General features: G+C 65.8%; 58 protein-coding genes and 1 tRNA gene (2 of these 59 running past the window's edge). 30 read left to right on the top strand and 29 right to left on the bottom strand.

Translation table 11 applies throughout. The annotated features are described in order from the left end of the window. From AB0N05_RS28695 to AB0N05_RS28685, 3 genes are all read right to left on the bottom strand, one after another. Nucleotides 1–775: the 5' portion of an ABC transporter permease gene (locus AB0N05_RS28695; protein WP_364699422.1), read on the bottom strand. Its footprint begins 182 nt before the window's first position; 775 of the gene's 957 nt are visible here — the first part of the coding sequence; the start codon lies at nt 773–775; its stop codon lies off the left edge, out of view. Beyond that, nucleotides 768–1694: an ABC transporter permease gene (locus AB0N05_RS28690; protein WP_364699420.1), complete on the bottom strand. Its 927-nt coding sequence runs from the start codon at nt 1692–1694 to the stop codon at nt 768–770. The genes AB0N05_RS28695 and AB0N05_RS28690 overlap by 8 nt, the downstream gene beginning before the upstream one ends. A 77-nt stretch (nt 1695–1771) precedes the next feature. Beyond that, entirely contained in the window at nt 1772–3328 is a 1557-nt protein-coding gene (locus tag AB0N05_RS28685) for an ABC transporter substrate-binding protein (RefSeq protein WP_364700084.1), read from the bottom strand. A gap of 433 nt (nt 3329–3761) precedes the next feature. On the opposite strand from AB0N05_RS28685, the gene acs reads away from it, so the two are divergent. The 4 genes from acs (at nt 3762) to AB0N05_RS28665 (ending at nt 8713) form a co-directional block, all read left to right on the top strand. Continuing rightward, on the top strand, nt 3762–5711 hold the full coding sequence (gene acs / locus AB0N05_RS28680; protein WP_364700082.1) for an acetate--CoA ligase: 1950 nt from the start codon (nt 3762–3764) through the stop codon (nt 5709–5711). 237 nt (nt 5712–5948) lie between these two features. Then, complete coding sequence (gene nhaA / locus AB0N05_RS28675) at nt 5949–7175, top strand: Na+/H+ antiporter NhaA (RefSeq protein ID WP_364699418.1); 1227 nt, start codon at nt 5949–5951, stop codon at nt 7173–7175. A 39-nt stretch (nt 7176–7214) separates the two neighbouring features. Further along, complete coding sequence (locus tag AB0N05_RS28670; protein ID WP_364699416.1) at nt 7215–7730, top strand: phage holin family protein; 516 nt, start codon at nt 7215–7217, stop codon at nt 7728–7730. Nucleotides 7731–7762: 32 nt separating this feature from the next. Next, entirely contained in the window at nt 7763–8713 is a 951-nt protein-coding gene (locus AB0N05_RS28665) for an alpha/beta hydrolase (RefSeq protein ID WP_364700080.1), read from the top strand. A gap of 117 nt (nt 8714–8830) precedes the next feature. On the opposite strand, the gene AB0N05_RS28660 is transcribed toward AB0N05_RS28665, so the two are convergent. From AB0N05_RS28660 to nth, 5 genes are read right to left on the bottom strand one after another with little or no spacing between them, the layout of a single operon-like run. Then, nucleotides 8831–10024: a MarP family serine protease gene (locus tag AB0N05_RS28660; RefSeq protein WP_364699414.1), complete on the bottom strand. Its 1194-nt coding sequence runs from the start codon at nt 10022–10024 to the stop codon at nt 8831–8833. Then, nucleotides 10021–10755: a CoA pyrophosphatase gene (locus tag AB0N05_RS28655; RefSeq protein WP_364699412.1), complete on the bottom strand. Its 735-nt coding sequence runs from the start codon at nt 10753–10755 to the stop codon at nt 10021–10023. Before AB0N05_RS28655 ends, AB0N05_RS28660 begins: the two co-directional genes overlap by 4 nt. Further along, on the bottom strand, nt 10752–10967 hold the full coding sequence (locus AB0N05_RS28650) for a hypothetical protein (RefSeq protein WP_364699410.1): 216 nt from the start codon (nt 10965–10967) through the stop codon (nt 10752–10754). Before AB0N05_RS28650 ends, AB0N05_RS28655 begins: the two co-directional genes overlap by 4 nt. Next, nucleotides 10964–11632 carry a TlpA disulfide reductase family protein gene (locus AB0N05_RS28645; protein ID WP_364699408.1) on the bottom strand — a complete coding sequence of 223 codons (669 nt, stop codon included), beginning with the start codon at nt 11630–11632 and terminating at the stop codon, nt 10964–10966. Before AB0N05_RS28645 ends, AB0N05_RS28650 begins: the two co-directional genes overlap by 4 nt. After that, nucleotides 11629–12309, bottom strand: a complete 681-nt coding sequence (gene nth, locus AB0N05_RS28640) for an endonuclease III (protein ID WP_364700078.1) — start codon at nt 12307–12309, stop codon at nt 11629–11631. The genes AB0N05_RS28645 and nth overlap by 4 nt, the downstream gene beginning before the upstream one ends. Before the next feature lie 241 nt (nt 12310–12550). Between nth and AB0N05_RS28635 the strand changes: the two genes are divergently transcribed. Together AB0N05_RS28635 and AB0N05_RS28630 are read left to right on the top strand one after the other, a co-directional pair. Beyond that, on the top strand, nt 12551–12772 hold the full coding sequence (locus AB0N05_RS28635) for a hypothetical protein (protein WP_364700076.1): 222 nt from the start codon (nt 12551–12553) through the stop codon (nt 12770–12772). A gap of 307 nt (nt 12773–13079) precedes the next feature. Beyond that, nucleotides 13080–13754, top strand: coding sequence for a Crp/Fnr family transcriptional regulator (locus tag AB0N05_RS28630; RefSeq protein ID WP_028478129.1), 675 nt, complete (start codon nt 13080–13082; stop codon nt 13752–13754). A gap of 116 nt (nt 13755–13870) precedes the next feature. Here the strand turns inward: AB0N05_RS28630 and AB0N05_RS28625 are convergent, their stop codons facing one another. The 3 genes from AB0N05_RS28625 to AB0N05_RS28615 all read right to left on the bottom strand — a co-directional run bounded on the left by AB0N05_RS28625 (nt 13871) and on the right by AB0N05_RS28615 (nt 15408). Continuing rightward, nucleotides 13871–14677, bottom strand: a complete 807-nt coding sequence (locus tag AB0N05_RS28625; RefSeq protein ID WP_364699406.1) for an MBL fold metallo-hydrolase — start codon at nt 14675–14677, stop codon at nt 13871–13873. Nucleotides 14678–14776: 99 nt separating this feature from the next. After that, nucleotides 14777–15244, bottom strand: coding sequence for a RidA family protein (locus AB0N05_RS28620; RefSeq protein WP_364699404.1), 468 nt, complete (start codon nt 15242–15244; stop codon nt 14777–14779). Then, entirely contained in the window at nt 15244–15408 is a 165-nt protein-coding gene (locus AB0N05_RS28615; RefSeq protein ID WP_157574349.1) for a DUF4177 domain-containing protein, read from the bottom strand. The genes AB0N05_RS28620 and AB0N05_RS28615 overlap by 1 nt, the downstream gene beginning before the upstream one ends. A 123-nt stretch (nt 15409–15531) precedes the next feature. Between AB0N05_RS28615 and AB0N05_RS28610 the strand changes: the two genes are divergently transcribed. Next, nucleotides 15532–16551 carry an ArsA-related P-loop ATPase gene (locus AB0N05_RS28610; protein ID WP_364699401.1) on the top strand — a complete coding sequence of 340 codons (1020 nt, stop codon included), beginning with the start codon at nt 15532–15534 and terminating at the stop codon, nt 16549–16551. Nucleotides 16552–16553: 2 nt separating this feature from the next. Then, nucleotides 16554–17720 carry an ArsA family ATPase gene (locus AB0N05_RS28605; RefSeq protein WP_364699399.1) on the top strand — a complete coding sequence of 389 codons (1167 nt, stop codon included), beginning with the start codon at nt 16554–16556 and terminating at the stop codon, nt 17718–17720. Nucleotides 17721–17907: 187 nt separating this feature from the next. Here AB0N05_RS28605 and AB0N05_RS28600 read toward each other — a convergent pair whose 3' ends face one another. Beyond that, nucleotides 17908–18231, bottom strand: coding sequence for a WhiB family transcriptional regulator (locus AB0N05_RS28600; RefSeq protein ID WP_067700987.1), 324 nt, complete (start codon nt 18229–18231; stop codon nt 17908–17910). A gap of 313 nt (nt 18232–18544) precedes the next feature. Between AB0N05_RS28600 and AB0N05_RS28595 the strand changes: the two genes are divergently transcribed. Beyond that, nucleotides 18545–20908, top strand: a complete 2364-nt coding sequence (locus AB0N05_RS28595; protein WP_364699396.1) for a penicillin-binding protein — start codon at nt 18545–18547, stop codon at nt 20906–20908. A gap of 88 nt (nt 20909–20996) precedes the next feature. Here AB0N05_RS28595 and AB0N05_RS28590 read toward each other — a convergent pair whose 3' ends face one another. Next, nucleotides 20997–21461: a GatB/YqeY domain-containing protein gene (locus AB0N05_RS28590; RefSeq protein WP_364699394.1), complete on the bottom strand. Its 465-nt coding sequence runs from the start codon at nt 21459–21461 to the stop codon at nt 20997–20999. Nucleotides 21462–21741: 280 nt separating this feature from the next. Here AB0N05_RS28590 and AB0N05_RS28585 point away from each other — a divergent pair, with 280 nt between their 5' ends. From AB0N05_RS28585 to AB0N05_RS28570, 4 genes are all read left to right on the top strand, one after another. Then, nucleotides 21742–22704 (top strand): metallophosphoesterase, encoded by a 963-nt coding sequence (locus AB0N05_RS28585; RefSeq protein WP_364699392.1) that lies wholly within the window; start codon nt 21742–21744, stop codon nt 22702–22704. Between the two features lie 91 nt (nt 22705–22795). After that, the gene (locus tag AB0N05_RS28580; protein WP_364699390.1) at nt 22796–23953 is read left to right on the top strand and encodes a hypothetical protein; all 1158 of its coding nucleotides are present in this window, start codon (nt 22796–22798) and stop codon (nt 23951–23953) included. 48 nt (nt 23954–24001) lie between these two features. Then, nucleotides 24002–25081: a hypothetical protein gene (locus tag AB0N05_RS28575; RefSeq protein ID WP_364699388.1), complete on the top strand. Its 1080-nt coding sequence runs from the start codon at nt 24002–24004 to the stop codon at nt 25079–25081. Between the two features lie 65 nt (nt 25082–25146). Beyond that, nucleotides 25147–25220, top strand: a tRNA-Pro gene (locus AB0N05_RS28570). Between the two features lie 44 nt (nt 25221–25264). Here AB0N05_RS28570 and AB0N05_RS28565 read toward each other — a convergent pair. Beyond that, nucleotides 25265–25759 (bottom strand): hypothetical protein, encoded by a 495-nt coding sequence (locus AB0N05_RS28565; RefSeq protein ID WP_364699386.1) that lies wholly within the window; start codon nt 25757–25759, stop codon nt 25265–25267. 272 nt (nt 25760–26031) lie between these two features. Between AB0N05_RS28565 and AB0N05_RS28560 the strand changes: the two genes are divergently transcribed. The 5 genes from AB0N05_RS28560 to AB0N05_RS28540 all read left to right on the top strand — a co-directional run bounded on the left by AB0N05_RS28560 (nt 26032) and on the right by AB0N05_RS28540 (nt 29137). Then, nucleotides 26032–26310 carry a hypothetical protein gene (locus AB0N05_RS28560; RefSeq protein WP_364699384.1) on the top strand — a complete coding sequence of 93 codons (279 nt, stop codon included), beginning with the start codon at nt 26032–26034 and terminating at the stop codon, nt 26308–26310. Next, nucleotides 26291–26812, top strand: a complete 522-nt coding sequence (locus AB0N05_RS28555) for a DUF6879 family protein (protein WP_364699382.1) — start codon at nt 26291–26293, stop codon at nt 26810–26812. Before AB0N05_RS28560 ends, AB0N05_RS28555 begins: the two co-directional genes overlap by 20 nt. Beyond that, nucleotides 26809–27681, top strand: a complete 873-nt coding sequence (locus AB0N05_RS28550) for a helix-turn-helix transcriptional regulator (RefSeq protein ID WP_364699380.1) — start codon at nt 26809–26811, stop codon at nt 27679–27681. Before AB0N05_RS28555 ends, AB0N05_RS28550 begins: the two co-directional genes overlap by 4 nt. A 269-nt stretch (nt 27682–27950) precedes the next feature. Then, nucleotides 27951–28481 (top strand): DUF6879 family protein, encoded by a 531-nt coding sequence (locus AB0N05_RS28545; protein WP_364699378.1) that lies wholly within the window; start codon nt 27951–27953, stop codon nt 28479–28481. Then, nucleotides 28478–29137: a Rid family hydrolase gene (locus AB0N05_RS28540; protein WP_364699376.1), complete on the top strand. Its 660-nt coding sequence runs from the start codon at nt 28478–28480 to the stop codon at nt 29135–29137. Before AB0N05_RS28545 ends, AB0N05_RS28540 begins: the two co-directional genes overlap by 4 nt. Before the next feature lie 83 nt (nt 29138–29220). Here AB0N05_RS28540 and AB0N05_RS28535 read toward each other — a convergent pair whose 3' ends face one another. From AB0N05_RS28535 to AB0N05_RS28525, 3 genes are all read right to left on the bottom strand, one after another. Beyond that, a complete protein-coding gene (locus AB0N05_RS28535; protein ID WP_364699374.1) occupies nt 29221–29649 on the bottom strand; it encodes a nitroreductase family deazaflavin-dependent oxidoreductase in 429 nt (142 codons plus the stop codon). 95 nt (nt 29650–29744) lie between these two features. After that, a complete protein-coding gene (locus tag AB0N05_RS28530; RefSeq protein WP_364699372.1) occupies nt 29745–30386 on the bottom strand; it encodes a DUF4232 domain-containing protein in 642 nt (213 codons plus the stop codon). 189 nt (nt 30387–30575) lie between these two features. Next, entirely contained in the window at nt 30576–32165 is a 1590-nt protein-coding gene (locus AB0N05_RS28525) for a succinic semialdehyde dehydrogenase (protein ID WP_364699370.1), read from the bottom strand. Nucleotides 32166–32303: 138 nt separating this feature from the next. On the opposite strand from AB0N05_RS28525, the gene AB0N05_RS28520 reads away from it, so the two are divergent. Further along, nucleotides 32304–33125 (top strand): crotonase/enoyl-CoA hydratase family protein, encoded by an 822-nt coding sequence (locus AB0N05_RS28520; RefSeq protein ID WP_364699368.1) that lies wholly within the window; start codon nt 32304–32306, stop codon nt 33123–33125. A 69-nt stretch (nt 33126–33194) separates the two neighbouring features. Here the strand turns inward: AB0N05_RS28520 and AB0N05_RS28515 are convergent, their stop codons facing one another. From AB0N05_RS28515 to AB0N05_RS28475, 9 genes are all read right to left on the bottom strand, one after another. Continuing rightward, nucleotides 33195–34976: an ABC transporter ATP-binding protein gene (locus AB0N05_RS28515; RefSeq protein ID WP_364699366.1), complete on the bottom strand. Its 1782-nt coding sequence runs from the start codon at nt 34974–34976 to the stop codon at nt 33195–33197. 192 nt (nt 34977–35168) lie between these two features. After that, on the bottom strand, nt 35169–35939 hold the full coding sequence (locus AB0N05_RS28510; RefSeq protein WP_364699364.1) for an SDR family oxidoreductase: 771 nt from the start codon (nt 35937–35939) through the stop codon (nt 35169–35171). Then, nucleotides 35936–36649, bottom strand: coding sequence for an acetoacetate decarboxylase family protein (locus AB0N05_RS28505; protein ID WP_364699362.1), 714 nt, complete (start codon nt 36647–36649; stop codon nt 35936–35938). Before AB0N05_RS28505 ends, AB0N05_RS28510 begins: the two co-directional genes overlap by 4 nt. A 96-nt stretch (nt 36650–36745) precedes the next feature. Continuing rightward, nucleotides 36746–38350 (bottom strand): acyl-CoA synthetase, encoded by a 1605-nt coding sequence (locus AB0N05_RS28500; RefSeq protein ID WP_364699360.1) that lies wholly within the window; start codon nt 38348–38350, stop codon nt 36746–36748. A gap of 18 nt (nt 38351–38368) precedes the next feature. Then, nucleotides 38369–39613, bottom strand: a complete 1245-nt coding sequence (locus AB0N05_RS28495) for a hypothetical protein (RefSeq protein WP_364699358.1) — start codon at nt 39611–39613, stop codon at nt 38369–38371. Beyond that, on the bottom strand, nt 39607–40125 hold the full coding sequence (locus tag AB0N05_RS28490; protein ID WP_364700074.1) for a nuclear transport factor 2 family protein: 519 nt from the start codon (nt 40123–40125) through the stop codon (nt 39607–39609). The genes AB0N05_RS28495 and AB0N05_RS28490 overlap by 7 nt, the downstream gene beginning before the upstream one ends. 42 nt (nt 40126–40167) lie before the next feature. Continuing rightward, complete coding sequence (locus AB0N05_RS28485; RefSeq protein WP_364700072.1) at nt 40168–40371, bottom strand: ferredoxin; 204 nt, start codon at nt 40369–40371, stop codon at nt 40168–40170. After that, nucleotides 40371–41156: an SDR family oxidoreductase gene (locus tag AB0N05_RS28480; RefSeq protein ID WP_364699356.1), complete on the bottom strand. Its 786-nt coding sequence runs from the start codon at nt 41154–41156 to the stop codon at nt 40371–40373. Before AB0N05_RS28480 ends, AB0N05_RS28485 begins: the two co-directional genes overlap by 1 nt. After that, nucleotides 41156–42361, bottom strand: a complete 1206-nt coding sequence (locus AB0N05_RS28475) for a cytochrome P450 (RefSeq protein WP_364699354.1) — start codon at nt 42359–42361, stop codon at nt 41156–41158. The genes AB0N05_RS28480 and AB0N05_RS28475 overlap by 1 nt, the downstream gene beginning before the upstream one ends. Before the next feature lie 232 nt (nt 42362–42593). Between AB0N05_RS28475 and AB0N05_RS28470 the strand changes: the two genes are divergently transcribed. From AB0N05_RS28470 to AB0N05_RS28430, 9 genes are all read left to right on the top strand, one after another. Continuing rightward, complete coding sequence (locus tag AB0N05_RS28470) at nt 42594–44063, top strand: aldehyde dehydrogenase (RefSeq protein WP_364699352.1); 1470 nt, start codon at nt 42594–42596, stop codon at nt 44061–44063. A gap of 11 nt (nt 44064–44074) precedes the next feature. Next, on the top strand, nt 44075–44827 hold the full coding sequence (locus tag AB0N05_RS28465) for an SDR family oxidoreductase (RefSeq protein WP_364699350.1): 753 nt from the start codon (nt 44075–44077) through the stop codon (nt 44825–44827). Continuing rightward, the gene (locus AB0N05_RS28460; protein WP_364699348.1) at nt 44824–45708 is read left to right on the top strand and encodes an NAD(P)-dependent oxidoreductase; all 885 of its coding nucleotides are present in this window, start codon (nt 44824–44826) and stop codon (nt 45706–45708) included. The genes AB0N05_RS28465 and AB0N05_RS28460 overlap by 4 nt, the downstream gene beginning before the upstream one ends. After that, complete coding sequence (locus tag AB0N05_RS28455; RefSeq protein WP_364699346.1) at nt 45705–46073, top strand: carboxymuconolactone decarboxylase family protein; 369 nt, start codon at nt 45705–45707, stop codon at nt 46071–46073. Before AB0N05_RS28460 ends, AB0N05_RS28455 begins: the two co-directional genes overlap by 4 nt. Before the next feature lie 42 nt (nt 46074–46115). Further along, nucleotides 46116–47588 (top strand): FAD-dependent oxidoreductase, encoded by a 1473-nt coding sequence (locus tag AB0N05_RS28450; RefSeq protein ID WP_364699344.1) that lies wholly within the window; start codon nt 46116–46118, stop codon nt 47586–47588. Nucleotides 47589–47615: 27 nt separating this feature from the next. Further along, complete coding sequence (locus AB0N05_RS28445) at nt 47616–48473, top strand: LLM class F420-dependent oxidoreductase (RefSeq protein ID WP_364699341.1); 858 nt, start codon at nt 47616–47618, stop codon at nt 48471–48473. Nucleotides 48474–48543: 70 nt separating this feature from the next. After that, on the top strand, nt 48544–49797 hold the full coding sequence (locus AB0N05_RS28440) for a glycosyltransferase family 4 protein (protein WP_364699339.1): 1254 nt from the start codon (nt 48544–48546) through the stop codon (nt 49795–49797). Continuing rightward, nucleotides 49791–50522 carry a class I SAM-dependent methyltransferase gene (locus AB0N05_RS28435; protein ID WP_364699337.1) on the top strand — a complete coding sequence of 244 codons (732 nt, stop codon included), beginning with the start codon at nt 49791–49793 and terminating at the stop codon, nt 50520–50522. The genes AB0N05_RS28440 and AB0N05_RS28435 overlap by 7 nt, the downstream gene beginning before the upstream one ends. Beyond that, entirely contained in the window at nt 50509–51531 is a 1023-nt protein-coding gene (locus AB0N05_RS28430) for a prenyltransferase (protein WP_364699335.1), read from the top strand. The genes AB0N05_RS28435 and AB0N05_RS28430 overlap by 14 nt, the downstream gene beginning before the upstream one ends. Before the next feature lie 79 nt (nt 51532–51610). Here AB0N05_RS28430 and AB0N05_RS28425 read toward each other — a convergent pair whose 3' ends face one another. Continuing rightward, nucleotides 51611–52264, bottom strand: a complete 654-nt coding sequence (locus AB0N05_RS28425; RefSeq protein WP_364699333.1) for a class I SAM-dependent methyltransferase — start codon at nt 52262–52264, stop codon at nt 51611–51613. 118 nt (nt 52265–52382) lie between these two features. On the opposite strand from AB0N05_RS28425, the gene AB0N05_RS28420 reads away from it, so the two are divergent. Next, nucleotides 52383–52946 carry a TetR family transcriptional regulator gene (locus AB0N05_RS28420; protein ID WP_364700070.1) on the top strand — a complete coding sequence of 188 codons (564 nt, stop codon included), beginning with the start codon at nt 52383–52385 and terminating at the stop codon, nt 52944–52946. A 121-nt stretch (nt 52947–53067) separates the two neighbouring features. Beyond that, nucleotides 53068–54426, top strand: coding sequence for a cytochrome P450 (locus tag AB0N05_RS28415; RefSeq protein WP_364699331.1), 1359 nt, complete (start codon nt 53068–53070; stop codon nt 54424–54426). Nucleotides 54427–54430: 4 nt separating this feature from the next. On the opposite strand, the gene AB0N05_RS28410 is transcribed toward AB0N05_RS28415, so the two are convergent. Then, on the bottom strand, nt 54431–54919 hold the full coding sequence (locus tag AB0N05_RS28410) for a glutathione peroxidase (protein WP_364699329.1): 489 nt from the start codon (nt 54917–54919) through the stop codon (nt 54431–54433). Between the two features lie 39 nt (nt 54920–54958). After that, on the bottom strand, nt 54959–55539 hold the 3' portion of the coding sequence (locus AB0N05_RS28405) for a cytochrome P450 (RefSeq protein WP_364699327.1). It continues 649 nt past the right edge of the window; only the last 581 of its 1230 coding nucleotides appear in the window; the start codon falls outside the window, past its right edge — the gene reads right to left on this strand; its stop codon occupies nt 54959–54961.

Here is a 55539-nt window from a genome sequence, read left to right as displayed (position 1 = left end):
CCAGGTACGACAGGGTCGCCTCGGTGACGATGAAGACACCCAGCGAGATCGTGCTGACCACGATCAGCGGTCCGGCCGCATTGGGCAGCACGTGCCGGATCAGGGTCCGGAATCTGGATACCCCCAATGCCTTTGCCGCCGTGACATATTCGCTGTTGCGAGCCTCGACCACCGCACCGCGGGCAATGCGGGCGGCCTGTGGCCAGCTGAACGAGGCCAGCGTCAGCATGACCGTCCAGACGGTCCGGGTGTGCAGCAGCTGCATGAGCACGATGGCGGCCAGGGTGAGCGGCAGCGCGTAGAAGATCTCCGCGACGCGTGAGATCACCGAATCCCACAGTCCGCCGTAGTAACCCGCGATCGCACCGAGCGTGCCGCCGATGAACACGAACAGCAGTGTCGCGCCCAGACCGGTTTCCACCGAGGCCCGTGCCCCGTAGACGGTGCGGGCGTAGATATCGCAGCCCTGTTTGTCGAAGCCGAACGGATGTCCGCCTCCGGGTTTGTGCATGCTGAAATCGCCGCTGCAATAGCGCGGGTCCTGGTCGGTGAACAGCTGCGGCCACACCGCGACCAGCAGAATGAACAGGATCAGCAGCGTCGCCACGATGAAGATCGGGTTGCGCCGCAACTGTTTCCAGGCCTCGCGCCACACGCTGGTCGGTGCGGCGGTTTCGTCGAGCTTGTCGGTGGCGAGCACCTCGACTTCGTCCGGTGGTGCGACGAAATGCTCTTGCCCGGGCCGGCTTTCCTGGGATTTGATCAGTTCAGGCATAGCGGATCCTCGGGTCGAGGGCGGCGTAGAGCAGGTCCACGACCAGATTGGTCAGCAGCAGGATCACGATCAGCACGGTCACGAAGGCGACGACCGTGGGTGGCTCGCCGCGCGTAATCGCCTGGTACAGCGTTCCGCCGACGCCCGGGATATTGAAGATGCCTTCGGTGACGACCGCGCCGCCCATCAGGAAGCCGAGGTCGGTGCCGATGAAGGTGACGACCGGGATCATCGAGTTGCGCAGGATGTGCACCACAATGACCCGCCGCCGGGTCAGGCCCTTGGCGGTCGCGGTGCGCACGTAGTCGGCGCTCATGTTCTCCGCCACCGAGTTTCGGGTGAGCCGCAGGACGTAGGCGAAGGACAGCGATCCGAGCACGATCGCGGGCACCAGCAGGTCGGTGATCCCGGCCTTACCGCCCACGGTGACCGGTGCGATGCCCCATTTGATGCCGAGCACGTATTGCGCCAGGAAGCCGAGGACGAAGATCGGTACGGCGATGATGACGAGGCTGAGCACGAGCATGGTGGAATCGAACAGTTTGCCCTTGCGCAGTCCGGCGACCAGGCCGAACGCTATGCCGAAGACGGCCTCCACGCAGACCGCCATGATGGCCAGCCGGAAGGTGATCGGGAAGGCCCGCGCCAGTTCGGCGCGGACGGGCCGTCCGGAGAACGAGGTGCCGAAGTCGAGTGTGACAATGCCTTTCAGGAATTCGAGGTATTGGATGAAGAAGGGCTGATCCAGGTGGTAGCGGGCCCGCAGGGCCTGTTCCACCGCCGGGGTCATCTGCCGATCACCGGCGAGCGCCTGGATCGGGTCGCCCGGGATCAGGAAAACCATCGCGTAGATGAGCAGGGTGGCTCCGAGGAAGACCGGAATCATCTGGAGCAACCGCCGCAGGACATACCAAAGCATGTTTCACTCCTATGCGCAGCGAGGGTCGTGCGGCGAACGCTGTCCAGCGTCTCCCGCACGACCCCCGGTGTGGCGGTTTACTTTTCGATGTTCTCGAAGTCGAAGAGACCGGACCAGGCGATCTCCGCCTTCTTCACCTTGTCCGAGCGCCCGCCCGCGACGTTGTAGTCGAAGATCGGGATATCGGCCATGTCCTTGAACAGCAGCGTCTGCGCCTGGGCGAGAATGTCGTAGGCGGCTTCAGGGGTGGCGGCGGCCTGCGCCTTGGTCAGCAGCTTGTCGAACTCCGGGTTGGAGTACTGCGTGTTGTTGGTGCCGGATCCGGTGAGGTACAGCGCGGTGAGGAACTCGAACATGGACGGGTAGTCGCCCTGCCAGCCGTAGCGGAACGCCTTGCCGATGGTCTTGTTGGTGATCTCGTCACGAATGTTCTTGAACGTCGGGTACGGCGTACCGACGGCGTCGACGCCGAGGGTGTTCTTCACACTGTTGGCCACCGCTTCGATCCAAGCCTGATGCCCGCCGTCGGCGTTGTAGGCGATCTGGTAGGTGCCCGACCACGGGGAGATCGCATTGGCCTGTGCCCAAAGCTTTTTCGCCTCGTCCGGGTTGAACTTCAGCACTTCGGAGCCGGGTAGTCCGCCCCGGAAGCCGGGCAGCGTGAACGCGGTGAAGTCCTGGCAGGGCACGCGGGTGCCGTGGAAGATGTTCTCCGCGATCTGTTCCCGGTTGATCGCCATCGAGATCGCCTTGCGGCGCAGTACGCCCTCTTCACCGGAGAAGTGCGCGACGGTCGGCTGGATGCCGATGTGCTGGCTGTAGGCGATGGGCTTGGTGATGGCGCGGTCGCCGAGATCGGCCTTGTAGGTGGACAGCGCGCTGTCCGGAATGATGTCCAGGGCATCGAGATTGCCCGCCTGGAGATCGGCGTAGGCCGTCTCGTAGGACTGGTACATCACGAACCGCAGGCCCTTGTTCTTGGGCGCGCGGCCACCCTTGTAGTCCGGGTTGGGCGTCAGGTCGATCTGGACATTGTGCTGCCAGTCCACGAACTTGTAGGGGCCGTTGCCGATCGGGTGTTGGCCGAATCCCTTGGTGTCCTTGAAGAACGCGTCCGGCATCGGGTAGAACGGCGCGAAGCCGAGTTCCAGCTCGAAGTCGATGGACGGCTCTTTCAGATCGACGGTGAAGCTCTTGTCGTCGATCACCTTCAGGCCCGACATCGTCTGTGCCTTGGGCGTATCGGCCGATACGTCGTCATATCCGGCGATCTGGGAGAAGGCCCAGTTCTGTAGCTGCCCATTGGTGCCGAGCGCGCCGTAGTTCCAGGCGTCGACGAACGACTTCGAGGTCACCGTGCTGCCGTCGGTGAATTTCCAGTCCTTGAGGGTGATCTTGTAGTGCTGCCGATCGGTCGTCTCGATCGACTGCGCGACCTCATTGGTGGCCTTGCCATTGACGTCGTAGTACTTCAGGCCCGCCCACAGACGGTCGACGACGCGGCCGCCCATATTCTCGTTGACATCGGTGGGCACCAACGGTTTCTGCGGTTCACCGCCGTTCACCGTGACAACGTCGGTGTTGTCGCCGCCGCTGTCGGATGAGCAGCCCGTCAGGGCGAACCCAGTCGCCATCAGGGCCGCCGCGGCCAGCGCGGTTACTGTCTTGACTCTCAACGCATATCTCCCAGTTCAAGGAAGGGCGAGGCGGAGACGACGCACGCTGAGGTCCACCAGCGCCATCGAATATCCGCCTTGTGTGAATCGGACAGTAGCTACCCGCAGCGCCGTTGTCAGCGGATCGATCGGGGATTGTTCGCCTTGTTAGCAATGTGGCAACACCCCCGACTCAATTCGGGGGCCCGAGGTGACTCATTGCACAGTTGGATGGGCACCCTCGTTCACGATTCGGTCATTACGTGAAACGGATCATGACTCGGCGAGTGGGACCGATCGACACACCGGACACGACGCAGGTCACAGTCCGTTAGTGTCGAACGTGGCCGCGGTCACCCCCCTGGCCGGTTCCACCTGCGATGCGGGTAAGCGAGAGAAGAAGAGAAGAGAGATGACCGACACCACCGCCGATCACCTGGATGCGTATCCACCGAGCGCTGAGTTCGCGGCCGCCGCCAACGGCGACGCGTCTCTCTACGAACGGGCCGCCGCTGATCGGGACGCGTTCTGGGCCGAGCAGGCCGGGCGACTGCACTGGCATGAGCCGTTCACCCGGGTTCTGGATTGGGATGACGCGCCCTTCGCGCGCTGGTTCGTGGACGGCAAGCTGAACGTCGCCTACAACTGCGTCGACCGCCACGTGCTGGACGGCCGCGGCGAGCAGGTCGCCATCCACTGGGAGGGCGAGCCCGGCGATTCCCGCGCCATCACCTATGCCGAACTGCTGGCCGAGGTGTCGCGCGCCGCCAACTACCTCACCGAACTCGGCCTGGTGGCCGGTGATCGCGTCGCCATCTACATGCCGATGGTCCCCGAGGCCATCGTGTCCATGCTGGCCTGCGCGCGCCTGGGCCTCACCCATTCGGTGGTCTTCGCGGGCTTCTCCCCCAGCGCCCTGCGCCAGCGCGTCGACGACGCCGCGGCCCGCCTGGTCATCACCACCGACGGTCAGTGGCGGCGCGGTAAGGCCGCCCCGCTCAAGGAGGCCGTCGACGAAGCCCTTGCGGCGGACGGTGATTCGACCGTCGAGCACGTACTCGTGGTGCGGCGCACCGGAATCGAGACCCCGTGGACCGAGGGTCGCGACCTGTGGTGGGACGAGACCGTCGCGAATGCGTCGCCCGAGCACGAGGCACAGGCCTTCGATGCCGAGCACCCGCTGTTCATCCTCTACACCTCCGGCACCACCGGAAAGCCCAAGGGCATCCTGCACACCTCGGGCGGCTACCTCACCCAGACCGCCTACACCCACCACTACGTGTTCGACCACAAGCCGGGCAAGGACGTGTACTGGTGCACCGCCGATATCGGCTGGGTGACCGGGCACAGCTACATCGTGTACGGCCCGCTGGCCAATGGCGCGACCGAGGTGGTCTACGAGGGCACCCCGAACTTCCCCGATGAGCACCGGCACTGGCAGATCATCGAAAAGTACGGTGTGAGCATCTATTACACCGCGCCGACGCTGGTGCGCACCTTCATGAAGTGGGGTCGCGAGATTCCCGAGGCGCACGATCTGTCGAGCCTGCGGCTGCTCGGTTCGGTCGGTGAGCCGATCAATCCGGAGGCGTGGCGCTGGTACCGCGATGTCATCGGCGGCAATCGCACCCCGATCGTGGACACCTGGTGGCAGACCGAGACCGGCTCGATCATGATCTCCCCGCTGCCCGGCGTCACCGCCGCCAAGCCGGGTGCGGCCATGACCGCACTGCCCGGCATCTCGGCCACGGTCGTGGACGAGGAGGGCAATCCGGTCGAGCTCGGCGAGACCGAGGCCAATGGCTACCTGGTCCTGGATCAGCCGTGGCCGTCCATGCTGCGCGGCATCTGGGGCGACAACGAGCGCTACAAGGAGACCTACTGGGCCCGCTACGCCGACAAGGGCTGGTACTTCGCCGGTGACGGCGCGAAGCTCGACAAGGACGGGGACCTGTGGGTGCTCGGCCGCGTCGATGACGTCATGAATGTCTCCGGGCACCGCATCTCGACCGCCGAGGTGGAATCCGCGCTGGTCGGGCATTCCGGTGTCGCCGAGGCCGCGGTGGTCGGCGCGAGCGATGAGACCACCGGTCAGGGCATTGTCGCGTTCGTCATTCTGACCGCCGAGGCCAAGGACACCGGCGACGAGCTGGTGAGCGAGCTCAAGGCCGAGGTCTCCCGCGAGATCAGCCCTATCGCCCGCCCGCGCGAGATCTACGTGGTTCCCGAATTGCCCAAGACTCGCTCGGGCAAGATCATGCGCCGCCTGCTGCGCGATGTGGCCGAGGGCCGCGAGCTGGGCGACACCTCAACCCTGGTGGATCCCAACGTTTTCGAGGCGATTCGCGCCGGTAAGGCGTAAGCCGAAGCGCCACAACGGCACCGGAGGCCCCCGCGACCGAGTCGCGGGGGCCTCTCGCATGTCTTGCCTGTTCACCAAGCATGCTTGGCCACGGGCGGAGGCGTGGCTGACGGAACCAACCGTTAGAATTGCGTAAGGTGTGCCGGGAAGTCTGGTCGGCGTGCGGTATATGCCCCGCCTTTCCCGGTGTGGTGTCTGCCGCTGGTTTCGTCGAACGTCCCGGCTGAAAGGTGCACCGTGATCGCCCAGGTCCGATCCGAGCTCGCTCGCTATCTGCGGACCGAAACATTCGGTGGCGCACTCCTTCTCATCGCCGCGGCCGGTGCCCTCATCTGGGTCAACTCGCCGTGGGGCGCGAGCTACACCACGATGATCGACACCAAGCTGGCCATTCCCGCGCTGCATCTGGATCTGACCCTGGCCGATTGGACCAAGGACGGTCTGCTCGCGATCTTCTTCTTCGTCGCCGGGCTGGAGCTCAAACGCGAGCTGGTGGTCGGCGAGCTCGCGGACCGCAAACGCGCCGCGCTCCCCATCGTGGCCGCGTTCGGCGGCGTGCTGATGCCCGCGCTCATCGCACTCGGCGTCGGCTGGGGCGTGGACGGCATGGATCGCGGCTGGGCCATTCCGGTCGCCACCGATATCGCGTTCGCGCTGGCCGTGCTGGCCATGACCGGATCGCGCATCCCCGCGAGCGCGCGGGTGTTCCTGCTGAGCCTGGCCGTGGTGGACGATCTGATCGCCATCATCCTGATCGCCGTGCTGTTCACCACCACGGTGAAGATGGTCTGGCTCCTGGTCGCGGCGCTGTGCTTCGCGCTGTGGTCGCTCGGGCAGTGGAAGCGGCTGGGCAGTCCCTTCCTCTATATCCCCCTCGCACTGGTGGCCTGGTACGCACTGCATGAGGCGGGCATCCATCCGACTTTGGCGGGCGTGATCCTCGGGTTGCTCACCCGGGTCCGGCCCGATCCGGAGGAGGACGAGCATTGCGTCCCGGCGGCCAAGCTGGAGCATTTCTTCCAGCCCATCTCCGCTGCCGTGTGTGTGCCGCTGTTCGCGCTGTTCGCCTCGGGGGTGACGCTGGACGGGAAGGTGTTCTCGCAGCTGTTCACCAACCGGATGGCGCTGGCGATCGTGCTGGGTCTGCTGGTCGGCAAGACGGTCGGCATCTTCGGATTCGGTTGGCTCGCGGTGCGGCTCGGGATCGCCCAGAAACCGGACGATCTCGGTTACCGGGACATGTTCGCCCTGTCGGTACTGGGCGCGATCGGCTTCACCGTTAGCCTCTTGGTGGCAGAACTCGCACTCGCGGACGTCGGCGACGGCTCCGCGGTCGAACTCGCGAAAGCAGCGGTGTTACTGACGTCATTGGCGGCTTCACTGGCCGGTTCGGCGCTACTGTTGCGTCGTGGACGTGCCCATCAAGCGCGCCGTGACGAGCGGGCACTGCAAATATCAGAGTGACTTCACCGGCAGTCCCGGGGACATGGAAGGGTCGAGCAATTGAGCTTCACACAGGGCGGTAACGGGCAGGACGGGCGCCGTACCCGCACCATCACCTCGATTCCGTTGTCCGATGTCGACACCCATGAGTCGGCGAGCATCGGCAGCCTGGTGCGTGACGCGACCGAGCAGATGTCGACATTGGTACGGGCCGAAGTGGCGCTCGCCAAGGCCGAGGTCACCGGCGAGGTCAAGAAGGGCCTGCAGGGCAGCGTCTTCTTCATCGCCGCGCTGACCGTGCTGCTGTTCAGCTCCTTCTTCTTTTTCTTCTTCCTGGCTGAACTGCTGGACGTGTGGGTGTACCGCTGGCTGGCGTTCCTCATCGTGTTCCTGCTGATGATCGTGGCGACGGCCGCGCTGGCGTTCTTCGGCTATCTGAAGGTGCGCAGGCTGCGCGCGCCCGAGAAGACGATCGAGTCGCTGAAGGAGGCGAAGACCCTGCTGCCCAGTGGGTTCAGTGCGTCCAGTGACCAGTCTTCTGACGCCACGCCCGAACTCGGCAAGCCTCGCGCGTAGACCTTCGATTACGCTTCCTCGGCGTGTCGTCGATTTCGCCCCCGGATCCGTCCGCAGTCCGCTACGACGGACCGTGGGCCCATCGGGATGTGCATGCCAACGGCATTCGCTTCCATGTGGTCGAGGCCGTGCCCAGCGGTGTGTCCGGGCAGGCCTTCGCGGATCCGGACACCCCACTGGTGGTGCTGCTGCACGGTTTCGGCGACTTCTGGTGGTCGTGGCGGCATCAGCTCACCGGACTCGCCGAACGCGGCTTCCGGACGGTGGCGGTGGACCTGCGCGGCTACGGCGACAGCGACAAACCGCCGCGCGGCTATGACGGCTGGACCCTGGCCGGTGATATCGCGGGCCTGATCCGCGCGCTCGGCCACACCGAGGCCACGCTGGTCGGCCATGCCGAGGGCGGTCTGGTGTGCTGGGCCACCGCGGTATTGCATCCGCGGGTGGTCCGCTCCATCGCGCTGGTCAGCTCACCGCATCCGGTGGCGCTCAAGCGCAGCATGTTCCGGGATCGGCGGCAGCGCTCGGCCTGGCTGCCGAACTTCCTGCGCTGTCAGGTGCCGCGCTATCCCGAGCGTGTGCTCACCGAGGATGGCGGCGCGGAGATCGAGCGGCTGCTGCGGCAGCGGGCGGGCGAACACTGGTCCGCCACGCCGGAATTCGCGGACACCGTGGCGCGCATGCGCACCGCCGTACAGATTCCCGGTACGGCGCACTGTGCGCTGGAGTATCAGCGCTGGGCCTTCCGTAGTCAGTGGCGGCCCGACGGCGCGCGATTCATGTCGACCATGCGGGAGCCGGTGCGGATCCCGGTGCTGTCCATGTACGGCGACCGGGATCGATACATTCTGGCGAGCACCATCCGCCGCGGACCGGAGCTCGCGCCGAACCGCCGGATCGTGCCGATCCCCGATGCCGGGCACTACGGGCACCAGGAGAACCCGGACATGGTGACCGCGGAGATCGCCAAGCTGCTCGACTGAGTCGCCACGCTGCTCGACAGAGTCACCGAACTGCTCATCCGAGTACCCGGGCTCCCGGGCCGAATTGTGGTTCGCGGCCGTAGATCCGGCCGCGAACCACTCAGCTCAGGCTCCAGCTCAACTGAGGACGCAGCTCCCGGTCCCGACCGGTTGAGTCGCCGCCGAGGCCGCGTTCACCTCCGGCCGCACCTCTTCGAGGGTCAGCACATACCCGGTGTCTTCATCGGTGACGGCCGCGCCGAACACCACGCCGAGGATCTCGCCGTCGGTGTCCACCAGCGGCCCGCCGGAGTTACCGGCGCGCACCGAACCGCGAATCGTGTACACCTCGCGCTGCACATTATTGTCGCGATAGATATTGGGGCCCTTGAGGTCCAGCGTCTCGCGCACACGCGCCGCGCTCGCCGTGTAGCGCCCGCCGCCCGGGTAGCCGAGCACAATGGCGCTCTCACCCGAGGTGGCGGCATTGGGGGCCAAGGGAATCGGCTGCTCGGACAGTCCGGGCACCGCGAGAATCGCGACGTCCTTGGACGGATCGAACAGCACCACGGTGGCGGTCAGCGGCCCGCGCGCGGAATCCACACTCACGCTGGTGGTGCCCGCGACCACGTGCGCATTGGTCATGATGCGCTCGGGCGCGACCACGAAGCCCGAACCCTCCAGCTGCCGTTGGCAACTCGGCGCGATGCCCTTGATCCGCAGCACCTTCGATTGCAGCGACTGCGCGACCGGCAGTTGCAGCACTCCGCCGTCCGGCGGTTCGACGGCCGCGATCGGGACCCGCCCGAACGGCCCGATCACATCCGGCAGCCCGGAGGTATTGAGCAGGTTGGAGAATTCATTGGGGATGCGCCGCAGCCAGTCCGGCGCGACATGGTCCACATTGATCAGGACCTGGGAGTTCTTGACCGCGGCCGCGATTCCCGGCTGCGAGGAGTTGGTCAGCGGCAGCGCCAGCAGCCAGGCGGTGGCCAGCACCGCGACCGCCTGTAGACCCGCGCCGACCACGCTGTCCACGCTGCGGGTGAACGGATCGCGCATACCGCTGCGCGCGGCCCGCCCGAGCACCATGCCCGCGACCTCACCCACGATCACCAGGACCACGATGAGCAGCACGCCGACGATCACCCGGCTGCGCCCCTCGCTCAGGTGCACGAGGATGTGCGGTGCGATCAGAATGCCCGCGACCGCGCCCAGCACCACGCCCAGGAAGGCCAGTGCCGACGCCACCGCGCCTTGGCGCCATCCGGAGGTGGCGGCCAGCAGCGCGAGAATCACGATTCCGAGGTCGAGCCAGCCCGAACTGCTCATAACGTCATCCCTACCGCGGCCAATGATGCCTGCAGATCACGCACGTCGTGATGATCCCATTCGTTTTCCCATCCGGAGACCGCGAGCAGCCCGGCGAGCACGCCCGCGGTGAAACCCCACACCAGCATGCCGTCCACGGCGAACGCCGGTCCCATATAGCCGAGCGGGTGCCGCACCACGAACCGGTTGGCCGGATCGATGAGTTCGGCGATCGGGACCCGCGCCACCCGGGACGCCTCGGTCTCACTCACCACGCCGACCTCGCCCGGCGTCCGCCAGTAGGCGACGATGGGCGTCACATCGAATCGCGAGGGCGGCACGAAGATCTTGGGCAGCACCGCGATCGGCTCCACCGAGGCGGGATCCAGCCCGGTCTCCTCCTGCGCCTCGCGCAGCGCGGTGCCGATCGGGAAGTCGTCGCCGGGCTCCACGCCGCCGCCCGGGAAGGCGACCTGACCGCTGTGCGTGCGCAGGGTCGCGGCCCGCTGGGTCAGCAGTACGTCCGCGTCGTCGGGCAGTCCGCCCTGCGCCCGCGGATCGGATTCCGGCGAACCACCGAAAAGCACCAGCACCGAGGCCTGCCGGGGCCGCGAGACCGTGGCGGCGAAGCTCTTCATGGCGCTGCGCCGCAGCACCGGATTCACGCCGGTCGGATCCGCCGGATCGTGCTCGGCCACCCCGCGTAGCCACTCCGGAAGCCGATTCCCGGATCCATTGGCCTCGAGTCTCATGCCCACACTCCCGCTTCGCTGCCGATCACGGCGCGCACCAACACTTTCGCCACGGTGCCGTCGGAATTCCGCAGCGCCACAAGGGGCGGCGGAACGACCGGATTCTCGAAACCGGGCAGCTGAATTCCGGGACCATCGCCGACCCGAATCCGCACGGCCGATGGCCGCCGCGAATCCACAGCGGTTGTCCCGCCGGAGTTCTCCGAACTCACGCCTTCACCCCCAATTCGGCGGCGACGGTATCGGAGATGTCCTCGACGCTGTGGAATGCGCGCACCACAACCTTGGCCACGGTCCCGTCGGCGCGCAGCAGCACCGAGATGGGGAGCACGGCGGGCGCGCCGACAGCCTTGCGTACCTTGATGTTCGGATCCTCCACGCCGGGCAGGTGAATACCCAGGCCGGTCAGCCGGGACAGGCCCTTGGCGGTGCTCGGATCACTGTGCACGGTGAGCACGGTGATCGCGGTCCCGGCCTGTTCGGAATAGCGTTGCAGCAGCGGCAGTTCCTCCGCGCACGGGCCACACCAGTAGGCCCACAGATTGATGAGCGCGGGCTTTCCGGCGAGCGCGGCCGTCAGATCGACGGGACGGCCGTCGGACAGGCAGTTCAGCGTGATGCCGCGCAGCGGGCTGTCGGCCACCGGCGCACCCGACGGGTTCGGGCAGTCGGCGAGTGCCGCCGCGGCGCGATCCGCGGCGGACACCGCGGATTCGGCGGGCGTCGCCGGGCCACCCCCGGCCTGCTCCTCGTCCTTGTCCCGCAGCGTCGACACCAGCGCGACGGCCAGCGCCACCACGACGATCAGCGCCACCAGCGCCCACCGCCACACGTTGCTGTTCGAAGACTTCGGTGTCTTCGAATCGGTAAGGGTCACAGCCCCACCAGCTCGAGCAGATGCTCGGTCTCGGGGCCCTTGATCAGCTTGGCGGCGGTGACCGGATCGGTCGGCCCGGTCCCGAAGGACGGGCAGTCCTTGGCCAGCACGCATGCGCCGCAGGCGGGCTTGCGGGCATGGCAGACGCGGCGGCCGTGGAAGATCACGCGGTGCGAGAGCATGGTCCAGTCCTTGCGCTCGATGAGCGCGCCGACAATGTGCTCGACCTTCACCGGATCCTCTTCGGCGGTCCACCCCCAGCGGCGCACCAAACGCCCGAAATGGGTATCCACGGTGATGCCGGGGACGCCGAAGGCATTGCCGAGCACCACATTGGCGGTCTTGCGCCCGATGCCCGGCAGCGTGACCAGGTCGTCCAGGGTGCTGGGCAGTTCGCCGTCGAAGCGTTCGACCAGGGCTTGGCCGAGTCCGATCAGCGAGCTGGCCTTGTTGCGGTAGAAGCCGGTCGGCCGGATGTACTCCTCCAGCTCGGCCCGATTGGCTTGCGCGTAATCCTGAGCGCTGCGGTACTTGATGAAAAGCGCGGGTGTGGTCAGGTTCACACGCACATCGGTGCATTGCGCGGAAAGGATTGTGGCCACGGCCAATTCGAGCGGCGTGGTGAAGTCCAGTTCACAGTGCGCGTCGGGGAAGGCAAGGGCCAGCGTCCGATTCATCCGCCGAGCCCTCCGGACCAGGCCGGTCGGGGTCTCCTTGGCACGCGACTTCGCCTTGGTGATGGGTGCCGCTTTACCCGAGGTGGACGGCGCTTCGGCCCCATTCGCGGCCGCGCTGGATTCAGAGACACGCACCCGTCCACCTTACGGAACCAACCAGCCACGACAACCGGGCTGAGCAACCGCCGTGTTCCATCTGAGACCTTCGCCGTGTTTACTCCTCCCTATGCAAGGACTCGCTGTGGTGCTGTTTCCGATAGCGCTGATGCTGTTCGCATTGGTGATGGAACGGGTCGAGAATCGGCTTCGTAAGCTCCTCGAACCCGACCCGGAGGTCCAGCAGTACCTCGACCGAGCCACCAATGCGGAGGTCAGTGACCTCACCAAACTGGGCCTGCCGGCAGCGGCGGCCCGCCCGCGCCGGGCTCGCCGGGCAAACCTGGATGTCGCACAGGCGAGCTGAGCTCGCCCCCCTCTTTCCCGGCGTCAGCCGGGATCCAGCACACCGAGATGCGTCCCGATCCGACTTCGGGACGGCCGCTCCGGTTCCCCGAATGCCTCGCGGCGTGTCGTGCAGCCTAAGATTCCCGTGTCGCGCTGCTCACCCTGAATGAGCGCGTCTGCGTGTCGCCTAATTCAGCTCCGCGTGTCGGAGAATGAGCATGCTGCGTGGTGTCTATCACTACCCGGCGGTATTGCAAAGTAGACTGCACTGTCGGCCGGACTCGCTCCGGTGCAGGACAGAGCCATTTCCCATAAGGAGCACATTCGTGGACGAGGCCCTCGCCAGAGCAGGCATCTTCCAAGGCGTCGAGCCCACCGCGGTGGCGGCTCTCGCCAAACAACTTCAGCCCGTGGACTTTCCGCGCGGGCACGTGATCTTCAACGAGGGTGAGCCCGGCGATCGGCTGTTCATCATCACCTCGGGCAAGGTGAAGATCGGCCGGCGTTCCCCGGACGGTCGCGAGAACCTGCTGACGATCATGGGCCCGTCGGACATGTTCGGTGAGCTGTCGATCTTCGATCCGGGTCCGCGTACCTCGACGGCCACCACCGTCACCGAGGTTCGCGCGGTCACCATGGATCGAGACGCCCTCAAGGCGTGGATCGATCAGCGCCCGGAGATCGCCGAACAGCTGCTGCGGGTGCTCGCCCGTCGTCTGCGCCGCACCAACAACAACCTGGCCGACCTGATCTTCACGGACGTGCCCGGTCGAGTTGCGAAGGCGCTGCTGCAGCTGGCCCAGCGTTTCGGCACCCAGGAAGCGGGCGCGCTGCGCGTGACCCACGACCTGACCCAGGAGGAGATCGCCCAACTGGTCGGCGCCTCCCGCGAAACCGTGAACAAGGCCCTGGCCGACTTCGCGCACCGCGGCTGGCTGCGACTGGAGGGCAAGAGCGTCTTGATCTCCGACTCGGAGCGCTTGGCTCGACGCGCTCGCTAGTTTCGGGCACACACAGCCCACGCGAGCACGGCCGAGGCGAAGTACCGCCGGGCAACACAAACGAATCGAGGCCAGGTCGTCACGGGGTGTGACGACCTGGCCTCGACGTGTTTTCGCTAACCGTGTGAACGCAGGTACGCCAGCTGCGCCTTCACCGAACTGTGGGCCGCGGGCCACAGCCGCTTGTCCACATCCGCGTAGACGACGGCGACGATCTGCAGGGCCTTGGCATTGGGTCCGAGCTCGGCCAGGGCGGCGCGCACCTGATTCAGGCGCTCCTGGCGATGCGAGAGGTAGAACCGCAGCACCGGTTCGGCATCCGGGTGATCGGGTCCGTGCGCGGGCAGCAGCACCCTGCCCACACCGACCTCGATGAGCCGGTCCAGCGAGCCGAGATAGTCGGCCAGGGCCTCATCGCGGGATTCCAGCACGGTGGTGCCGCTGCCGAGGACGGTGTCGCCGGTGAGTAGCAGCCGCTCGCCGTCCGGCCCGTCCACCAGGAAGCTCAGCGAGTCGGTGGTGTGCCCGGGGGTGGCGACCACGGTGATCCGCAGTCCGGCCGCCTCGATGACCTCACCGTCGCCGAGCGGAGTGTCGGAGTCGCGCAGGAATTCGCGGCTCGCGGCGCGGACCGGTGTCCCGGTCTCCTTCACGAGGCGGTCGATGCCGCCGGTGTGATCGGCGTGGTGGTGTGTGATCAGCGTGAGGGCGATGTTCCCGCCGGTCTCGCGGACGGTCGCCGCGGTGTGTTTCTTGTCCTTGGGGCCCGGGTCCACGACCACCCAGTCCGGACTGCCTGGTGCGCGCAGCAACCAGGTGTTGGTGCCCTCCAGCGTCATTCCGCTGGGGTTGTCGGCCAGTACGACAGCAGCCGACGGGGTCACCTGTCGCAACTGCTCGTACGCGGGGTGAGTGAGGGTCATGCTCTTGTCCTAACGCAGGGAGCGCGGTGAGCCAATGGTTCGGCTCACCGCGCTTCTACTGTGCGCCAAGCGCTTTCGCGCTATTTATTCGGGTCGGCGCTAGCGAACTTCGGCGATGAGCTCGACCTCGACGGGGCTGTTCTTCGGCAGCTCCGACACGCCCACGGCGGAACGCGCGTGCACGCCGGCGTCGCCCAACACCTCACCGAGGAAGTTGGACGCGCCATTGATCACGACCGGCTGATCGTTGAATCCCGGTGCGGAGGCGACGAATCCGACGACCTTCACGATCCGCACCACATTGTCGAGTCCGACCAGGGCGTGCACGGCGGCGAGCGCATTGAGCGCGCACAGCTGGGCGGCCTCGGCGGCCTGCTCGGTGGAAACCTCCGCGCCGACCTTGCCGGTGACGCTGAGCTGGCCGTTCACGAACGGCAGCTGGCCGGAGGTGTAGACGAGATTGCCGGTCCGAACGGCCGGGATGTACGACGCGACGGGCGCGGCGACAGCGGGCAATTCGAGGCCGAGCTTCTCCAGGTTTTCCGCCCAGGCGGTCACGGCGGCCATCAGTTCTTGGGTCGCTTCAGGTAGGCGACATGCTGCTCGCCGGTCGGCCCGGGCAGCACGGTGACGAGCTCCCAACCATCGGAACCCCACTGGTCCAAGATCGCCTTGGTGGCGTGGGTCAGCAGCGGCACTGTCGCGTATTCCCACACGGTCACATCACTCATGCGGTGAGCGTACCGCCCGTCAATAGTCAGCCCTCGAGAGTGGTGTATCAGACAGTTGCGTTCCCTTGTGGGCAGGAACCAGGAACGAGTTATAGGCTCGCGAGCGTGGGAGTACCGATAGCAGTGCCCGTTTCGGTTGAGCCGGGGGTCGAGGCAGGTTGGCCGGAGCGGGCGGACAAGGCCCGCTTGCATTACGTGTCCGGGAAGGGGGGTACCGGTAAGTCGACGGTCGCGGCGGCGCTCGCACTGGCGCTCGCGGCGGGGGGCCGTCGCGTGCTGCTGGTCGAGGTCGAGGGCAGACAGTCCATTGCCCAGCTGTTCGATCTGCCGCCCTTGCCGCCCACCGAGACTCGCATCGCCACCGCGGAGGGCGGCGGCGAGGTGTTGGCCCTGGCCCTGGATGTCGAGCATGCCTTCCTGGAATACCTGGACATGTTCTACAACCTCGGTTTCGCCGGTCGCGCCATGCGCCGGGTGGGGGCGATCGAGTTCGTCACCACCATCGCGCCGGGTCTGCGCGACGTCATCCTCACCGGCAAGATCAAGGAATGCGCGGTGCGCGTCGACAAGTCGGGCAAACCGGCCTACGACGAGATCGTCATCGACGCCCCGCCGACCGGACGGATCGCCAGCTTCCTGGACGTCACCCAGGCCATGGCGGAAATCGCGGGCGGCGGCCCGATCGCCTCGCAGGCCGTCGGCGTCTCCAAGCTGCTGCACTCGCCGCAGACCATGATCCATCTGGTGACCCTGCTCGAGGCGCTGCCGGTGCAGGAAACCGCCGACGCCATCGGCGAACTCACCGCCAATGAGCTGAATATCGGCACGGTCATCGTGAACCGCGCGAGCGAGGGGTTCCTGCCGCGGACCGTGCGGGAACGCGCGGCCCAGGGCGAGCTCGATATCGACGCGCTGCGCACCGGACTCACCGAGGCCGGAATCACGCTGTCCGAGGCCGACTTCCAGGGCCTGGTCGCCGAGGCCCTCGAGCATTCCGCCCGGCTGGCCGCACAGGACGAGAGCGCCGCCGATCTGGCGCAGGTCGACATCTCACGGCTGTACCTGCCCTCGCTGGCCGACGGCATGGATCTGGGCGGGCTCTACGAGCTGGCCGAACATTTGAGCGCGCAGGGGGTTCGCTAGTCATGGTCGTTCCGGCAAGCACCATCCCCCTGGACATTTCGAAGATCATCGCCGACCCGTCCGCGCGCATCGTGGTGTGCTGCGGTTCCGGCGGCGTCGGCAAGACCACCACGGCCGCCGCCATCGCCCTGCGTGCCGCCGAGGCGGGCCGCAAGGTCGTGGTGCTCACCATCGACCCGGCGCGGCGTCTGGCGCAGTCTCTGGGCGTCTCGGACCTCGGAAACACCCCGCAGAGGGTGGAACTCGGCCCCGAGGCCAAGGGCGAGCTGTTCGCCATGATGCTGAACATGCGGCGCACCTTCGACGAGATGGTGCTCGAGCACACCAGTCCGGAGAAGGCGGAGCAGATCTTCGCCAATCCGATCTATCAGACCGTCGCGTCCTCCTTCGGTGGCACCCAGGAGTACATGGCGATGGAGAAGCTGGGCCAGCTGGCCGGCAAGCGCGAGTGGGACCTGATCGTGGTCGACACCCCGCCGTCCCGCAATGCCCTGGACTTCCTGGACGCGCCCAAGCGGCTCGGCAACTTCCTCAACGGCAAGATGATTCGCGTGATCATGGCGCCGGGCCGGGGTGTCGGCAAGTTCGTGGCCGGTGCCATGAGCCTGGCGCTGCGCGGGGTGTCCACCATCGTGGGCGGGCAGCTGCTCAAGGACGCCTCGGTGTTCCTGCAGTCCCTGGAGTCCATGTTCGGCGGCTTCCAGGATCGCGCCGACCGCACCTACGCCATGCTGTCGCGGCCGGGCACCCACTTCGTGGTGGTGGCCGCGGCCGAGCCGGACGCGTTGCGCGAGGCGTCGTTCTTCGTGGATCGGCTCTCGACGGACAAGATGCCGCTGGCCGGTCTGGTGCTCAATCGCACGCATCCCGTGCTGAGTTCGCTCTCGGCCGAGCAGGCTCAGGTCGCGGCGGACCGTCTAGCCCCCGAGACAGCGGTCAATGGCGAGTCGGAGTCACCCGCCGCACTCGCAGCAGCCGTGCTGCGAATTCACGCGCACCGCGCGGTGACCGCGAAGCGCGAACAACATCTGCTGCACCGGTTCACGGGTGCGCATCCGAGCGTCCCGATCGCGGCCGTCACGGCGCTGCCGTTCGAGGTGGCCGATGTGCAGGCGCTGCGCGCGGTGGCCGATCAGCTGACCGCGGCCGGAACCTCGAAGTCCGCGTGACCGAATCGCGCTGTGGCCGTGCGAGGTCCGGGATCAGGCCCCAGAAATTTTTCGGAGGTTCGGGGGCTCTTCCCCGATTCATTCCGAAAGGAACTATCCGGTCTGCCTGAGATGCCCGATCTTTGCCTGGAAACGGACCGAGCCCGCCAAAGCGGGCTCGGTCCGTTCTGCTTATGGGGATACTGGATTACATCGCTACTTTCTGTGAACGCTGGACCCGGAAGAAATCGGACCAGGACGTCACCTCCGGATGCTGCTTCAACAGCGCACGGCGCTGCCGCTCGGTCATGCCGCCCCACACACCGAACTCGACCCGGTTGTCCAGGGCATCAGCCCCGCACTCCATCAGGACCGGGCAGTGCCGACAGATGGTCGCCGCCTTGCGTTGCGCTGCGCCACGCACGAACAGCTGGTCGGGATCCACTTCCTTGCATCGGGCCTGGGAAACCCAGGCGATTCGCGCTTCGGCCTGCTCTACGTCCAGTCGAGCGATCGGGGTAGTCATATGCATTTGGTGTGCCCCTTTGCAGTCCGAACACCGGGTCACGGCGCTCCAGAATCGCGTGTACAGCGCGCAGATACCCAACCCCACTGCGAACTGCACCACATTCCACTTTGAGTGTTAGCTCTATCACACTGGGTTCTCAATCTAGGTAATGGTGTGCGGCCTGCGCAAGACCGTGCCGAGATTTTCTGGTACGTCCGTCCACGCATTCGTTACCTGAAACCGGGCAGTCGGGACGTTTGCGGCAGGGGGAGTCGGACAAACGGACACCCCGACACAGGGACACCCACTGTCCGCAAGGCCAATTAGGCTAGGGCTCGTGCCGATCACACGAACGCTCTGGAGACTCGCCGGCAGCTGCGTCCTGGCAGCCGTGCTGCTCGCCGGATTGCTGTTCCCCCTCGCCGGTGGGTTCGGCTTCATCTCCAACCGAGCCGCCGACGCCGTCGACAATGTCTCCGCCGAACTGGTCGAGGGTGCGGTCCCCGCCGTCTCGACCATGGTGGACGTGAACGGCACGCCGTTCGCCTGGCTGTACGAGCAGCGCCGGTTCGAGGTGCCCAGCGACAAGATCTCCAATGACATGAAGCTCGCGCTGGTGTCCGTCGAGGACCGCCGCTTCGCCGAACACGGAGGCGTGGACTGGCAGGGCACCTTCCGTGCCTTCCTGACCAACACCTCCGGCGGTGAAGTGCAGCAGGGTGGTTCCACCATCGACCAGCAGTACGTGAAGAACTATCTGCTGCTCGTGGTGGCCAAGACCGACGCCGAACGCCGCGCCGCCATCGAGACCACGCCCGCCCGCAAGATCCGTGAGATCCGGATGGCGCTGACCCTCGACAAGCAGCTCACCAAGGACGAGATCCTCACCCGGTACCTGAACCTGGTGCCGTTCGGTAACTCCTCCTACGGCATTCAGGACGCCGCGCAGACCTACTTCGGCATCGACGCCAAGGATCTGAGCATCACGCAGTCGGCCATGCTGGCCGGCATGGTGCAGTCCAGCTCCAAGCTGAACCCGTACACCAATCCGGCGGGCGTGCTCGAGCGCCGGAACACGGTGCTCGACACCCTGATCCAGAACATCCCCAGCCGCGCCGACGAATTCCGCAAGGCCAAGACCGAACCGCTGGGCGTGCTGACCGAGCCCAAGGGCCTGCCGCGCGGCTGCATCGCCGCCAATGACCGCGGGTTCTTCTGCGATTACGCCATGCAGTACCTGGCCAATGCCGGGATCAGCCGCGATCAGATCGACAAGGGCGGCTACCTGATTCGCACCACCCTGGACCCGGCCGTCCAGGATTCGACCCGGGCCTCGCTGGCGGCGAACTCGGACCCGAATCTGGAAGACATCGCCCAGGTCATGAACATCATTGGCCCGGGCCAGGATTCGCATCCGGTCATGGCCATGGCATCCAGCCGGGCGTACGGGCTCGACGGCGGGGCGCATCAAACCGTGCAGCCGCAACCGTTCTCGCTGGTCGGTGATGGTGCGGGCTCGATTTTCAAGATCTTCACCACGGCCGCGGCCATGGAGAAGGGGCTGGGGATCAATGCTCAGCTGGATGTGCCCGCGACCTTTGCCGCCAAGGGCATGGGTAACTCCGGCACGCCCGGTTGTCCGGCCGAGACCTACTGCGTGAAGAACGCGGGCAACTATCGCTCGCCCATGTCGGTCACCGACGCACTTGCGCAATCGCCGAACACGGCCTTCGTCAAGCTGATTCAGGCCGTGGGCGTATCACCGACCGTGGATATGGCGGTCCGGCTGGGCATGCGCTCCTACGCCAACCCCGGTACCTCGGGACACGGCAATCAGAGCCTGGCCGACATGGTGAAGGACCAGAACCTGGGCTCGTTCACCCTGGGGCCCGTCGGCGTGAACGCGCTCGAGCTGTCGAATGTGGCCGCCACCATCGCCTCCGGCGGCAAGTGGTGCCCGCCCACCCCGATCCGCGAGGTGGTGGACCGCAGCGGTAAGACGGTGCCGCTGACCCAGCAGGCGTGCGAGCAGGTGGTGGAGCCGGGCCTGGCCAATACCCTCGCCAATGCGCTCAGCAAGGACGATGTGAGCGGTACCGCCGCGGCGGCCGCGCAATCCGTGGGCTGGAACGTGCCGCTCTCGGCCAAGACCGGAACCACCGAAACCCACCGGTCCTCGGCCTTCCTGGCCTTCACCAACAACCTCGCGGGTGCCGCCTACATCTACGGCGACAGCCCGACGCCCGGCGAGATCTGCTCGTTCCCGCTGCGCAATTGCGGCAGCGGCAACCTGTACGGCGGTAATGAACCGGCCCGGACCTGGCTGGGCGCGATGAAGAACGTGCTCGGCAATTTCCCGCCCACCAATCTGCCGCCGCTGGACGACAAATACGTGCGCGGATCGAACAATTCGCAGATCCCGGATGTCGTCGGCCAGACGCAGGCGGAGGCCACGGGGAATCTCGTCGCCGCCGGCTTCCAGGTGTCGGTGGCCTCGGCGCCGGGCGACAAGAAGGGCACGGTGCTGAGCATGTCGCCGGACGGCTCGGCCATTCCGGGGTCGGTGATCACGATATATGTGAGCGACGGCACACAGCGGCCCGCCCCCGCGGCGGCACCCGCGCCGTCGATCCCGGGATTGCCCGGGATCACGCTGCCGACACTGCCCGGGTTACCGATACCCATTCCCATTCCGCGATAAGGCGGTTGGCTGGATGACCGAACACAGCGGGCCCCGCACCGAAAGGTGCGGGGCCCGCTGTGTTTCGCCGACTCGGCGTTTCAGCAGCTCAGAGTCGGGACTTGACCGCCGACGAGACCCGCGTCCCGTCCGCCTTCCCGGCCGCGAGCGCCGTGGCGATCTTCATGACCTGCCCCATCTGCTTCATCCCCGGCCGCTCCCCGATCTGCTCGGCAACCTGAGCGATCGCAGTGTCAGCAATATCGGCAACCTCGGCATCGGTCAGCGGCGTCGGCAGGTACTCGTCGATGATCGCTTCCTCAGCGCGCTCAGTGGCCGCCAGCTCACCCCGCCCAGCCTGCTCATAGACGACAGCAGCCTCATTGCGCTTCTTCGACTCCTTCGAAAGCACGGCGATGACCTCGGTATCGCTGAGCTCACGCGCCTGCGTCCCAGCCACCTCCGCCGTCTGAACGGCAGCAAGCAACATGCGCACCGTGTTCAGCCGCAGCGCATCCTTGGCCTTCATCGCAGCAGTGAGATCCGCCCGCAGCTTCGATTTGAGTTCCGACATGCGCCACACGCTACAGCCGACCCCCTGTCGTCTCGCACGTCTTTTTAGCGGGTGTTGGTCCTTGGGGGTTCGGGGGCGAAGCCCCTGAGACTCCGCATCAGCGGTTTTTCTCTCACAGGGGTGTGGGGGCGAAGCCCCCACAGGTCTCGGGGGTGCAGGGGCGCAACCCCTGCAAATCTCGAAGGGGTTCGGGGGCGAAGCCCCCGAGAGCCCCAGAGAGGTTGGGTGGCCCACCTCATTTAGGTCGAACTTTCGACGTCTGGTCGCCTATTCTGGGCAAATGCCCGTAATCTCGACCTCCGCCCTTAGCCGAGCCGCACTGGGAGCCGCCGGGGCCGCGGTCGCCGGAATCGGATATGCCACGCTCGTCGAGCGCAATGCGTTCACGCTGCGCGAGGCGACGCTACCGGTGCTGGAGCCGGGCAAACCTTCGCTACGTGTGCTGCACATCTCCGACCTGCACATGATGCCCGGTCAGCAGTTGAAGCAGGCGTGGCTGCGGGAGCTGGATCGGCTCGAACCGGATCTGGTGGTGAACACCGGGGACAATCTGTCGCATCAGAAGGCGGTGCCTTCGGTGGTGCAGTCGCTGGGCGGGCTGCTGGCGCGTCCGGGCATTTTCGTGTTCGGCTCGAACGACTATTTCGCGCCCGTGCCGAAGAATCCGCTCAAGTATTTCAAGAAGGATCACAAGCGGGTGATGGGTGATCCGCTGCCGTGGCAGGATCTGCGCGCCGCGTTCAGTGAGCGGGGCTGGCTGGATCTGACCCATGTGCGCCGCGATATCGAGGTCGCCGGGGTGCGGATCTCGACGGCGGGCGTGGACGATCCGCATCTGAAGCGGGACCGCTACGACACCGTCGCCGGTGCGCCGAATCCGCTGGCGGACTTGAGCATCGGGCTCAGTCACTCCCCCGAGCCGCGCGTGCTGGATCGTTTCGCCGCGGACGGCTATGACCTGGTGATGGCCGGGCACACCCATGGCGGTCAGCTGTGCCTGCCGTTCTTCGGCGCGCTGGTCACCAATTGCGGGATCGATCGGGCTCGGGTGAAGGGCGCTTCGCGCTGGGGTGCGCATACGCGACTGCATGTTTCGGCCGGGCTGGGGACGTCGCCGTGGGCGCCGTACCGGTTCTGTTGCCGTCCGGAGGCGACGCTGCTGACGCTGGTGGGCGCGCCGCCGAAGAAGCCGGTGTCCGAATCGGGCCGGGGCCGCACCGCATCGGAGGCCGTCGCGCGCTGAGCTCGAAGATCCGAGTTCGCGCCACGATATGCAACTGGGCGTCTACTGCGATATACAACGCGGTAAGTAGTCGTCAGTCAGGGGAATAGCCGTGACCAGTGGAAATGACCATAGCGAGGATCCGACGACCCGGGGGCCGGATCCGAACTGGTGGCAGGGTTCGCCCGCGTCCGATTCGCCGTGGCAGTCGAATCCGGCGCCTCCGGTGCAGGGGCAGCCGGGACAAGGGCAGCCAGGGCAGGGGCAGCCGCCGAATTACGGCGCGCCACAACCTGATCCGGGCTGGCAGCAGGGCTATGGCCAGCAGCCGAATCCGACTACGCCGTTCACGGGTGGGCAGTATCCGCAGGGGCAGCAGCCCTATCAACAGCCGCAGCCGTACCAATCCGGCGCGCAGCCGTATCAGTCGGGCCCGCAGCCGTACCAGTCCGGGCAGCCGCCGTATGGCGGGCAACCAGTTCCCGGCTACGGCCCGCAGGGCTATGCGCAGCCGCCCGGTGGTGGCGGTCGCGGCAAGGGGTGGTTGTTCGCCGGAATCGGCATCCTGATCGTGGCGATCGTGGGCGCGATCGTGACTGTCGTTGTGATGAACCAAGGTTCGAGCGAGACGTCGGCGGGATCGTCGACCACGCCGTCGCTGATCAGCGCGCTCACCACGACGCCGGGATCGAGCCAGCCGTCCACCTCGCCGAAGACGAGCACCTCGAAGACGACGTCGGCGGCTCCGGTGATCCCCGGCTATCAGACGGTCACGATTCCGGATAATGGTGCGGCATTCGATATTCCGAAGGATTGGAAGATCGATCGCACCGGGCAGTCGTACTTCGGGTCCGGGGCGGATCGGATTCCGATCGCGGGTCTCGCCCAGGACGGCCTGGAGTATTGCCCGAACTATGTGCGCACCAATATCTTCCTGAGTCAGTCCACCGAGACCGATCCGACGAAGGCCGCCACCGATATCGGCGCGAAGATGGGCCGGGTCGGCTGGTCCACCTCGACCGGATCGACTGCCGGTGCGGCGGAATCGTTTTCGAATTCCGACGGGCAGCTGACCGGAATCTTCATGGAGACCAAGGGCAATGCCCCCGCCCCGGCGGCCGGCTGCGCCTCGACGTATTCCATCTACACGTTCGCATTCCCCGGCGAAAACGGCGCTTTCGTCTTGACGATCGCCGCGGACACCGGGGTGGACAAGGCGGTGGATGTCGCGCTGGCGAAGAAGATCCTCGCCTCCATCCGCCCGATCTAGCGGGCGCTGGGCCTGATTCAGTGAACTCGTCAGACAGGGGATCCGACGATGACCGATGGCGGGAACAACGATCCGGAGGGGCGGGATCCGACCGCGAACTGGTGGCAGGGCGCGCCGGGCAGGCGGGCTGCGGACCCGACCACCCGGCAGCCCTTCATGCCACCGGCGGGACCGAATCCCTATGTCCCAGGCCAGAATCCGCAGGTTGCGGGATCCACTCCGCATGCTTCCGGCCCGAATCCGCAAGGCTCGGTGGCCAATCCGTACGTCTCTGGAGCTAATCCGTACGCTTCGGTCCCCAATCCGCAAGTCTCCGGGGCTATTCCGCATTCGACAGGCCCGGCTCCCTACCAGTCCGCGCCGCCGCCCGGTGCGCCCTATGCTGGGTACGGCGGGCCACCCCCGAGCGGCGGCGGCAATGGCAGAGTGTGGCTGTACGCCGGTATCGGCGCTCTGGTCGTGATCGTGGTGGCGGTAGTCGCCATCGTGCTGGTGAATGGCAATTCCGGCCCGAATGTCGTGCCCACCACCACCGCCTCGGCCACCTCCAGCAGCCACCCCTCGGCCACGACGAGCACCTCAACCCGCCCGTCGACCCCCGCCGCGGTGATTCCCGGCTACCAGGTGGTGGTCCCCAGCGCCGCCAATGCCGCCTGGGACGTCCCCCAGGACTGGACCATCGATCAATCGACATCCAACTTCGGCACCGGCACCGACCAGGTCCCGGTAGCGGGTCTGGCCACAGAGGGCGACCAATACTGCCCCGGCTACGTCCGCACCAATATGTTCCTGAGCGTCTCCCAGCAAGCCGACACCGCCGCAGCGGCAGCCGACATAGGCGCCCGCATGGCCAAAATCGGCTGGGAAACCCGAACCTCCATGACCGCGACCACCCCCGAACCCTTCGACAACTCCGACCACTCCCTCCACGGCGTCTTCGTCGAAACCAAGGGAAACTTCACCCCACCCGACCCCCGCTGCGCCTCCACCTACTCCATCTACACCTACGCCGTAGGCGGCGGCACCAGCGGCGCCCTGGTCCTGACAATCGCCGCCGACACCGGCGTAGACCGCTCCGTAAACCTAGAATTCGCCCGTCGCCTACTGGCAACCTTCCGCCTCTTCTAACCCACCTGACCAGCCGATTTCGCCCCCACCCCACCCTTACGCTAAGCTTCTCCACGTTCACTTCACGGGGTGTGGCGCAGCTTGGTAGCGCGCTTCGTTCGGGACGAAGAGGTCGCAGGTTCAAATCCTGTCACCCCGACGTGTTGGTTGAGACACAGCAGTAGGCCCTGACCGGTTCACCGGTCAGGGCCTTACTCGTTTCCCATAGGTTTCCTCGGGCGCGCACGTGATGACATCGAGTTGCCGCACCAGCGACGCCGGGATTTCGTCATTGTCGAAATGCGACAGTCCGGGAACGATCACGGCCTCGGCGTCGAGTCGGGTGGCTTGGGCCTTCAATCGCGCCAGTGGCGGACGGGCGGAGTTGGGGTCGTAGACGACCAGTTGGGTGAAGTCGTACCCGAGCCGGGTTGCGAGCCTGCGGATGCACATCTCGTCCCAGAGTTGGGAAATCCCAGACACATCGGTTCGGAGATATCCCAAAGCTGTTGCCTTGTACCGCATTACCGCCCCTCTGTCCTCGTGCCCGTCGAGCGCGATGTGTCCGTGGATTTCGAGGTAGAAACCGCAGTAGTCCTCCGAGTCGTCCCCTGAACTCTGGAGTTCCAGCACGCCACCGGGGAACTGGAACAGCCGTGTACGCGGCGTGGTCTCCGCTTCATCTGGTTCATTGGTCACGACTGCCCCTCATGTCGCCTCGCGAGGCAGTTCGGACCGAGACGACTGCACCGGCCTCGAACGCCATGAACCGACGCTACGAACTATGCGCAGTTCGATGCCACACCTATGCTTGAGAATGCACAAATCCAGCTATTGCTGTCCCAAACCGCAAGAGGCCGAGGATTATTGGTAAAGCGTGAGCATGAATGCGCATTACCTCTGATTGGAGAATGATCATGCGGATACATTTCCTCGGCAAAGGAGACTCCGAGGGCGGAGGCTGCCCGAGCATGTACTACACAGACCGAGACACCTACGTCGTCCAGGGCTGGAAAACGGACACCCTCGGAACCGTCGAAATCCCCCAACGGCTGCTCGGCTTCATCCATCCGAACACATACGTCGACTCAGCCATGACCGACACGGGCAGAGGGACTTTCGCCCCCTCCGGCACACCGGTGACCGATGGTGAGACGCTGGCACAGATGGACATCTACCCCAACGAGACAGCCATTGAGGTGCCCCGGCAAGAGAGGACGTTCTACGGCAATGCTGTTAGTGCAGGGTGAAGCATTCAACAACCTGTTTCAGGAGGCGAAGCGCGAAGCATTCCACCTCGAAGTCAGGGACGACTACTACCCATCGGACTACCCGCCTCTGGTTCGGTTCCTCGCCGGAGAGACAGAGGACTACGAATGGTTCCAGCCTTGGCTGAGCCAGGTACGGGAAACAACCAGCCGGGGTGTAGCGGTCAACCGAGCGCGGGTAGTTACCGTGCCGCACAACGATTACACCCGGTACGCGAAGCACGTGGCGCGCCTCAATGTGGAGGCCGGGGAAGATGTGCGGTACCTGCCACGGCACCTGATCGCAGCCGATGAACTGACTACCGATGACTGGTGGTTGTTCGATGACTCGGTGGTCGCGTTCACTGTGTTCGAACCTGGAGAGAACGGCCGTTGGATCGGCGGTGGTGTGACCACCGACCCAGGGATTGTTGATTACGTCCGAACCGTCAAGGAACGAGTGTGGTCTTTGGCCGTTCCGTTGTCGGAGTATGGCGAACCGTGACAGGTTCGCTCAACCAGGCTAAAGAAGCTCTCGGGGCACGACTCCGGGAGCTTCGCCTAGATGCGGGCATCTCAGGCAGCGAGCTCGCCCGGCGGGCAGGCTGGCATCAGACCAAGGTCCCGAAGATCGAGTACGGCAAGACCAAACCCACGGACACCGACATCCGCACCTGGTGCGCCCACACCGGCTCCGAGGACCAGATACCCGACCTGATCGCCACCCTGCGGAACATCGAGGCCGCGTGGCTCGAATGGCGGCGGTTACTCGGCACCGGCACCAAGCGCAGGCAGCAAGCATCGATCAAGCTCGAGGCCGAGACCGAGGTCATGCGGGTGTATCACCCGTTCCTCGTCCCCGGACTGCTCCAAACGGCCGAGTATGCGGAGGGCGTACTCCGGCGAGTGATCGAATTCCAGCAGGTGCCTGACGACCTCGACGAAGGCGTATCGAAACGTCTTGAGCGGCAACAGATTTTGTACCGGAAGAACCATCGATTTCACTTCGTCATCGCGGAGCAAGCCTTGAGAACCACGGTCGGCACCGATAGGACCATGGTCGGTCAATTGGACCGGCTACTTGCCGTGGTCGGGCTCCCGAGGGTGGTGCTCGGCATCGTTCCGGCCGAGGAGTCATACCGGGTGTCGATGACGAACTTCGCTATTTTCGACAACACCCGCGTCATGGTCGAAACCGTTACCGCTGAACTGACGGTCACTCAACCCAGGGAAATAGCCCAGTACGGACGCGCATTCGACGTATTGGCTGGTCAATCGGTTACCGGGGATGCCGCACGGGCGCTTATCCGTGAAGCCGTAAGCAGGCGAACCGACCGGCTCGAAAAACAGGCAGACGGTCCGGCTGAATGGTGAGATCGCGATCGGGTCGAGCGCTGCACCAGTCAGGGTTACCACCTTGAGGCGGTGGCGATTCTGGACTCACTGATCGGTGATCGACTCGCGAGCCGCCTGAGTCATCTGAAGGGTGCCCGAACAGTGGCGGGCGTTGGTGCTGCTGGCTGGCCATAGGTTTCCTCGGGCGCGCACGTGATGACATCCAGTTCCGGAAGCGTTGGCGCAGAGGGATCTTCCGTCCCACGAGCGCGCCATAGAGGTCCCCGTAGGGAAAGAGATTCGTCGCGATGCTCCACGTCACTGACCGTGCATTCACGGACATGTTCCGGTCGTGTCAGAGGTCGGCCTTTCACCTCGAGGTACAGGATGTCTACGAGACGCCGGAGGAATCCGAGCCGTTCCGAAAGTTTCTGAGCGGCGAGGCGGACGACTATGCCTGGTTGCAGGGCTGGTTCGATCTTGTCCGCGAATCAACCGAGCGCGGGGTGGTTTTCACGCGGGCACGGGTCGTCACGGTGCCACACGTCGACTACGTCCGCTGGAGCTTGGTGGTATCGCCGATGAATATCGAAGCAGGCGAAGACATCCGGTACCTACCGCGTCATCTTGTCGATGCCGACGACCTGACGACCGACGACTACTGGCTGTTCGATGACAGCACCGTCGCCTACACGCTGTTCACTCGTGACGGGGCGGCAGCTGGGGCAGCGGTCACAACCGACCCGGCACTGGTGCGCCGGTGCGCGCAGGTTCGCGACGCCGTGTGGCGGCAAGCGATCCCCTACGCCGAATACCGCCGGACTACCGTCACTGCGTGAGCAACGTCCACAAGGCTCGAGAGGCACTCGGGCAACAACTTCGGGACCTTCGCAGGGATGCTGGTCTGACTGGCCGTCAGCTTGCCGATCTGGCGGCCTGGCACCCGTCGAAGGTCACGAAGATCGAGTACGGCAAGCAGACGCCGACCGAGGATGACATCCGGAAGTGGTGTGAGCACACCGCCGCTGAGGGACACGTATCAGATCTGGTCGCCAGCGCGACGACTCACCAGACCCATAGGCTCAGCAGTGTGAAGATCGAGCGCAATCCCAGGGATGTTCATGCGCCGGTGGCGGCGTATACGCACCAGATCGAGATCGGCCCGGGGGGACGGTGGCTGGTTCTGTCGGGGCAAATCGGTATGCGCGTCGACGGTTCGGTGCCGGAGTCGGTGGTCGAACAGATCGAGGTGGCGCTCGAGAATGTGGGGCGCAATCTGTCAGCGGCGGGAATGAGCGTCACCGATCTGGTGAAGGTGACCGTATTTTTGGTTGGCCAGGTCGATAGTGCGGCCCGGCGCACGGCTTTCGCCGACTTCCTCGGATCGCACGAACCTTGCATGACTTTGATGTATGTCAGCGGCTTGGCTGCTCCATCGCTTCGAGTCGAGATAGATGTCATGGCCTGGTCGGATGCGGCGAAGGATGGAGAATAGGCCCGGACCGGTTTGCCGGTCTAGGCCTACTCGTATTTGGCGGGGTATGGAAGTTGTTGCGCGGGAAGGGGGACGCGGTTCGGTTAGTCGGTGGCCAGGCGGATTACCGGGTATTGCTTGGCGGATTTGGTTTGGTACTTCGCGTAGCGGGGCTGGTCGGCGACTATGCGTTGCCAGGCCTTGTCGCGGTCGGGGCCTTCGAGGCGGTGGGGTTTGACGTGGACGGCTGGGTGGCCGTGTAGTTCTACTGAGGCTTGGTCGGGGTGGGCCATCAGGTTGGCGTACCAGTCGGGGTGGTGGTTGCCGCCGCCTGAGGCTATGACCAGCCAGGCGTTGGGGCCGTCCGGGAACCAGGAGAGGGGGGATTGGCGGGGGTGGCCGGATTTGCGGCCTACCGTGTGCAGGATCAGGAGATCCATGCCCATGAATTTGCCGCCTTTGCGGCGGATTCGGGCGGTGGTGCGGGCGTTCATTTTTCGCTGGAACCACAGTGACAGGCTGTTCTGAGACATCTCCTACCTCCGGTGAGCGACTGTCTCGGTCTGTCATTGACGCTAGTCGCGGACGTTTGACCTGCGCTTCTTGATTCCTGATCGGTGTCGGCCGGTCAGGAGGCGGTGACCGGGTGGATCTGGAGGCGGCAGGTGGCGATGGAGCTGCCGAGGGTGACGGTGGAGGTGGTGTTGGGCGGGGTGACCAGGAGGGCGGGGCTTACGGTGCAGCCTTCGCCGTTGTCGTGGACTGCGACGGCTTCGATTACGGCTTGGGCGGTGTGGGTGCTGTCGAGCAGGACCGCCGGGAGGGTGTCGTCGCCCTGCGGGAGGCCGCCGATGTAGCCGCGGGGGGTGCGGTCGGCGTGGATGACCGTGCCGTTGTCGTAGGCGTCTACGCCTGGGTAGCCGGTGAGGGTGCAGGGGGTGTTGCCGGGGTTCAGGGTGAAGGTCAGTTGGAGGCCGCGGTGGAGCATGGCCGCGCCGAGGTTGGTGACGGTGGTGTCGACTTGGCCGGAGCCGCAGGCGCGGACGGCCGGGGTGCCCGCTGGGACGGTTCCGGGAGGTGTGCCGGGCGTGGTCTCCGGGGCGGTCACGGGAGCCGTGGCGGGTGCCGAGGAGGGGTTCGATTGCGTTGTCGCCCTGGTGGTTCCGGACGGGGTGCCGGAGGGTCCCGGTTCGCTCGTGGCGCAGGACGCCAACCCGGCCAAGGCGCAGCATAGGAGAATCCGTGCGAATCGCGTTGTCTGCCTGCTCATGTGAATCCCCACCTTCGGACGCCGTACAGGAGCTTCACGGGGTCTATCGGCGGCGGACCCGGTAGCCGAACCACCGGACGAGTCACGATTCGGGTTCGATCTCCTCACGCGCTGAACCGCCCGCCGACGGCGAAATCCTCATTGCGGTCGAGGAGTACGGCGCGGCGGGCGGCACGATGACGGTCGGCGTCAGCCCAGGTGCAGGCGCTTCATGAGGCGCAGGGTCATGAGGGTGGACTTGAGCTGCTTTTCATAGGGCATGCCCGAACGAGCGGCGAGGATCTGCTTCTTCTGGACGCCGATATTGATGGTGTCGGTGTACTTGAGGATGCCTGCCGCGCCGTGGCGGGTGCCGACGCCGGACTGTTTGACGCCGCCGGAGGGGGTTCCCTTGGCGGCGTAGGTGGTGACGAAGCCGTCGTTGATATTGATGCTTCCGGCTTCGATCTTTTCGGCGATTCGCCCGGCGCGGTCGAGGTTTCCGGCCCAGACGCTGGCGTTGAGGCCGTAGGTGGTGGCGTTGGCGAGGCGGACGGCCTCGTCTTCGGTTTTGAATTTGTAGATGGTGACGACGGGTCCGAAGGTTTCCATGGTGGCGTGCGCCATGTCGGGGGTGACACCGGTGAGGACGGTGGGCTCGAAGAAGGCGGGGCCGATATCGGGGCGGGGGTTGCCGCCGGTGAGGACGGTCGCGCCTTTTTCTCGGGCCTCGTCGACGTGGGAGGCGACGCGCTTCATGTGGTCGACCGAGACGAGGGAGCCGAATTCGGGGTCGAAGTCGTAGGTGGCTCCGGCCTTGGAGCCCAATTCCTCTGCGGCGGCGACGAATCGGCGCACGAACTCGTCGTGGATGCTCTCCTGCACGTAGATGCGCTCGATATGCATGCACGCCTGGCCGGTATTGCCGAAGACGGCGAAGGTGGCGGAGGGAATCGCCTCGTCGAGGTTGGAGTCGTCGAGCACGATCATCGGGTTCTTGCCGCCGAGCTCGAGCGAACAACCGATGAGGTTGCGCCCGGCCTGTTCACCGATGGTGCGGCCGGTGGCGGTGGAGCCGGTGAACATGACGTAGTCGACATTGTCGATCAGGGTCGGGCCGACATCGGGTCCGCCGCCGCACACGACCTGCACCAGCCCGCGCGGCAGTCCCGCCTTGTGTAGCAGTTCCAGCCCGTACAGCGTGCACAGCGCGGTCTTGTTGTCCGGCTTGAGGATCAGGCCATTGCCCGCCATGAGCGCGGGGGTGGAGTCGGACATGGAGATGGCGAAGGGGAAGTTCCACGGTGCGATGACCGCGACGACGCCCTTGGGCCGGTGCTCCTCGGTGGAGGTGGTGATGATCGGCATGGGCCCGCTGCGCTTCTTGTTGCGCAGGGTCTTCTCGGCCGTCTTGAGGTAGTGCGCGATCACCATCGGGGTGTCGCAGGCCTCTTCGATGGCCATGCGCCGGGCCTTGCCGCAGCCGATCTGGATGAGGTCGGCAATGGTCTCGATCTCGGAGAGGATGAGTTCGTGTGCCCGCTCGAATACCTCGAGCCGGGCCTTCAGCGGCCGTCGCGCCCATTCCTTCTGGGCGGCGCGGGCGATGGCGACGGCGGTCTCCACATCCTCGGGGGAGGACTGCGGCAGGTAGCCGACCGTTTCGCCGGTGTAGACCTCGATCATTTCGAAGGGGTCGCGCGGTTCGCCCGCCTTCCCCGCGGTCACCATGGCGGTGAGCCGGTTGATCAGAGATTCCGTGACACGCGGCGGCAGTGTCGGCGTCTTCGTTGTGCTCATGCGCGCTCTCTCCAGTACTTGCCGCCCGTGACGGCGGTCACCCTCCTCCAAACTAGAACACGTTATTGTTCAGGACAACGGCACGGGGTAGTTTCGTCCAGAATCCCCCGGTTTGGCCCAGTGGAAAGAAAGGTCGGCATGACCACCGCGACTGCTGAAACAAGTAGCAACACCGAGCCGCACGCGCTCGTCGAGAAGCGCGGCGCGACGCTGATCGTCACCATGAACCGCCCGGCCCGCAAGAACGCCCTCACCGGCGAGATGCTGGCGATCATGACCGAGGCCTGGGACACCGTCGACAATGATCCCGAGATCCGCTCCTGCATCCTCACCGGTGCGGGCGGCGCGTTCTGCGCGGGCGCGGACCTCAAGGCCATGTCCAAGTCCAACCCGGGCGAGAATATGAAGGAGGGCAGCTCCTTCGACCCGTCCCGCATGCCGGGCCTGCTCAAGGGCCGCCGCCTCACCAAACCGCTGATCGCCGCCGTCGAGGGCCCGGCCATCGCGGGCGGCACCGAGATCCTGCAGGGCACCGATATCCGCATTGCCGGTGAGAGCGCCAAATTCGGTGTGTCCGAGGCGAAGTGGAGCCTTTTCCCGATGGGCGGCTCGGCCGTGCGACTGCCCCGGCAGATCCCGTACACCGTCGCGGCGGAGCTGCTGCTGACCGGCCGCCACATCACCGCGACCGAGGCGCTGAGCTTCGGCCTGGTCGGTCACGTGGTCCCGGACGGCACCGCGCTGGACAAGGCCTTGGAGATCGCCGAGCTGATCAATAACAATGGCCCGCTTGCGGTTCAGGCGATCCTGAAGGTCATGCGCGACACCGAGGGCCTGCATGAGGAGGACGCCTTCAAGATCGACGCCAAGGTCGGCCTGCCGGTCTTCCTCAGCGCCGATGCGAAGGAAGGCCCCCGCGCCTTCGCCGAGAAGCGCAAGCCCAACTTCCAGGGCAACTAGAGGCTTACACACGAATGGAGTGTGAGAGCTGAACTCTCACACCCCATTCGGTCCTCACACCCGATAGCGCTAGCGGGCCGCGACTTCCTCACCGAGGAAGCCACCCGACTGATGCCGCCACAGTTGGGCATAAGCCCCTTCCGCGTCGAGCAATTCCTCGTGCGTGCCTTTCTCCACGATCTGCCCACGATCGAGCACGACCAGCTGATCCATCCCGGCCACCGTGCTCAGCCGGTGCGCGACCACCACTGCGGTACGCCCCTCCATCAACTCCCAGAGCGCTTGCTGCACAAGCACTTCGCTCTCCGAGTCGAGGGCGCTGGTGGCCTCGTCGAGCAGCAGGATCGGGGCATCCCGCAGGATGGCCCGAGCCAGTGCGACGCGCTGCCGTTGTCCGCCGGACAGTTTCACGCCGCGCTCACCGAGCAGCGTGTCCATGCCCTCGGGCAGGGCATCGGAGAATTCGGTGACGTGCGCCGCCTTGGCCGCCCGCTGAATCTCCTCGTCCGTGGCATCGGGCCGGGCGAAGCGGATGTTCTCCCGCAGCGTCCGATGGAACATGGCCGGATCCTGCGGCACGTAGGCGAGCATGCTGCGCAGGTCGGCCTGCCGGAGCTTCGAAATATCCTGGCCGCCAATGCGAATGCTGCCGCCGTCGATATCCATCATGCGCAACAGCAACTGCGTCAGCGTGCTCTTGCCGCCGCCGGACCGCCCGACCAGGCCGATCTTGGACCCGCTCGGCACGTCCAGATCCAGGCCGCGGAACAGCGGCGCGGATCCGGCGTGCGCGAACTGCACTCGATCGAACTGGATACCGGATCCCTTGGGCCGCAAGGGCTCCGGCTCGCTGACATCGAGCACCGTGGGTGTCTCGCGCAGCAGTTCGGTGAATTGCGCCGCCTCGGTGACCGAGCTCTCCAGCCGCCGGTAGATCTGGTTGAACCGGAACATGATGTTGGTGGCATTCCAGTAGTACGTGAACGTCACCATGATCACCTCGACGCCCGCGTGCCCGCCGCTCAACCCGAGCGCCACCAGCAGCCCCAGCGCATTGCAGAGCACCACCAGGGGCGTGACCACGGTGTCGATCTTCAGGTTGTTGTAGTCCCAGGACGCCAAGGCCTTTCGCCGCTGCCAGGCAACGCGCTTGCGATGCTCGGCCGCCTCCAGCGGTTCGGCCGCGAAGGCCCGCACCACCTGCATATTGGAGAGGCTGTCGGAGACGTGCCCGGAGACCAGCGCGGTCGCGACCTCGCGATCGTCGACCAGCTTCTGCCGACGCTTGATGAGCGGCGCGATGACCAGTCCGGTCAGCGCGATCAGTCCGATGAGCACGACCACCAGCATCGGGTCGTAGCGCCACAGCACCACCGAGGCGAAGGTGAGCGGCACCAGCGCGGCGACGATCTCGAACGCGAGGGTGTCGGCGAACTCCTCGAACCGCGTGGCGAAGCTCAGCGACCGCTTGGTCAGGGATCCGGCGAAATTATTGTGGAAGAACGCCGCATCCTTGGCCAGCAACTCGTCCATGGCGACGATGTACAGGCTCTCGATGCCATTGGCGTCGAGCCGGTTCAGGCAGTGAATGCCGATGCGCCACAGGACTTCCGCGAACAGCAATAGTCCGGCGAAGCCCAGCACGTAGGGCGCGACCGTCCCGAGCGAGGAGTCGCCGGTGTCGGCCACCCGCCCGATGAGGGCCGCGACCAGTAGGGGTGCGATGTACAACTGGCAGGTATTGCCCAGTGCCGGTCCCAGCATGGCCGGGATCGTGAGTGATTTCCGCCGAGCCAATTCCCGGCCGTAGTAGCGCAGAACCAGCATCACAGCGGACGCGCGTAAGTTCATTCGTCCTCTCTCGAAGTGGGGTTCGAGCAGTGCAGGACGACTATGGTGCCTGGCCGGGGGGCGCTATGGCGAGCGAATATTCGCTAAAAAGTTGCGGACATGGTGCAGCGCTGGGCAACCGCAGAGCCCCGGTTGCCCAGCGCTTGAAATGGATGCCGCTCGGAGCACGACCCGGCATCCACGCTTGGGGGGTCAGTTCGTCACTTGGATCTTGCGCTTGACGATGGCCCGGGCCACACCCGGCAGGAATCGCCGCATGAGGTATCCCGGATAGGCCTCGCCGGGGAAGACGAACAGCGGGTTCTTGGGCTTGGCCAGGGCCTTCTCGAGCGCGTCGATGACGGCCTCGGGCTGCATGCCGCCCGCGCCGCCGAGCACGGAGGCGTTCTCGTCCCGAATGTTCTTCAGGAAAGCGGTTTCCACCATGGGCGGGCACAGGGCGAGCAGTCGCACGCCGCTGCCGTCGAGTTCGTAGGCCATGCTGTCGACGAAGCCGATGACGGCGTGCTTGGAGGCGGTGTATCCGGCCATGCCGGGCGAGGGCAGCCAGCCCGCGACCGAGGCGAACAGCACGACGGTGCCGGTTCCGGCCTGCTGCATGGCCGGAATGACGGCCTGGCACAGGTTGACGGTGCCGATGTAGTTGACGTTGATCATCTGCTTGATCTGCGCCACATCATGATCCAGCGCGGTGCCGTGCACATGCGCCATCCCCGCCGCATGCACCAGCCGGTCGATGGTGCCGAGTTCGGAGCGCACCTTGTCGACCACCGCGAACACCTGATCGGTATCGGAGACGTCGCAGGTGTAGGTGTGCATATTCGGCGAGCGCTGCGCCGTCTCGGCCAGTCCGTCGGCATTGAGGTCGACGGCGGCGACGCGCCAGCCCGCCGCGGCGAGTCGCTGCGCGACAATCCGGCCCATGCCGCTGGCGGCTCCGGTTACCAGTGCTGTCTGGGTCATTTGCCCTCCCGGGTCTGCAACACCGTGGTGGCGTCGTCGAAAGTCATGTGGAGTGAGCCGATCCGGCTCGAGAAGAGAGCTGCCTTGGGCAGCCCGAGGGACCGCAGCTGCTCGGAGATGGGGTGATTCCCCAGTTCGACGCGCGTCCCGCCGGGACGCCCGCGCACCTTGCCCGGGTTCATCACCCAGGGTGTGCGCCGCAGCAGGCCATTGCGGGAGGTGTAGGCGTCGATGGACGCGCCACCGGCCCCGCCCGGCATGGGTATGCCGTCGGCGATGCGCAGCGCGATCACGAGTTGCCCGTCCACGCGCACCTCACAGCGATGTCCCCCGCGCACCGGCGTGATGTCGATATCGGCCATCAGCTTGGGGAATCCCCAAATCGATTGCCCCGCTTCACAGGTGAAGCTCTGGTTCACCGGCAGCCAGTGAATGTAGGCCCCGGTGCTGTCGCGCCGCCCGGGCTGCCGGGCCATGAGCGAGAACGCGAATTCGTGGTACGGGCCGAGATCTCCATCGACGTACCGCACGAACGCGAGGGAGAGCACGGCCCGTCCCGGCAGCACCGTGAGTGGCTCCAGCCCGGTCTCCGCGAGCAATTCGCGGGCCGCGCCGGCGTCCACCAGGAACAGTGCCGAGCTGGCGTCGGCATGGCGGATCTCCACCGGCATGCGAACTTGTTCGCCCAGTACGGTATGCGCCTCAGCCATTCCCAAATTAGAACAGGTTCCAGTGGCCTGCGTCACGCGTTCTGCCGAGTTATCTCGCTGATCGGGAATGGGGTTGGAGTTAGTTTCCATAACTTGTTATCGCACCTCGTGGTCGGGTTCCCGGGCCGCCGCGAAGGCATTGGCCCAGCGATAGTCGGGCTTGCCGCTCGGCGTCCGCGACACCGTCTCGGCCATCCAGATCCGGCGCGGCAGCTTGTAGGACGCGAGGTGCGCGCGCACATGCCGCTCGAGTGCCGCGAAGTCCAGCTCGGCCTCGGCCCGGGACAGCACCGCCGCCACCTGCGCACCCCACCGTTCGTGCGGAACCCCGATCACGACCACGTCGTACACGCCCGCGAACGCCTTGACGACGGCCTCGACCTCTTCCGGGAAGACCTTCTCGCCCCCGGTATTGATCATCATGTTGCCGCGGCCGATGAGCGTGACCGAGCCATCCGCCTCGACCCGGGCGCGATCATCGGTGAGGACCATCCGCACGCCGTCCACGGTGCGAAACAGCTTGTCGGTCTTGACCGGATCCTTGTAGTAGCCGATCGGCACATTGCCGGTCTTGGCCACCCAGCCCGCACCCGCGGAAACCGGCTTGCCCAGATCGTCGACCACCACGGCTCCGCGGCCGACCTGCACGCGCGGACCACGCCCCGGATCATCATCCTTCTGCGCGAAACCGATTCCCCCGAACCCGGTTTCGGAGGAACCGATGGATTCGGTGACGATAGTGTTCGGAAACAGTTCCAGCAGTTCGTTCTTCACCGGCTGAGTCAGTTGCGCGGCACCGGATCCGATGGACCACAGCGTGGAAGCATCCACCGGCGCGGCCCGGTAGGCGTCGAGAAGCGGGCGGGCAATGGCATCACCGGTGATGACCAGGATGTTCGCGCGTTCCCGCGCCACCACCTGCCAGATGCGCGCGGGATCGAAACGCGGCTCGAAGATCACCGTATTGCCGGACCACAGGGCCGTGAAGGTGGGCATCATGGCGGCGGCGTGAATCAGCGGTGGCAGCACGAACCAGTTGAGGGGCTGGGCCTGCGCCCCGGTGCGGGACTGCTGATATTCGTCGGCCACCGGTTCACCGGTGTAGAAGTCGATGCCGCCGCCGAGCACCCGCCACATGTCCTCTTGCCGCCACATGACGCCCTTGGGCAGGCCGGTGGTCCCGCCGGTGTACATGATGAACAGGTCATCGGCGGTGCGTGGACCGAAATCCCGTTCAGGGGAGGATGATTCGAGGGCCTTCTCGTACGAATCCGAATTCGTCGGCAGGCCGTCGCCGCCTTGGTCGTCCTCCACCACGAGCGAGTGCCGCAGCTGCGGCAGCTGCCCCCGCACCTCCTCGATCAGCGGGGCGTAGCACCGGTGGTGCACCACCATCTCGAGATCGGCATTGTCGTAGACATACCGCAGTTCCTCGGCCCGATACCGATAGTTGATATTGATCGGCACCGCGCGAATCTTGAAGCAGCCGATCAGCGTTTCGAGCGTCTCGATGCTGTTGTGCATGTGGAACCCGATGTGGGTGCCCGGGCCCGCGCCCGCCCCGGCCAGGTGATGTGCGAGCCGGTTGGCGCGCTCGTCGAGTTCCCGGAAGGTGAGCCGCCGCTCGCCCTCGATCACCGCGATCCGGTCCGGCACCGCATCGGCGGTGTGCTCGTAGAGGTCGGCGAAGTTGCATGCCATGGCGGGGTCGCTTTCTCGCTACAGAACGGTGAGTGGCAGCGGCACGCCCCGATCGGTGAAGGCAAAGGCCGCGCCGGTACTGAATCGGGTGATCGCCACCTCGGGGACTTCCTGGAAAGGCATTGCCGCGAGCGCGATTTCGAAGGTGACCGCATCGTGGTCGGCGGCCCGGACCCGGGTGTAGAAGCACGGATTCACACCGCGCACCAGGGCATTCAAGGGATCGAGGTGATCGGGGTCGAGCAGCGCCGCCCATGCGCCGTCGGCAATGGCCCCGCAGTCCCGCGCGATCCGAATCCGCACCGGCCCATCGGCGTCAATCGAAACCTGAATATCCAGATACGCAGCGGGATTGAAGACCGGATGCACCCGCAGGACCTGCACGAGCGCGGCCGTATCGTCGCCCAGGCGCAGTGCCTTGCGCAGTCGCTCGGACGTGAGCCCGGCGATCCCGGTGAACTGCTTGTGCGCGATATCCACAGCGGTCGCCGCATCGGTCCGGGCGTCGACGGCGATCCGGAATCCCAGCGTAAGCAGATGGTGCTGCAAGGACACCTCATCGGCGATCCGGATCAGCGCCGAACGAGAGAAGTCCTCGAACCGCAGATCGCTCAACAGCGGTCCCGAATAGTCGTGCAGCCCGGCATCTTCCGGGTCGATATCGCCGAGTTCCACGCATGCGGCCCGAGTCCCCGCTACCAGCAACGCATCATCGGCCGGAGCCGGTGGCTCGAACGTGGCGTCGATGGTCACGGTCCACGCGCACACCGGTTCCCGATCCGCCGGTACCCGCGGCGGCCTATGCACCGGCCGGACCCGCGCGTGCGGATTGGTCGCCAGTGCGGTGGCGTCGAAGGTCGGGTCCTCGATGTCGTGGCACATGGCGACCACGTATTCCTCGCCCATCGGTTCCACATCCGCGAGCGCCCCGCACCGGGCGAGATGGAATTCGCCGTGGTCGTGGTCCTGTACCGAGAACCGGAAGTCCATGAACTGCGGTGGCGCACCGATATCGAGCTGGAAGCCCTTGAAGATGGCATCCACCCCGTCCCCGGTGATGCCGAGCGCCCGTCGCATGCGCCGCGTGTACACCGGGCTGGCGAGTCGCCATTCGTCGATGGCCACCCCGGTCATGCCCTCGCGGCCGAGCGCGCCCAGCACGTGCGCCATGCCGGAACGATCGATGAGATGCCCGCACAGCAAGAGTTCCGGCACGAGCACGGCCAGTTCGGCGCGGGAGAGCGCGGCGTATCGACTCACCACAGGGGTACCGGCCCCTCCCCGATCCGGTACCAGCCGGGCAGCGGTTCCCCGGACATGGATCGTTCGATGCGTTTCTGCATGCCGGTGGACAGTGCGTTGTCCTGGATCATTTCCACGAAAAGCGCTGTCACATTGCCGAAGTCGAAGAAGTCGCGCTGCCAGGACCACTGGAAGTTTCCGCCGTAGCGGAACCAGCTGCCGCCGATGCCTTCCGGGCCGTACGGCCGCCCGTCCGCGCGATGTTTCTCATTGACCTGTTTCCAGAAGCCGATGACGCTGCCGCTGCGTTCGTCGACCACGAATTCCTGGTACGGGTAGGTCCAGCCCTCGAGCCCGAACATCTCCTGTCCGAGCGCGATATCGCGGATCTCGTCCCGCCCGACGGCCATGAATTCCTGAGTCGGCCCGTAGTTCCAGCCGTAGGTGGCGTCCTCGGTATAGAAGTCCGCCAAGGGTTTCCAGTCACCGAGCGCTTCGCAGCGTTTATTCTCGTCCACCCAGCGGCGGATCATGTCGTCGAGTTCGTCGCGGGAGAAGGGCAAGGCAACCTCCGGTTAGTCAGCGGGACTGTCGTCCACGAGCGACAGCGCCTGGGTCGGGCAATAGCGAACGGCGGTGCGGGCCGCCTCGAGGTCGTCGCCCGGATCGGCACGGACGATCTCCACCTGGCCGCTCTTGGGGACGTTGAACAGACCGGGCGCTTCGTCCTGGCACACCGCATGTCCTTGGCACAGATCGAGATCCACGACCAGCCGCATCACCGGTCCCCCTTCTTCAAGGGAGCCTCCGGCTGCACCTCCACCAGCACGAGATGCGCACCGCGCGGGGTGGATACGACGGCCACCACCGCCGCGGTGATATCGGCGGCCTGCAGGAAATTCGGATGCCTGGCGAACCCCCATTTCGCCCAGTCCTCGAGCAGCGGCCCGACCACCTCCGGCGTGGCCTGCATTCCCATCCCGGTCAGCGTTTGCCCCGGCCGGACAATGGACGAGCGCACACCGGTGCCTTCCAGCTCCATGCGCAGCTGGGTGGCGAAGGCCTCGACACCGGACTTGGCGGCGTTGTAGGCCCCGGCTCCGGGCCGTACATGCACGGCGCAATCGGAGCCGATGACGACGAAGTCCCCGCGTTGCCGCTCGATCATGCCGGGCATGGTTCGATGCGCCAGCCGTTGCGCCCCGACCAGGTGTACCCGAACCTGCGATTCGAACAGCTCGGGAGAGATTTCCCAGCCGCGCCCGAATTCCAGGTCGCCCGCGCTGGATACGACGATCTCGATCGGCCCGAGCGCATCCTCCGCGGCACTGACGAATTCATCGACGGATGCGGTATCGGACACATCGAGCCGATGAGCGAAGGCCTCTCCCCCATCGGCGCGGATCTTCTCGGCCAGGGTTTCGCAGACCTCCACCCGGCGGGCTCCGAGCGCCACCGGATACCCCAGCTCCGCGAGCGCGACGGCGGTGGCGGCCCCGATTCCGGAGGACGCTCCCGCTATCAGGGCAGCGCGTCGAGCCGGATGCGGTTCGAATCGTGGCATTACCGAACCTCCACTGTCACGGGTAGTTTCGCGAAGCCGCGCACATTCACAGAATGAACTCGTTCGATTCCGCCGTCCGGAATTTCGTAGCCCTTGACCCGATCTACGAACTCCCGCAGCACAACTCCGGCCTCGAGCCGCGCCAGATGCGCGCCCAGGCAGAAGTGCACGCCCTTCCCGAAGCTGATCAGCCCGCTCTTGTCCGACCGCTCGATCTCGTACCGGTCCGGATCATGGAATGCCGCGTCGTCCCGATTGGCGGATCCGATGAGCAGCAGCACCTTCGAACCCTGCGGAATGGTCCGCCCGTAGTACTCGAGGTCCACGGCGGCCGTCCGCGCCAGGATCTGACTGGACGCGTCGTACCGCAAGGTCTCCTCCACCCAGTCCTCGACGAGTTCGGGATGCGCCGCGGCCCTGGCGTACTGCGCGGGATTGCGTCCGGCCCAATACAGCGCATTGCCCAGCAGTTTCGTGGTGGTCTCGTTCCCGGCGACCACCATGAGGAACATGAATCCGATGATCTCGTCCTCGGTGAGGTGATCACCGTCGGCTTCGGCGTCCAGCAGCGCGGAGGTGAGGTCCCCGGTGCGCTGCTTGCGGCGCTCGGCGACCATATCGGCGTAATACCCGATCAGGTGCAGCGCGGCCTCCATGGCCGGGACCGGCACATCGAGCACGCCTTCCTCGCGGTGCAGCAAAAGGTCTGCGAGCCTGCGCAGTTCGGCGCGATCGGCCTCCGGGACGCCGAGCAGTTCGGAGATGACGTCCATGGGCACCTGGCCCGCGACCCGGTCGATCCAGTCGAAACTGCCTTCGGCCAGGGCAGGTTCGAGATATTGCAGGGTGATCTGCCGGATCCGATCGTGCATCTCGCTGACGCGGCGCGGGGTGAAGCCTTGATAGACCAGTTTCCGCAATCGCAGGTGCCGGGGATCGTCCATGGCCAGGAAGGACATGGTCCGATGCGCGTGCGGCCCCCAGGCGGACGGGTCCAGGGAGACGCCATTGGCGCTGGAGAGCCGCACATTGTCGCGGAATCCGGCAGCCACGTCGGCATGCCGGGAAAGCGCCCAGAAGTCCAGTTCGGGATTGTGATAGACCGGCGCTTCGGTGCGCAGCCGCTGGTACACGGGGTAGGGATCGTCGTGCATGCGGTAGTCGTACGGGTCGAACAGCAGCGGCTCTAGGGAGGCTGCGGTCATCGTCTCTGCACCTCTTATTCGATAACGCGTTCATCGGCTCTGATGAGCGTGGTCCGGCCATGAAGACATGTAGCTGGACACGTGTCTGTACGGTACCGGTGAGGGGCTGAGCTGACAATGGAATCGAAAATCGGACTGCATTCGGGTCTCGCAAACTGAAACATGTTCTTGCGCGTTGCGGAGCTCCGAACTTATAGTCCGTACACGTGTCCGGACAGCATGGGAGCTACCGATGAGCCCGAGCAATCTCATTCCCGATGGCGGCTCCCAACTGTTGATCGGCGGCAAGCTGCTGGCCGGGGGGAACGGCGTGTTCACCACGTCGGATCCGGCAACCGGTGAGGCAATCGGGTATGCGGCCAATGCGGACGGCGGGGATATGGACGCCGCGATCACCGCGGCGCGCACGGCCTTCGATTCGACCGATTGGGCGCAGACACCCGGTTTCCGGGCCGCCTGCCTGCGGCAGTTGAAGGACGCCCTCCAGAACCACATCGAAGAACTGCGCGAAATCACCATCGCCGAGGTCGGCGCGCCTCGCATGTTCACCAGCGGACCGCAGCTCGAGGGCCCGGTGGCCGATCTCGCCTACTTCGCCGACCTGGCCGAAAACTATTCCTGGGAAACTGATCTCGGTATTGCTCAGCCCATGGGTATCAAGAGCAGCCGCCGGGTCCGGCGCGAACCCATCGGCGTGGTCGGAGCCATCACGCCCTGGAATTTCCCGCATCAGATCAACTTCGCCAAGCTCGGCCCGGCGTTGGCGGCGGGGACCACGATCGTTCTGAAGCCCGCCCCTGACACCCCTTGGTGCGCGGCGGCGGTGGGCCGAATCATCGCGGAGGAAACCGATATCCCCGCCGGAGTCGTCAATATCGTCACGTCCGACGATCACGCGCTGGGTGCGCAACTGGTCACCGATCCGCGCGTGGACATGATCTCGTTCACCGGATCGACGCAGACCGGCCGAGCGGTAATGGCCTCGGCAGCAGCGTCTTTGAAGAAGGTCTTCCTGGAACTCGGCGGCAAGTCGGCGTTCATCGTTCTCGATGACGCCGATCTCGCCGCAGCGGTCAGCTATGCCGCATTCGGAGTCTGCGTGCACGCGGGCCAGGGTTGCGCCATCAGTACCCGGCTCCTGGTGCCGCGAGAACGCTACGACGAGGCCGTCCAAGCCGCCGCCCGCACGCTCGCGAACATCAAGCCCGGCAATCCGAACAAGCCCGGAACCGTGTGCGGCCCTTTGATTTCCGAGCGCCAGCGCGCCCGCGTCGAACGCTATCTGGAACTGGCACGCAACGAAGGCGGCACCATTGTCACCGGCGGTAATCGCCCCGACTCCCCCGGCTGGTTCCTCGAACCGACTCTGATTGCCGGAGTGTCGAATTCGTCGACCGTCGCCCAGGAGGAAATCTTCGGGCCGGTCCTGGTCGTCATCCCGCACGACGGTGATGACGACGCCATCCGCCTCGCCAATGACTCTCCCTACGGCTTGTCCGGCTCGATCTGGGGCACCGATCCGGACCGTATCCGCCGCGTCGCCGAGGGCGTGCGCACCGGAACCCTCAGCGTGAACGGCGGGATCTGGTATTCCGCCGATGCGCCCTTCGGCGGCTACAAGCAGTCCGGCATCGGACGCGAGATGGGCGTGGCCGGGTTCGAGGAATACACCGAGACCAAACTCATTGCGACCGGCTGCTGAAGGAGCACGTCATGGCCCGATTCACGGATAAAGCCGCCATAGTCACCGGAGCCGCACAGGGCATCGGGGCCGCCTACGCCCAGGCCCTGGCCGCGGCGGGCGCGCAAGTCGTCGTCGCCGATCTGAATACCGAACGCGGCGAGGAGGTGGCCAAGCAGATCACCGCGGACGGCGGCACCGCCGTGTTCTGCGAGGTGGATGTGGCGGATCCCGTCTCCGCCACGGCCCTGGCCGAATTCACGATCGCCGAGTTCGGCCGGATCGATCACCTGGTCAACAATGCCGCCATCTACGGGACCATGAAGCTGGACATGCTGCTCACGGTGCCGTGGGATTACTACAAGCAGTTCATGGGCGTGAACCTGGACGGCGCGCTGAATATGACGCGCGCGGTCTGGCAGCGGATGGCGGCGAACGGCGGCGGGTCCATCGTGAACCAGTCCTCCACCGCGTCCTGGATGTACTCCGGTTTCTACGGCCTCGCGAAAGCGGGCATCAATAGCCTCACCCAGCAGCTCGCACATGAGTTGGGCGGCTCCAATATTCGCGTGAACGCCATCGCGCCCGGACCCATCGATACCGAGGCGACCCGGACCATTGTGCCCGGCAATATCGTCGACCTGCTCCTGCAGCAGTTGGCGATCAAACGCCTGGGCACGCCGGACGATCTGGTCGGGGCCTGCCTGTATCTGCTGTCCGATGACGCGAAATGGGTGACGGGACAGGTCTTGAACGTCGACGGGGGGCAAGTTTTCCGGCCATGAGTGAATCCCAGGAATTCTCAGTAGGTTTCATCGGGCTCGGCAATATGGGCGCGCCGATGGCCCAGCGGCTGTTGCAATGGCCGGGTGGGCTGCTGGTGTGCGATATGCGCGCGGAAGCCGTGGAGCCCTTCGTGACCGGTGGCGCTGTCGCGGCGAGCACGGCGGCGGAGGTCGCCGAGCGGTGCCGGGTCGTGTCGGTGGTCGTGCTGAACGATGAGCAGGTCCGCGCCGTGATCACCGGCCCCGACGGCATTCTTCAGAAGGCCCAGCCGGGCACGGTGGTGGCGGTGCACTCCACCATCTCCGATCACACGGCCACCGACCTGGCGGCCGAATGTGCCGAGCACGGTGTGGAATTCGTGGATGCACCCATCAGCGGTGGGGCTCCGGCCGCGCAGCGGGGCGGGCTGGCGGTGATGGTCGGTGGCAGCACCGCCGCCTTCGAGCAGGTGCGCGGGCCGTTCTCGCACTTCGGTTCGCTCATAGTCCACGCGGGCGAGGTCGGTGCGGGCACTCGAATGAAGCTGGCCCGCAACCTGCTTCACTTCATCGCCTTCACCGCGAGCGCCGAGGCGCAACGTCTCGCCGAGGCCGCCGGACTCGATATCACCGAGTTGGGCAAGGTGGTTCGGCATTCCGACTCGCATACCGGCGGTCCCGGGGCGATCATGTTGCGCAATACGACCGCACCGGTGGAGCCCGGTGACTTCTGGTATCCGATCCTCGGCCACGTCCGTGACTTGGGCGAGAAGGACTTGGCCCTGGCCCTGGACCTCGGGCGACGGCTCGAGGTCGACCTTCCACTGGCCGGGCTGGCATTGCACGACCTTGGGGTCGGCCTGGGCGTCGGCCCCGGTGAAATCGCAAAGGAGCAGCAGTGACAGACGAACGCAGGCAGCGTGGCCTGAAGAAGATGACCGAGGTGTACGGCTGGGAGTTCAAGGACGGTCCCGGCGAGCACTACGCCGTCACCGCCGATCACCTGTTCGCCGACATCTGGTCGCGCCCAGGCCTTTCCATTCGCGACCGCCGACTGCTGCTGCTCGGCGCACTCACCGCGCAGGGGCTCTTCGATATCGCCGAAATCCAGGTCGGCGCGGCCCTGCGCAATGAGGAACTCGACGAGGAGCAATTGCGGGAGATTGCCCTGTTCCTCTGCCACTACGCGGGCTGGCCCGCCGGTACGAAACTCGACGGCGTCGTGGGCAAGGTCATCGCGCAGGAACGCAAGTCCCACAAGCAATAACGCTCTACTCACATCCGCAGCACAGATAGGAATCCGAGAACAATGGCCGAAACCGCAACCGTGCGACCGCTACTCGCCAGCGAGGTGACCTCCTGGGACCTCGAGGCCGATGTGGTGGTCGTCGGATACGGCATTGCCGGGGTGTGCGCCGCCATCGAAGCGTCCCGTGCGGGCGCGGATGTGCTGGTGCTCGAGCGCACCGGCGGATGGGGTGGCGCGGCCGCCATGTCCGGCGGGTTCATCTACCTCGGCGGCGGTACGGCCCTGCAGCGCAAGCTCGGGTTCGAGGACACCGCCGAGAATATGGAGAAGTTCCTGACCGCGGCGCTCGGCCCGGGTGTGGACAAGGCCAAGATCCATGATTACTGCCAGGGCAGCGTCGAGCATTTTGATTGGCTTGTCGCGCAGGGTGTTCCGTTCAATGAGGTGTTCTGGGGTGAGCCGGGTTACGAGCCGCCCGCCGATCAGGGTCTGATGTTCTCCGGTGGCGAGAATGCCGCACCGTTCAATGCCATTGCCGATCCGGCACCGCGCGGGCATCTCGCTTGGACCAAGGACAAGAAGCTGGGTGAGAAGGGCGGCGGCTACATGCTGATGGAGCCGCTCGCCCAGACCGCCGAAAAGCTGGGCGTGCGGCACGAATACGACGTGCGACTGCGGCGGCTCATCGTGGACGAGACCGGCACGGTGGTCGGCGTGACCGCCACCCGCTACGGCAAGCCGGTCCACGTGCGCGCCGAGCGTGGCCTCGTGCTGGCGACCGGCAGTTTCGCCTACAACCACGAAATGGTGGAGCGCTTCGCGCCCAAGATCTCCGGCCGTCCCGCCGCGACCGTGGAGGAGCACGACGGCATCGGCATCCGGGTGGCGCAGGCGCTGGGCGCGGATCTCGCGCATATGGACGCCACCGAGGTCGCGCTGGTCGCGGACCCGCAGGTCATAGTGCGCGGCATTCTTGTAAACGGACGCGGCCAGCGGTTCATCACCGAGGACACCTATCCGGGCCGGATGGGCCAGGCGGTGCTGCAGGATCAGGACAATAAGGCGTACCTGGTGATCGACGAGAACGCGCTGGAGGAGGCGTTCGAGACCCAGTCCTCCATGTCGTTCCTGCGGATCGCACCCACCTGGGTGGCCGAGACGGTCGCCGAGCTGGAGAGCGAGATGGGGCTGCCCGCGAATACGCTGCAGGCCACCATCGACCTGTACAACCAGCACGCCGAGAACGGCGAAGACCCCTTCCTGCACAAGAAGCCGGAATGGGTGAAGCCCATCGGCAGCCCGCTCGGCGCATACGACCTGCGCGGCTACACCGGCGGATTCACCCTCGGCGGCCTGCGCACCGATCTGGATTCGCGGGTCCTGCACGTCGACGGCCAGCCGATTCCGGGCCTGTACGCCGCGGGCCGCGTCACCTCAGGTATCTGCACCGGCGGCTACGCCAGCGGCTGCTCACTCGGTGACGGCAGCTTCTACGGCCGCCGCGCGGGCGTGGCCGCCGCCAAGCAAAACTGACCCGGCAACTGAAAGGTTCTGCAGCGCATGCGTTTCGGCATCGTCCTGTTCACCAGCGATCGCGGCATCACGCCCGCGGCCGCCGCCAAGGCCGCCGAGGAGCGGGGCTTCCACTCCTTCTTCGTGCCCGAGCACACCCACATCCCGGTGAAACGGGAAGCGGCGCACCCGCAGACCGGTGACGCCTCGCTGCCGGACGACCGGTACATGCGCACCCTCGACCCGTGGGTTGCGCTGGGCACGGCCGCCGCCGTCACCTCACGCATCGAACTGTCCACGGCGGTGGCGCTGCCGACCGAGAGCGACCCGATCACCCTCGCCAAGACGATTGCCACCCTCGATCATCTGTCCGGCGGCCGAGTCACCATCGGGGCCGGATTCGGCTGGAACACCGATGAACTCACCGATCACGGCGTGCCCGGCAATAAGCGGCGCACCGTGCTGCGTGAATACATGGAGGCCATGCGGGCGCTGTGGACGCAGGAGGAGGCGAGCTACTCCGGTGATTTCGTGTCCTTCGGACCCAGCTGGGCGTGGCCGAAGCCGGTGCAGTCGCATGTGCCGCTGCTCATCGGCGCGGGCGGGACGGAGCGCACCTTCCAGTGGATCGCGCGCTCGGCCGACGGCTGGATCACCACGCCGTATGAATCCGATGTGTCCGCGTCCATGACGCTGCTCATGAAGTGCTGGCAGGAAGCCGGGCGCGAGGGCGCACCCCGCGTGGTCGCGCTCGATTACAAGCCCGACCCGGACAAGCTGGCCCGCTGGGCCGACGCGGGCGTCACCGACGTCCTGTACGGACTGCCGGACAAGCCGGAAGCCGATGTACTCGCCTACCTGGATCGGCTGGCGGGCAAGCTGGAACCACTCGGCCTGACTCGCTGATCTCGCGTCTTACGCACTGAAAACAACTCTCCCCCATATAGTTCCGCTGCGCCCGAGGAAAGGTCGTGACGTGCGCATTGCTCTGCTGTCCTACCGCAGTAAGACCCACTGTGGAGGGCAGGGCGTTTACGTCCGATATCTGAGTCAGGGGCTGGCGGCGCTGGGGCATGAGGTCGAGGTGTTCTCGGGCCAGCCATACCCTGAGCACCTCGATCCGCGTGTGCGGCTCACCGAGGTGCCCAGCCTCGACCTCTACCGGGACGACGACCCGTTCCGAACGCCGCGACCGAGCGAGATCCGCGACGGCATCGACCTGCTCGAGGTGGGCACCATGTGGACTGCGGGGTTTCCGGAACCCCGCACCTTCAGCCTGCGGGCGGCAAAGCTCTTGCGGTCGCGGGCAGCGGATTTCGATGTCGTGCACGATAACCAATGCCTCGGATACGGCCTCTTGGATATCGCTCGCCACCTGCCGCTGGTGGCGACGATCCACCATCCGATCACTCGCGACCGGGCGGTGGACCTGGCCGCCGCACCCTGGCGGCGAAAACCCTTCGTGCGACGCTGGTACGGGTTCCTCGGCATGCAGCAGCGGGTGGCCCGGCAGATTCCGGAGCTGATCACCGTGTCGTCCTCCTCGGCCGCCGACATTATCGAGGACTTCGGGGTCTCGCCCGAGCAGCTGCACACCGTGCCGCTCGGCGTGGACACCGAATTGTTCCGTCCCCGTGCGGAACCCCGGGTACGCGGCCGTATTGTCGCGGTCGCCAGCGCCGACAAACCACTCAAAGGCATAGCCCATCTGCTGAAAGCCATTGCCCAGCTGCGTCATACCCACGACCTGGAACTCCGCCTGGTCGCCAAGCTGGAGCCAAACGGCCCGACCGAGAAGCTGATCGCCGAACTCGGCCTCACCGATATCGTCACCGCCGAGGGCGGACTCGGCGATGAGCAACTCGCCCGGCTGCTGGCCTCCGCCGAAATCGCCTGCATTCCTTCCCTGTACGAAGGCTTTTCATTGCCCGCCGTCGAGGCCATGGCCAGTGGTACGCCACTCGTCGCGAGCCGGGCCGGAGCACTGCCGGAGGTGGTGGGTGACTGCGCGGAACTGGTGCAGCCCGGCAATGCGGACGAACTGACCCGAGTGCTCGGCGACCTCCTGGACTCCCCTGACCGACTGCGCCGCATGAGTGCGGCGGGCCGCCGCCGCGCGCTCGAGGTATTCAGCTGGGAAGCCGTTGGCGCACACACAGTCTCGGTCTACGAACAAGCCATCGCCCGTCATCCTCCTCAGGCCGACCGCAAGCAGGAGACCACATGCTGACCGTCGACTTCGACCGCTTGGGCGTAGGCCCCGGTAAGCGCGTCATCGACGTCGGCTGTGGTGCGGGACGCCATTCCTTCGAGGCATACCGGCGCGGCGCGGACATCGTGGCATTCGACCAGAACGAATCCGACCTGGCCGATGTCGACTCGATGTTCAAAGCCATGGCCGAAGTTGGCGAGGCGCCCGCGTACGCCAAGGCGGAAACAGTGCGCGGCGATGCCCTCGACCTGCCCTATGGCGACGGCGAGTTCGATGTGGTGATCGCCTCCGAGATCCTGGAACATATCCCGCAGGACGACCAGGCCATTGCCGAACTGGTTCGAGTATTGAAACCCGGTGGCGCGCTGGCCGTCACGGTGCCCCGCTGGCTGCCCGAACGCATCTGCTGGGCATTGTCCGACGAGTACCACGCCAATGAGGGCGGGCACGTGCGCATCTACCGCGCCGACGACCTGCGACGGAAGATCACCGCCCGTGACGTGCGCTTCATCCGGCACACCCACGCCCACGCCCTGCACTCCCCGTACTGGTGGCTGAAGTGCGCCGTAGGCGTCTCCAACGATAAGAATCCACTGGTCACCGCATACCACCGAATGCTGGTGTGGGACATGATGTCCGCCCCCGTCCTCACCCGCACCACCGAACGCCTCCTCGACCCTGTCATCGGCAAAAGCGTCGCCCTTTACTTCGCCAAACCGGCGGTGCGCAGTGCCCGGCGCTGACCTACCCGCCGTTCCCGGCATCCTCAATGCCCTGGACATCCAGCGAACCGCCGAATCCATTGCCGCCACCCAGGAACCCGACGGCGCGCTCCCCTGGTTCACCGGCGGCCACACCGACCCGTGGGACCACATCGAATCCGCCATGGCCCTGACCGCCGCGGGATTCTGGGACGAGGCCCGTACCGCCTACATCTGGTCCGCCAAAACCCAGCGTGACGACGGCTCCTGGCCCATGCAATTCCGCGCCGGAGCCATCGAGAACCCCGACGCCGACACCAACTTCTGCGCTTACCTGGCCACCGGCCTCCGCCACTACCTCACCAGCACAGGCGATTCCACCTTCGCCCGAGAAATGTGGCCCACGGTCCGCTCCGCCATCGACTTCGTCCTGGAACTCCAGCTCGGCCCCCACGGCGAGATCCACTGGTCCCGAAATGACGAAGGCTCCTCCGGCGAAGCCCTCCTCACGGGCTGCTCCAGCATCTTCCACAGCCTGCACTGCGCCCTGTCTCTCGCCACCGAACTCGGCGACCCCCAACCCGCTTGGGAGACAGCCGTTCTACGGCTCGGCAATGCCCTGCGCGAACACCCCGAAGCCTTCTTGGACAAGAGTCGCTACTCGATGGACTGGTACTACCCGATCCTCGGCGGCGTCCTCCGAGGCGAGGTGGCGCACCAGCGAATCCGCGCCCACTGGGACGAATTCGTCATGCCCGGCCTGGGCATCCGCTGCGTCTCCGACGCCCCCTGGGTCACCGGTGCGGAAACCTGCGAACTGGTCCTGGCCCTCGACACTCTCGGTGACACCGACCGCGCCTTGCAACTCTTCGCCGATATGCAGCACCTACGAGATTCCGACGGCTCGTACTGGACCGGACTGGTTTTCGCCGACGGCAAGCGCTGGCCGGAGGAACGAACCACCTGGACCGCGGGCGCGGTGATCCTCGCCGCCGATGCCCTCTCGCGAACAACCCTCGCAAATGGGATCTTCCGCGACAGTCTCCGCTAGTTATGCTGCCGCCGTGGGTGGAGCTGAGAGTGCACCGATGACCGGGCATCTCGGTCAATCCGCGGCTGGCGCGGCGGCGTTAGTTGCAGGCGGCGGTGCGCTGGAGGATACGTAGGGAGCCGGTGACCGAGAGTTCGCGGAATTTTCCGCTGTCGAGGGCACGGCGGTAGATGTTGTAGGGGGCTTGGCCGCCGTCCGCCGGGTTGGGGAAGACGTCGTGGATGGCCAGGAGGCCGCCGCCCGATATCCAGTGCACCCAGTTGTCGTAGTCGCGCTGGGCGGCTTCCTCGGTGTGGCCGCCGTCGATGAAGAGCAGGCGGATCGGGGTGCGCCAGATGCGGGCGGCGGCGGTCGAGGAGCCGATGATGGCCACGACCGTTTCGGTGAGTCCGGCGCGAACCATGGTGCGGCGGAAGGCGGTTACCGTGTCGAAGACGCCGGTCTCCGGATCCACGAGGGTGGTGTCGTGGTACTCCCAGCCGGGCTGGTGCTCTTCGGAACCGGAGTGGTGGTCGACCGTGTAGACGGTTGCGCCGGTTTCCTTGGCGGCCGCGCCGAGGTAGACGGCGGACTTGCCGCAGTAGGTGCCGATTTCCAGGATGATGCCGTCGCCTGCGTAGTCGCGGGCGGCGTCGTAGAGGGCGCGGCCTTCTTCCGGCGGCATGAAACCGGTGACCTGTTCGGCGAGTGCGAACAATTCGCTGGATTCGACGGGAGTATCGGCCTGCGGCATACGAAAACCTTTCTGGGGCGCACGCATTCATACGCATTACGCATACGCGAGTTGCCCGGCGAGCCGACTGATAGTAGCATCCGGACACGTGTCTGATTCCCTTTCTTCCCGGTCGGTGGTGAACATGGAGGCCACTCGCCGCCGCCTCACCGAGAAGCAGGCGGACACCGTCGACAAGCTCACCCGGGCGGCGATGGAAGTGCTCTCGCGGGAGGGTTTCGCGGGGCTCACCGTGCGCATGGTGGCCGCCGCCGCCGGGGTCGGGACCGCCACCGCCTATACCTACTTCTCCTCCAAGGAACACCTGGTCGCGGAGATGTTCTGGCGTCGACTCGCGGCCACGGAACCACCTTCGAACGACGAGCCGGACAGCACTGTGCGCACGCTCGCGGTGCTGCGGCAGATCGCGCTGCTGGTCGCGGATGAGCCCGCGCTGGCCGGTGCCGTCACCAGCGCCCTGCTGGGCACGGACCCGGATGTGGCGCACCTGCGGCTGCGGATCGGCAGCGAGATTCGACGCCGCTTGATCGACGCACTCGGCGCGGAGGTCGATATGGATATCGTCGAGACGCTCGAATTGCTCTACGCGGGCGCACTGGTCCGGGCGGGCATGGGCTATGCGTCGTATACCGAAATTGCCGATCGCCTGGAGAAATCGGCGTCGAGCGTCCTGCGGCGCTGAAGTTTCGCGCATCGATTTCCGGTCACCGCGCAATTCTCTCGATTTTAGGTAATCCCTTGCCGCGCAATGCCTCCCGTAGTACCGTCCAGACAGGTGTCTACTCCAGCGTGGGAGGTTCACGATGACCCTGGTCCAGCCGCGGCAGGTCTCCGGCGGTGCGCATGAGCACGGCCATCTCGAGGAGTTCCGCACCGATCCCATCGCCCTCATGGCGCGGGTCCGCGCCGAATGCGGGGATATCGGCTCCTTCCGGCTCGCCGACCGCGATGTCATCCTGCTCACCGGCGCGCAGGCCAATGAATTCTTCTTCCGCGCAAGCGATGACGAGCTGGATCAGGCCGCCGCCTATCCGTTCATGAAGCCCATCTTCGGTGAGGGCGTGGTGTTCGACGCACCGCCCGAGCGCCGCAAGGAGATGCTGCACAACACCGCCCTGCGCGCGGAGCAGATGCGCGGGCACGCCACCACCATCGCCGGTGAAGTGGAACGCATGCTGGCCCGATGGGGCGACGAGGGCGAGATCGACCTCCTCGAATTCTTCGCCGAACTCACCATTTACACGTCCTCGGCCTGCCTGATCGGCACCAAGTTCCGCAATGAGCTGGACGACCGCTTCTCGCACCTCTATCACGAGCTCGAGCGCGGCACCGACGCCTACTGCTACGTCGACCCCTACGCGCCGATCGAGAGCTTCCGCCGCCGCGACGAGGCACGCTGGCAACTGGTGAAGCTGGTCCGCCACATCATGGCCGGGCGGCTCGCGAATCCGCCTACGGGCAAAGATGATCGGGACATGCTCGATGTACTGGTATCGGTACTGGACGAGCAGGGTCGCCCCCGGTTCTCGGCCAGCGAGATCACCGGGATCTTCATCTCCATGATGTTCGCGGGCCACCACACCACCTCGGGCACGGCCGCCTGGACGATCATCGAACTACTCCGGAATCCGGAAGTACTGCAGCGGGTCGTCACCGAACTCGACGCCCTGTACGCCGACGGAGCCGACGTGAGTTTCCATGCGCTGCGCCAGATTCCGGAGTTGGAAGCGGTGCTCAAGGAAGTGCTGCGCATGCATCCGCCGCTGATCATTCTGATGCGCGTCGCCCGTGAGGAATTCGAGGTCTGCGGGCATCGGATCGCCCCCGGCGACCTGGTCGCCGCGACACCGGCCGTCTCCAACCGTCTTCCGCAGGACTTCCCCGACCCGGATCGCTTCGATCCGACCCGGTATCTGGATCCCAATCAGGCCGACCTGGCCAATCGCTGGACCTGGATCCCCTTCGGCGCGGGCCGTCATCGCTGTGTCGGCGCGGCCTTCGCGCTCATGCAGTTGAAGGCGATCTTCTCGATCCTGCTGCGCGACTGGGAGTTCGAACTCGCACAGCCATCCGACAGCTACCGCAATGACCATTCCAAGATGGTGGTGCAGCTGGAGCAGCCGTGCGCGGTGCGTTATCGCAGGCGCGCACGGCCGTCCTGACTTCTTACAGAGCGCCTTCGATGGCGGCGATGACGGTGGCGTCCTTCGGCTCGGTGCGCGGCCGGAAGCGGCCCAGCACCGCACCGTCGCGGCCGATCAGGAACTTCTCGAAGTTCCACTGGATGTCCCCGGCCGCGCCCTCGGCATCGGCGACCTGGGTCAGCTCCTGGTACAGCGGGGCACGGCCGTCACCGTTCACCTCGACCTTCTCCAGCAGCGGGAAGTCCACGCCATAGGTGGTCGAGCAGAATTCGGCGATCTCCTCGGCGGTGCCGGGCTCCTGGCCCATGAACTGGTTACACGGCACGCCGACCACGCTGAAGCCCTGCGGCCCGTAGGTCTGCTGGAGTTCGACCAGGCCGGAGTACTGCGGGGTCAGGCCGCACTTGGAGGCGACATTGACCACCAGCACGACCTTGTCGCCGGCCAGCTCGGCCAGGGTGGTGGGCTTATCGGACAGGGTGCGCAGCGGAATTTCGCGAATGTTCGTCACAGTAACGAATTCTAGAACGAGTTCGAGACTGGCACCTGTTCACCCGTACTTGACCGGCCAGTGCTTGATCCCATTGATCCATCCCGAACGCAGTCGCTGCGGCGGCGCGAGCTCGGTGAGCGTCGGCATGGCCTCGGCGATCGCATTGAACATGAGGTCGATTTCCAGCCGCGCCAGATTCGCGCCGATGCAGAAGTGATTGCCGGTGCCGCCGAAGCCGACATGCGGATTCGGATCCCGCTCCACATCGAACTCGAAGGGGTTGCCGAATACCTCCTCGTCGAAGTTGGCGGAGCTGTAGAACAGCCCGACTCGGTCGCCCTCGCGAATCGCCTGTCCGCCGATTTCGGTATCGCACATGGCGGTTCGCTGGAATACCGAGACCGGCGTCGCCCAGCGCACGATTTCATCGGGTGCGGTGCGCGGTCGCTTGTCGCGGTAGAGCTCCCACTGATCCGGGTTGTCCACAAAGGCTTTCATGCCGTGTGTGATCGCATTGCGGGTGGTTTCATTGCCCGCCACCGAGAGCAGGATGACGAAGAATCCGAATTCGTCGGAACCCAGTGCCTCGCCGTCGATATCGGCCGTCACCAACTGGCTGACGATGTCTCCGGCCGGGT

The sequence above is a fragment of the Nocardia sp. NPDC051030 genome (assembly GCF_040683015.1).
Classification (GTDB): domain Bacteria; phylum Actinomycetota; class Actinomycetes; order Mycobacteriales; family Mycobacteriaceae; genus Nocardia.
Note: the sequence above shows the minus strand (reverse complement) of the source record. Positions and strands in the feature narration are given on the sequence as shown.

Bases quoted from the DNA above. Each gene is read 5' to 3' on its own strand.
- AB0N05_RS28500 (WP_364699360.1), bottom strand. From the start codon at position 38,350: ATGGCATGCAACTTCGCCGACCTCTACGAGCACACCGCCGATGCGGTG.
- AB0N05_RS28545 (WP_364699378.1), top strand. From the start codon at position 27,951: ATGCTCCACGTCACTGACCGTGCATTCACGGACATGTTCCGGTCGTGT.
- AB0N05_RS28620 (WP_364699404.1), bottom strand. From the start codon at position 15,244: ATGGCCGCCGTGACCGCCTGGGCGGAAAACCTGGAGAAGCTCGGCCTC.
- AB0N05_RS28535 (WP_364699374.1), bottom strand. From the start codon at position 29,649: ATGTCTCAGAACAGCCTGTCACTGTGGTTCCAGCGAAAAATGAACGCC.
- AB0N05_RS28435 (WP_364699337.1), top strand. From the start codon at position 49,791: ATGCTGACCGTCGACTTCGACCGCTTGGGCGTAGGCCCCGGTAAGCGC.
- AB0N05_RS28425 (WP_364699333.1), bottom strand. From the start codon at position 52,264: ATGCCGCAGGCCGATACTCCCGTCGAATCCAGCGAATTGTTCGCACTC.
- AB0N05_RS28445 (WP_364699341.1), top strand. From the start codon at position 47,616: ATGCGTTTCGGCATCGTCCTGTTCACCAGCGATCGCGGCATCACGCCC.
- AB0N05_RS28490 (WP_364700074.1), bottom strand. From the start codon at position 40,125: ATGATCCGCCGCTGGGTGGACGAGAATAAACGCTGCGAAGCGCTCGGT.
- AB0N05_RS28530 (WP_364699372.1), bottom strand. From the start codon at position 30,386: ATGAGCAGGCAGACAACGCGATTCGCACGGATTCTCCTATGCTGCGCC.
- AB0N05_RS28415 (WP_364699331.1), top strand. From the start codon at position 53,068: ATGACCCTGGTCCAGCCGCGGCAGGTCTCCGGCGGTGCGCATGAGCAC.
- AB0N05_RS28585 (WP_364699392.1), top strand. From the start codon at position 21,742: ATGCCCGTAATCTCGACCTCCGCCCTTAGCCGAGCCGCACTGGGAGCC.
- AB0N05_RS28520 (WP_364699368.1), top strand. From the start codon at position 32,304: ATGACCACCGCGACTGCTGAAACAAGTAGCAACACCGAGCCGCACGCG.
- AB0N05_RS28690 (WP_364699420.1), bottom strand. From the start codon at position 1,694: ATGCTTTGGTATGTCCTGCGGCGGTTGCTCCAGATGATTCCGGTCTTC.
- AB0N05_RS28525 (WP_364699370.1), bottom strand. From the start codon at position 32,165: ATGAGCACAACGAAGACGCCGACACTGCCGCCGCGTGTCACGGAATCT.
- AB0N05_RS28450 (WP_364699344.1), top strand. From the start codon at position 46,116: ATGGCCGAAACCGCAACCGTGCGACCGCTACTCGCCAGCGAGGTGACC.
- AB0N05_RS28625 (WP_364699406.1), bottom strand. From the start codon at position 14,677: ATGACCCTCACTCACCCCGCGTACGAGCAGTTGCGACAGGTGACCCCG.
- AB0N05_RS28600 (WP_067700987.1), bottom strand. From the start codon at position 18,231: ATGCATATGACTACCCCGATCGCTCGACTGGACGTAGAGCAGGCCGAA.
- AB0N05_RS28480 (WP_364699356.1), bottom strand. From the start codon at position 41,156: ATGCCACGATTCGAACCGCATCCGGCTCGACGCGCTGCCCTGATAGCG.
- AB0N05_RS28660 (WP_364699414.1), bottom strand. From the start codon at position 10,024: ATGAGCAGTTCGGGCTGGCTCGACCTCGGAATCGTGATTCTCGCGCTG.
- acs (WP_364700082.1), top strand. From the start codon at position 3,762: ATGACCGACACCACCGCCGATCACCTGGATGCGTATCCACCGAGCGCT.
- AB0N05_RS28560 (WP_364699384.1), top strand. From the start codon at position 26,032: ATGTACTACACAGACCGAGACACCTACGTCGTCCAGGGCTGGAAAACG.
- AB0N05_RS28515 (WP_364699366.1), bottom strand. From the start codon at position 34,976: ATGAACTTACGCGCGTCCGCTGTGATGCTGGTTCTGCGCTACTACGGC.
- AB0N05_RS28615 (WP_157574349.1), bottom strand. From the start codon at position 15,408: ATGAGTGATGTGACCGTGTGGGAATACGCGACAGTGCCGCTGCTGACC.
- AB0N05_RS28555 (WP_364699382.1), top strand. From the start codon at position 26,291: ATGCTGTTAGTGCAGGGTGAAGCATTCAACAACCTGTTTCAGGAGGCG.
- AB0N05_RS28590 (WP_364699394.1), bottom strand. From the start codon at position 21,461: ATGTCGGAACTCAAATCGAAGCTGCGGGCGGATCTCACTGCTGCGATG.
- AB0N05_RS28510 (WP_364699364.1), bottom strand. From the start codon at position 35,939: ATGACCCAGACAGCACTGGTAACCGGAGCCGCCAGCGGCATGGGCCGG.
- nth (WP_364700078.1), bottom strand. From the start codon at position 12,309: ATGAATCGGACGCTGGCCCTTGCCTTCCCCGACGCGCACTGTGAACTG.
- AB0N05_RS28685 (WP_364700084.1), bottom strand. From the start codon at position 3,328: ATGGCGACTGGGTTCGCCCTGACGGGCTGCTCATCCGACAGCGGCGGC.
- AB0N05_RS28465 (WP_364699350.1), top strand. From the start codon at position 44,075: ATGGCCCGATTCACGGATAAAGCCGCCATAGTCACCGGAGCCGCACAG.
- AB0N05_RS28470 (WP_364699352.1), top strand. From the start codon at position 42,594: ATGAGCCCGAGCAATCTCATTCCCGATGGCGGCTCCCAACTGTTGATC.
- AB0N05_RS28505 (WP_364699362.1), bottom strand. From the start codon at position 36,649: ATGGCTGAGGCGCATACCGTACTGGGCGAACAAGTTCGCATGCCGGTG.
- AB0N05_RS28655 (WP_364699412.1), bottom strand. From the start codon at position 10,755: ATGAGACTCGAGGCCAATGGATCCGGGAATCGGCTTCCGGAGTGGCTA.
- AB0N05_RS28460 (WP_364699348.1), top strand. From the start codon at position 44,824: ATGAGTGAATCCCAGGAATTCTCAGTAGGTTTCATCGGGCTCGGCAAT.
- AB0N05_RS28485 (WP_364700072.1), bottom strand. From the start codon at position 40,371: ATGCGGCTGGTCGTGGATCTCGATCTGTGCCAAGGACATGCGGTGTGC.
- AB0N05_RS28475 (WP_364699354.1), bottom strand. From the start codon at position 42,361: ATGACCGCAGCCTCCCTAGAGCCGCTGCTGTTCGACCCGTACGACTAC.
- AB0N05_RS28605 (WP_364699399.1), top strand. From the start codon at position 16,554: ATGGTCGTTCCGGCAAGCACCATCCCCCTGGACATTTCGAAGATCATC.
- AB0N05_RS28575 (WP_364699388.1), top strand. From the start codon at position 24,002: ATGACCGATGGCGGGAACAACGATCCGGAGGGGCGGGATCCGACCGCG.